Annotated in this window: 38 protein-coding genes and 2 pseudogenes; 26 read left to right on the top strand and 14 right to left on the bottom strand. The window is 65.1% G+C overall.

Annotated features, from left to right (window positions below):
• Positions 1-22: 22 nt before the first annotated feature.
• The 9 genes from FV242_RS17745 to FV242_RS17705 all read left to right on the top strand — a co-directional run bounded on the left by FV242_RS17745 (position 23) and on the right by FV242_RS17705 (position 10,055).
• A complete protein-coding gene (locus FV242_RS17745) occupies positions 23-1,033 on the top strand; it encodes a hypothetical protein (protein ID WP_147939840.1) in 1,011 nt (336 codons plus the stop codon).
• 577 nt (positions 1,034-1,610) lie between these two features.
• Positions 1,611-2,180 (top strand): TetR/AcrR family transcriptional regulator, encoded by a 570-nt coding sequence (locus tag FV242_RS17740; RefSeq protein ID WP_246692756.1) that lies wholly within the window; start codon positions 1,611-1,613, stop codon positions 2,178-2,180.
• Positions 2,181-2,203: 23 nt separating this feature from the next.
• On the top strand, positions 2,204-3,187 hold the full coding sequence (locus tag FV242_RS17735) for an MDR family oxidoreductase (protein ID WP_147897114.1): 984 nt from the start codon (positions 2,204-2,206) through the stop codon (positions 3,185-3,187).
• Between the two features lie 150 nt (positions 3,188-3,337).
• Complete coding sequence (locus FV242_RS17730; protein WP_147897115.1) at positions 3,338-4,558, top strand: ABC transporter substrate-binding protein; 1,221 nt, start codon at positions 3,338-3,340, stop codon at positions 4,556-4,558.
• Positions 4,559-4,570: 12 nt separating this feature from the next.
• The gene (locus FV242_RS17725) at positions 4,571-5,806 is read left to right on the top strand and encodes an MFS transporter (RefSeq protein WP_147939838.1); all 1,236 of its coding nucleotides are present in this window, start codon (positions 4,571-4,573) and stop codon (positions 5,804-5,806) included.
• A gap of 20 nt (positions 5,807-5,826) precedes the next feature.
• Positions 5,827-6,648 (top strand): enoyl-CoA hydratase-related protein, encoded by an 822-nt coding sequence (locus FV242_RS17720; protein ID WP_147897117.1) that lies wholly within the window; start codon positions 5,827-5,829, stop codon positions 6,646-6,648.
• Positions 6,645-8,093 carry a class I adenylate-forming enzyme family protein gene (locus tag FV242_RS17715; protein WP_147939837.1) on the top strand — a complete coding sequence of 483 codons (1,449 nt, stop codon included), beginning with the start codon at positions 6,645-6,647 and terminating at the stop codon, positions 8,091-8,093. The genes FV242_RS17720 and FV242_RS17715 overlap by 4 nt, the downstream gene beginning before the upstream one ends.
• Positions 8,094-8,206: 113 nt before the next feature.
• Positions 8,207-9,481 (top strand): sulfite dehydrogenase, encoded by a 1,275-nt coding sequence (soxC, locus tag FV242_RS17710; RefSeq protein ID WP_147939836.1) that lies wholly within the window; start codon positions 8,207-8,209, stop codon positions 9,479-9,481.
• Positions 9,468-10,055, top strand: a complete 588-nt coding sequence (locus FV242_RS17705; protein WP_246692755.1) for a c-type cytochrome — start codon at positions 9,468-9,470, stop codon at positions 10,053-10,055. The genes soxC and FV242_RS17705 overlap by 14 nt, the downstream gene beginning before the upstream one ends.
• A gap of 237 nt (positions 10,056-10,292) precedes the next feature.
• Here the strand turns inward: FV242_RS17705 and FV242_RS17700 are convergent, their stop codons facing one another.
• Positions 10,293-11,510 (bottom strand): M23 family metallopeptidase, encoded by a 1,218-nt coding sequence (locus FV242_RS17700; RefSeq protein WP_147939835.1) that lies wholly within the window; start codon positions 11,508-11,510, stop codon positions 10,293-10,295.
• An 866-nt stretch (positions 11,511-12,376) separates the two neighbouring features.
• Here FV242_RS17700 and solA point away from each other — a divergent pair.
• The gene (gene solA / locus FV242_RS17695; protein ID WP_210248939.1) at positions 12,377-13,537 is read left to right on the top strand and encodes an N-methyl-L-tryptophan oxidase; all 1,161 of its coding nucleotides are present in this window, start codon (positions 12,377-12,379) and stop codon (positions 13,535-13,537) included.
• Positions 13,538-13,598: 61 nt separating this feature from the next.
• Here solA and FV242_RS17690 read toward each other — a convergent pair whose 3' ends face one another.
• On the bottom strand, positions 13,599-14,129 hold the full coding sequence (locus FV242_RS17690) for a DUF5943 domain-containing protein (RefSeq protein ID WP_147939833.1): 531 nt from the start codon (positions 14,127-14,129) through the stop codon (positions 13,599-13,601).
• A 5-nt stretch (positions 14,130-14,134) separates the two neighbouring features.
• Positions 14,135-15,112 (bottom strand): dipeptidase, encoded by a 978-nt coding sequence (locus tag FV242_RS17685; RefSeq protein ID WP_147939832.1) that lies wholly within the window; start codon positions 15,110-15,112, stop codon positions 14,135-14,137.
• A gap of 217 nt (positions 15,113-15,329) precedes the next feature.
• On the opposite strand from FV242_RS17685, the gene FV242_RS17680 reads away from it, so the two are divergent.
• The 7 genes from FV242_RS17680 (at position 15,330) to FV242_RS17650 (ending at position 22,963) form a co-directional block, all read left to right on the top strand.
• Positions 15,330-16,496, top strand: a complete 1,167-nt coding sequence (locus FV242_RS17680) for a branched-chain amino acid ABC transporter substrate-binding protein (RefSeq protein WP_147939831.1) — start codon at positions 15,330-15,332, stop codon at positions 16,494-16,496.
• Positions 16,497-16,519: 23 nt separating this feature from the next.
• Positions 16,520-17,431 carry a branched-chain amino acid ABC transporter permease gene (locus FV242_RS17675; RefSeq protein ID WP_147939830.1) on the top strand — a complete coding sequence of 304 codons (912 nt, stop codon included), beginning with the start codon at positions 16,520-16,522 and terminating at the stop codon, positions 17,429-17,431.
• Positions 17,432-17,459: 28 nt separating this feature from the next.
• Positions 17,460-18,686 carry a branched-chain amino acid ABC transporter permease gene (locus FV242_RS17670; RefSeq protein WP_147939829.1) on the top strand — a complete coding sequence of 409 codons (1,227 nt, stop codon included), beginning with the start codon at positions 17,460-17,462 and terminating at the stop codon, positions 18,684-18,686.
• Positions 18,683-19,474 carry an ABC transporter ATP-binding protein gene (locus FV242_RS17665; RefSeq protein ID WP_147939828.1) on the top strand — a complete coding sequence of 264 codons (792 nt, stop codon included), beginning with the start codon at positions 18,683-18,685 and terminating at the stop codon, positions 19,472-19,474. Before FV242_RS17670 ends, FV242_RS17665 begins: the two co-directional genes overlap by 4 nt.
• Positions 19,471-20,190 (top strand): ABC transporter ATP-binding protein, encoded by a 720-nt coding sequence (locus FV242_RS17660; RefSeq protein ID WP_147939827.1) that lies wholly within the window; start codon positions 19,471-19,473, stop codon positions 20,188-20,190. Before FV242_RS17665 ends, FV242_RS17660 begins: the two co-directional genes overlap by 4 nt.
• Positions 20,191-20,280: 90 nt before the next feature.
• Positions 20,281-21,444 (top strand): GlxA family transcriptional regulator, encoded by a 1,164-nt coding sequence (locus FV242_RS17655; protein WP_147939826.1) that lies wholly within the window; start codon positions 20,281-20,283, stop codon positions 21,442-21,444.
• A gap of 841 nt (positions 21,445-22,285) precedes the next feature.
• A complete protein-coding gene (locus FV242_RS17650; RefSeq protein WP_147939825.1) occupies positions 22,286-22,963 on the top strand; it encodes a recombinase family protein in 678 nt (225 codons plus the stop codon).
• A 197-nt stretch (positions 22,964-23,160) separates the two neighbouring features.
• Here FV242_RS17650 and FV242_RS17645 read toward each other — a convergent pair whose 3' ends face one another.
• From FV242_RS17645 to FV242_RS17625, 5 genes and pseudogenes are all read right to left on the bottom strand, one after another.
• Positions 23,161-23,775, bottom strand: a complete 615-nt coding sequence (locus tag FV242_RS17645; RefSeq protein ID WP_147939824.1) for an HGGxSTG domain-containing protein — start codon at positions 23,773-23,775, stop codon at positions 23,161-23,163.
• 310 nt (positions 23,776-24,085) lie between these two features.
• Complete coding sequence (locus FV242_RS17640) at positions 24,086-26,095, bottom strand: AAA family ATPase (RefSeq protein WP_147939823.1); 2,010 nt, start codon at positions 26,093-26,095, stop codon at positions 24,086-24,088.
• Positions 26,096-26,355: 260 nt separating this feature from the next.
• Positions 26,356-26,868 (bottom strand): annotated as a pseudogene (locus FV242_RS36345) (bifunctional DNA primase/polymerase); the annotation flags it as partial.
• 400 nt (positions 26,869-27,268) lie between these two features.
• Entirely contained in the window at positions 27,269-27,469 is a 201-nt protein-coding gene (locus FV242_RS17630) for a hypothetical protein (protein ID WP_147939822.1), read from the bottom strand.
• Between the two features lie 143 nt (positions 27,470-27,612).
• A complete protein-coding gene (locus FV242_RS17625) occupies positions 27,613-28,767 on the bottom strand; it encodes a tyrosine-type recombinase/integrase (protein WP_246692753.1) in 1,155 nt (384 codons plus the stop codon).
• A gap of 602 nt (positions 28,768-29,369) precedes the next feature.
• Here FV242_RS17625 and FV242_RS17620 point away from each other — a divergent pair.
• Together FV242_RS17620 and msrA are read left to right on the top strand one after the other, a co-directional pair.
• Positions 29,370-29,575: pseudogene (locus tag FV242_RS17620) on the top strand (ATP-binding protein); the annotation flags it as partial.
• A gap of 206 nt (positions 29,576-29,781) precedes the next feature.
• Positions 29,782-30,300, top strand: coding sequence for a peptide-methionine (S)-S-oxide reductase MsrA (gene msrA, locus FV242_RS17615; RefSeq protein WP_147908913.1), 519 nt, complete (start codon positions 29,782-29,784; stop codon positions 30,298-30,300).
• A gap of 55 nt (positions 30,301-30,355) precedes the next feature.
• Here msrA and FV242_RS17610 read toward each other — a convergent pair whose 3' ends face one another.
• The 4 genes from FV242_RS17610 to FV242_RS17595 all read right to left on the bottom strand — a co-directional run bounded on the left by FV242_RS17610 (position 30,356) and on the right by FV242_RS17595 (position 32,536).
• A complete protein-coding gene (locus FV242_RS17610; protein ID WP_147939820.1) occupies positions 30,356-30,565 on the bottom strand; it encodes a hypothetical protein in 210 nt (69 codons plus the stop codon).
• Between the two features lie 458 nt (positions 30,566-31,023).
• Positions 31,024-31,485, bottom strand: a complete 462-nt coding sequence (locus tag FV242_RS17605) for a MucR family transcriptional regulator (protein ID WP_147939819.1) — start codon at positions 31,483-31,485, stop codon at positions 31,024-31,026.
• A gap of 222 nt (positions 31,486-31,707) precedes the next feature.
• Complete coding sequence (locus tag FV242_RS17600; protein ID WP_147908911.1) at positions 31,708-31,887, bottom strand: hypothetical protein; 180 nt, start codon at positions 31,885-31,887, stop codon at positions 31,708-31,710.
• Between the two features lie 16 nt (positions 31,888-31,903).
• Positions 31,904-32,536, bottom strand: coding sequence for an acyl-homoserine-lactone synthase (locus FV242_RS17595; RefSeq protein ID WP_147939818.1), 633 nt, complete (start codon positions 32,534-32,536; stop codon positions 31,904-31,906).
• Between the two features lie 172 nt (positions 32,537-32,708).
• Between FV242_RS17595 and FV242_RS17590 the strand changes: the two genes are divergently transcribed.
• Together FV242_RS17590 and FV242_RS17585 are read left to right on the top strand one after the other, a co-directional pair.
• Positions 32,709-33,440, top strand: a complete 732-nt coding sequence (locus FV242_RS17590) for an autoinducer binding domain-containing protein (RefSeq protein ID WP_147908909.1) — start codon at positions 32,709-32,711, stop codon at positions 33,438-33,440.
• 44 nt (positions 33,441-33,484) lie between these two features.
• Positions 33,485-33,715, top strand: coding sequence for a hypothetical protein (locus FV242_RS17585; RefSeq protein ID WP_147908908.1), 231 nt, complete (start codon positions 33,485-33,487; stop codon positions 33,713-33,715).
• 219 nt (positions 33,716-33,934) lie between these two features.
• On the opposite strand, the gene FV242_RS17580 is transcribed toward FV242_RS17585, so the two are convergent.
• Together FV242_RS17580 and FV242_RS17575 are read right to left on the bottom strand one after the other, a co-directional pair.
• Complete coding sequence (locus FV242_RS17580) at positions 33,935-35,500, bottom strand: GMC family oxidoreductase (protein ID WP_187278465.1); 1,566 nt, start codon at positions 35,498-35,500, stop codon at positions 33,935-33,937.
• An 8-nt stretch (positions 35,501-35,508) separates the two neighbouring features.
• On the bottom strand, positions 35,509-37,071 hold the full coding sequence (locus FV242_RS17575; RefSeq protein ID WP_147939816.1) for an ABC transporter substrate-binding protein: 1,563 nt from the start codon (positions 37,069-37,071) through the stop codon (positions 35,509-35,511).
• A gap of 249 nt (positions 37,072-37,320) precedes the next feature.
• Here FV242_RS17575 and FV242_RS17570 point away from each other — a divergent pair, with 249 nt between their 5' ends.
• From FV242_RS17570 to FV242_RS17550, 5 genes are all read left to right on the top strand, one after another.
• Entirely contained in the window at positions 37,321-38,904 is a 1,584-nt protein-coding gene (locus FV242_RS17570; protein WP_147939815.1) for an ABC transporter substrate-binding protein, read from the top strand.
• Positions 38,901-39,887 carry an ABC transporter permease gene (locus FV242_RS17565; RefSeq protein WP_147939814.1) on the top strand — a complete coding sequence of 329 codons (987 nt, stop codon included), beginning with the start codon at positions 38,901-38,903 and terminating at the stop codon, positions 39,885-39,887. The genes FV242_RS17570 and FV242_RS17565 overlap by 4 nt, the downstream gene beginning before the upstream one ends.
• Complete coding sequence (locus tag FV242_RS17560) at positions 39,887-40,723, top strand: ABC transporter permease (protein ID WP_147908919.1); 837 nt, start codon at positions 39,887-39,889, stop codon at positions 40,721-40,723. The genes FV242_RS17565 and FV242_RS17560 overlap by 1 nt, the downstream gene beginning before the upstream one ends.
• A complete protein-coding gene (locus FV242_RS17555; RefSeq protein WP_147939813.1) occupies positions 40,720-42,369 on the top strand; it encodes an ABC transporter ATP-binding protein in 1,650 nt (549 codons plus the stop codon). The genes FV242_RS17560 and FV242_RS17555 overlap by 4 nt, the downstream gene beginning before the upstream one ends.
• A 98-nt stretch (positions 42,370-42,467) precedes the next feature.
• Positions 42,468-42,734, top strand: a complete 267-nt coding sequence (locus FV242_RS17550) for a hypothetical protein (protein WP_147939812.1) — start codon at positions 42,468-42,470, stop codon at positions 42,732-42,734.
• Positions 42,735-42,772 lie beyond the last annotated feature (38 nt).

The following is a 42,772-nucleotide window of genomic DNA, read 5'->3' as shown; positions in this document are numbered from 1 at the left end:
CGGCGCCTGAAACCAGCCATCAATGGCGTGGGTAATTACTCTCACGGCTCAGCCGCTCAAGATCACTTCGGCTTATCCCAGGAGGAAATCAGCGAAACCCAACCCGCGCAAGGGGGTGGGTAATTACTATCTGAAGCCTTACAAGAAGCTTCTCGTCGATGTCACTGCATCGGGATCCGCGCTGATCCCTGCGCTCAAACTCGGCAACATGCTGTTCAAAGCATTGGAAGCATCCGGCCACCGTGTCGTACTCGCGTCCGCCGGGCAGTCACTCAGACGCACATTTCCCGAGGAGCGGGAGGAAGGCGGTGGGCCGCGAGAGCGCTGGCAATATTCTGATCTTTGGTCCCCCGCACGGCCGACGATCGTGTATGTCGGTGATGTTGCTGTCGGGCTCTCTATTGTCGAGATATCTGAGTTGGTCATGCAGCATCGCACCAACAAAAGTCGTTACATCCGAGAGAGCGAACATATTCCACCGCGAGGTCGCTTGCTTGACGATCGCTGGATGGCGGCTCGTGCCGTACCCTTCGGCCGGTTTCGTATTGTGGCCTATTCTCCCTATGTGCAAGTCGACTGGTGTGAGCAGTGGCAGGACACGAAGACCGTGCCGCTGCATACTCAGATTGGATCCGTTGTCCAGGCAATTGAGGCGATGGCGCCCGCACTTATCGAAAAGGTTAGGCAGGCGGACCGCGAGGCTGAATTCCGTCGTCAGAAGTGGTTAGAGGAGGTGGAGCGGCAGCATCGCGAGGAAGATCGCAAGCGGGTAGCTCAGTCTATGATCGACAGTCAGACCGAGCTTCGAGAAATGATCGCCCAATGGTCGCACCTCGTCAGCGTCGAGCAATTTTTGAGGCTCATCAGGGAGCGAGCAGAATGCCTTGCGGGTGAGGATAAGGAACGGGTTCTTTCGCGCCTCAATCTCGCACTGGATTTCATCGGCGCTAAGGACCCGCTCGAATTCTTCTGCATGTGGAAGACGCCGGAAGAGCGGTACGCGCCGCGCTACACGACTTTAGACGGCGGGTGATAGGCAAAGCTAAAGGCAAGCCGAGGACTGTCGCAACACTTTTGCGAAACCTATCGTTCAGTAGTGCGCCCGTTGACGCCGTAAAGTTGAACTCGATAGCACTCCGGAAACAGACGATTCGTCAGTCAAGATTTCTACTCTGGGGGCGCCTGAAATTGACATTGGGCTCACGCGGTCTGAACCGCCGCTCGTGACCCTTCTCGGGCTTTCGAAGCGTTTGCTTGCCGGCAGTCTGGGCACCCTCTACGGCCGAACCTGGCCGATAGCAGCACGTCCGCTTTGTGGCTTTGCACAGGTGGAAGCCGACACGCCGTTATCGACCTACCTTCGCTGCGAAAGCGTGTTCGGCCCTGGCCCTGGCCCGCCGCTGCGGCTCCGGAACAAGGCCTCAACCCTTCACGGCCCGTGCCCCGATTTCGCCGAACAGCTGGGCACGAGACAGATTCAGGACCTGTACTCATACGCCGTTGCATTTAATAATTAACCGGTCTATTTCTAAATCATGAAGCCCGAATCGGTCTCAGCAGTCACGGTACGTAAGAGGGGCCGGCCCCCGCGGCCGGAACCAGCCTACGGCATGTCGCGGGAGGCCTTGATCCGGGCCGGCGTCGCGCTTTTGTCGGAGAAGGGATACTCGGCTACCGGCCTCGATGAGGTCTTACGCATCGCCGGTGTGCCGAAGGGTTCGTTCTACCACTACTTCGCGAGCAAAGACGTCTTCGGTGCCGAACTCGTCGACGCGTACGCGACCTATTTCGCGCGCAAGCTCGACCGTTGGTTGCTCGACGAAAGCACGGCCCCACTCCAGCGCATCAGGAACTTCGTCGCCGACGCGCGTGTCGGTATGGCGCGCTACGAGTTCCGCCGCGGCTGCGTAGTCGGCAATCTCGGGCAAGAGATGAGTGCCCTGCCGGAGCTTTTCCGGGACCGCCTACATGGGGTTCTGCTGGACTGGCAGACGCGGACGGAGCGCTGTCTCCGAGATGCTCAGTCCGCCGGTGAGATCGCGGCGGACGCGGATTGCACGGCGCTGGCGGCTTTCTTCTGGATCGGCTGGGAGGGCGCGGTCCTCCGCGCAAAACTCGAGCGCAGCCCTGAGCCCCTCGACCTCTTCGCCAACCTGTTCTTAGCCAATCTGGCGCGCTGAGCGCCCCCCGCGGAGTGCACCGTATGTTCAAGGCGATTGTGATTGAAAAGGACGAGGCTGGCTACCGTGCCGACTCGCGCGAGATCGACGAAGCGCAACTGCCTGAAGGCGACGTCACCGTCGATGTCGACTACTCGACGCTCAACTATAAAGATGGACTCGCGATTACCGGCAAGGGCCCGGTCGTGCGCAAGTTTCCGATGGTGCCGGGCATCGACTTCGCCGGCACCGTCCGCGAGTCTCGGAATCCCGACTACAAGACGGGTGATCAGGTCATCCTCAACGGCTGGGGCGTCGGCGAGACCCACTGGGGTGGGCTGGCACAGGTCACGCGCGTCAAGGGTGAATGGCTGGTCCCGCTGCCCGAGGCGTTCACGCCGCGCCGAGCGATGTCCATCGGCACCGCCGGCTACACTGCGATGCTGTGCGTGATCGCGCTCGAACGCCACGGCGTAAGCCCGGACAAGGGCGAGATCATCGTCACCGGCGCGGCTGGCGGCGTCGGCAGCACTGCGGTCGCCCTGCTGTCGCGGCTCGGCTATACCGTCGTGGCGGTAAGCGGACGTTCGGAGGAGGCCGACTACCTCCGCGGCCTCGGCGCAGCCGAGGTGCTCGACCGGGCGGCGTTCTCGCAGGCGGGCAAGCCGCTCGCCCGGGAGCGCTGGGCGGGCGCCGTCGACGTGGTCGGCAGCCACACCCTCGCGAACCTCTGTGCTGCCATGAAGTACCGCGGCGTCGTCACGGCCTGCGGTCTAGCGCAGGGCATGGACCTGCCGGCGAGTGTGGCCCCGTTCATCCTGCGTGGTGTCAGCCTGATCGGCATCGACAGCGTGATGTGCCCGCGGCCTGAGCGGCTTGAAGCCTGGGGCCGGCTTGTCCGTGACCTGGATCCGGCCAAGCTCGACGCAATCACGGACGAGATTGGCCTGACGGATGTTGTTGCTACCGCAGAACGCCTGATGGCGGGCCAGGTACGCGGCCGTATGGTCGTTGACGTCAATCGCTAGTGGTCTCGACCCGACGCGGCGGTTCGGCTGCTGGAATACCTGTCGAGAGTTCGAGGAAGATCTGAATACGATGATTTGACGACCAGCGCGGCGCCGCCGCCGGACTGACTAAAAAAACCGCAGTCCGATCATGACAATGGAGGAACGACCATGAAGGGTGTATTTACCCTGGCGATGCTATTCGGCGGCACGGCTGCTGCGTACGCCGACCCGCTGCCGACCTTTCGCATCGGCGTGCTGAACGACCAGTCCGGCCTCTACGCCGACATCGCTGGCCCCGGCTCGGTCGAGGCCGCGCGCATGGCCGTCGAAGACTTCAAGCCGGAGGACAAAGGCTTCCGCGTCGAGGTTCTCTCGGCCGACCACCAGAACAAGGCCGACGTCGGCGCAGCCATCGCGCGGCGCTGGTTTGACGTCGACCGCGTAGACGCCATCGTCGACGTGCCGACCTCGTCGGTAGCGCTCGCCGTGTCGAACATCGCCAGCGAAAAGGACAAAGCCTTCCTGATCGCCAGCGCCGGTTCCTCGGATCTGACCGGCAAGAACTGCACCCGCACGAACGTCCACTGGACCTACGACACTTGGGCGCTGGGCAACAGCACCGCGCGCGCGGTGATCAAGCAAGGCGGAAAATCTTGGTATTTTCTCACTACCGACTATGCCTTCGGCCACGCCCTCGAGCGTGACGCGACTGAAGCCGTGACGAAGGCCGGCGGCAAGTCCCTCGGGCACGTCCTCGCCCCGTTCCAGAGCACCGACTACTCCTCCTACCTGCTCCAGGCTCAGGGCAGTGGGGCGCAGGTCGTAGCGCTCGCCAACTCCGGCGGAGACACTATTAACGCCATTAAACAAGCCTCAGAGTTTGGACTTACAGATGGCGGCCAAAAGCTTGTGGCACTCCTGGCCTTCATCTCGGATATTCACTCGGTTGGCTTGAAGGTCGCCCACGGCCTGACCCTGACCGAGGCGTTCTACTGGGATCTCAACGACGGCACGCGCGCCTGGGCGAAACGGTTCGCGGCCCGCAGTGGCGGTCGCTATCCGACCATGAACCAGGCGGGCACTTATGCCTCGATGCTCCACTGGATGAAGGCAGTTGCCGCCATCGACAAGGACAAGGCGCATCACGGCACCGACGTTGTCGCGCAGATGAAGTTAATGCCGACCGACGACGCGCTGTTCGGGCACGGTTCGATTCGTGCCGACGGTCGTACCATCCACGACCTCTACCTGTTCCAGGTCAAGAGCCCGGCGGAATCGAAGGGTTCGTACGATTACTACAAGCTCCTCGATACCATCCCCGGTGACCAAGCGTTCCGGCCCATCGCCGACGGGGGCTGTTCCCTCGTTGCCCACACGGCCGCCAAGTAAGGCGCTGAGGCCATGGCGCTTCCTGACGTCGTCGACACCGCGGCTACCACCGGCAAACGGACAGCGATTGTGCTGCTGCTCCTCAGCGAGGTGGCCGCGATGGCGACGTGGTTCGCGACCACGGCCTCTATCGGGGTAATTCGCACGCATTGGCCTCTGAGCCCCTTCCAAGAGGCCCTGCTCACCAACAGTGTGCAGGCAGGATTCGTCGCCGGCACCCTGGTCAGTGCTTTGTTCGGCCTCGCCGACCGGTTTGACCTGCGCCGGCTGTTCTGCGGGTGCGCTGTAGTGGCGGGCTTTGCCAACTTGGCGATGCTGGCCTTCGAGCCGACTTCGCCGGTGGTGCCACTGCTGCGCTTCGTGACCGGAGCCTGCATGGCCGGCGTCTACCCAGTCGGCATGAAGATCGCCGCGACCTGGGCGGTGGGCGATTTAGGGCTGCTGATCGGCCTGCTGGTGGCCGCACTCACTCTCGGCTCGGCGCTGCCGCACCTCGTCGCCGCGTTCGGCCAGCTCGACTGGCACCTGCCCGTGTTCGGCGCAGCGTTGGGTGCGCTCCTGTCGGCGGCCCTGATTCGCTTTGTACGCCTCGGCCCGCTTCGGTCCGAGGCGCCGCCCCTGCGCCTGGAAAACGCGCTGGAGGCATGGCGTAACCGCGGCGTGCGGCTCGCCAACCTCGGCTACCTCGGCCACATGTGGGAGCTCTACGCGATGTGGGCGTGGATCGGCGCCTTCATGGCGGCGAGCTTTCGGGAACGCTACGGCAACGCTCCGCCATTCCCCCCAGAACTCGCATCCTTCGCCGTAGTGGCAGCTGGAGCATTTGGCGCCATGCTTGGTGGCTGGGCAGCGGACCGGTTCGGACGCACCCTGGTCACCGGCGCCTCGATGCTCGCCAGCGGCTGCTGCGCCATCGCGGTCGGCTTCCTATTCGGCGGCCCTGCCTGGGCGGTGCTGTCGGTGGGCGTGCTCTGGGGCGTGGCGGTGATCGCAGACTCGGCGCAGTTCTCCGCTGCGGTGAGCGAGCTCAGCGACCGCCGACTGATCGGCACGATGCTGACCGTCCAGACCTGCGTGGGCTTCCTGCTGACGCTCGTCAGCATCCAGCTCATCGCCTTCGCAGGCACCTACCTCGGCTGGCGTTTCGCCTTCGCGCTGCTCGCGATCGGGCCGTTCCTCGGGCTGGTCTCGATGCTGCGGTTGCGACGCCTTCCTGAGGCCGCGCGACTGGCCGGAGGACGCAAGTGACAACGAGAGGGAATCCGTCAATGGCCTTCACGACAATCACTTACGAGACGCTCGCGCCGGTGGCCCGGATCACGCTGAATCGTCCGGAGCGAACCAACGCGATCAGTGCGACCATGCTCGACGAACTCGCGCTGGCGATGGACGCGGCAGAGGCCGACGCTGCGGTGCGCGTCGTGATCGTGCGCGGGGCCGGGACGGCTTTCTCTTCGGGCTTTGATCTCAAGGACCAGATGGCGTTGCGCCCCGAGGGCGTGAGCCAATGGCGCCCGATCCTGCGCAAGGACTTCGACGTGCCGATGCGCTTCTGGCACTGCCCGAAGCCGACGATCGCGGCGGTGCGCGGCCCGTGCCTCGCGGGTGCCTGCGAGCTGGCGTTGGCCTGCGACCTGACCGTGGCGGCCGAGGACGCCTTCTTTGGCGAGCCGGAGCTGAAGTTTGGGGCCGGCATCGTCGTGATGATCCTGCCGTGGATCGTCGGTCCGAAGGTGGCCAAAGAGATCATCCTGACGGGTGAAGACCGGATCCCAGCGCGTCGAGCCTACGAGATCGGCATGGTCAATCGGGTAGTCCCCACCGCGGATCTCGACGACAGCGCGATGCATCTCGCCCGGCACATCGCAGCGATCGACCCAAACCTCGTCAAGGAGACAAAGCGGGCGATCAACCGGTCGATCGAGGCGCGCGGTATGCTGGAGTCCCTGGAAACGGCCCTTGACATCGACCTGCTGATCGAGGGCGAAGGGTCGCCTGACAAGCGGGCCTTCATGGACATCGCCCGATCTCAAGGCCTCAAGGCCGCGCTGGCATGGCGCGACAGTCGATTCCCGGGAGTCAGGACATGACCGGGGCGCTCGCAAAGATTATGCGCGAGGGGCTCGCCCTCCCGGGCTGCCGGATAGACGAGCACTCTGGTCCTGGGATGTCGAGGTCGGAGATCGCCGCGCATGCGGACCTTGTGGAAGGATCTCTGCGCGAGGCGGGCGTACGCCCGCACGATCCCGTGCATGTGGCTATCGGCAACCGAGCCCTGGATCTTGGGACGCTGCTCGGCGTCTGGCAGGCGGGGGCCGTCGCGGTGCCCATTCATCGGAACGCCGCACCGCTCACTCGCGCAGCTGTCGAACGGGCGACGCGCGCCCGTTTGCTGATCGACGGGCTAATCTTGGATACGATCGCGGATGAGGACCCACCGGAGCGAGCACTTCTCGACGGGGCCGCGCTCGTGGTCTTCACCTCGGGCAGCACCGGCGCGCCGAAGGGTGTGGTGCTCGGGCACGACGCGCTGGCGCGCAAGCTCGCGGTCCTCGATCATCTGCTGGGCTTCCGCCCGGACGATGTGGTCGTGGTTCCGCTCCAGTTGACCTTCATCTTTGGGATTTGGGCGAGCCTCCTGGCGATCCGCTCAGGGGCGACCCTCGTCCTCGTCCAGAAGTTCACGCACGCGACGCTCGCGAGTCAGCTCGCCGCTGGGGCGACCGTGCTCGCTGCGGTGCCGACCATGCTGCGGGCCTTGCTCGCCGATGGCGCTCCGCCGGGTCCCCAGCTCCGGGCGGTTCTCACCGGCGGCGAGGCCCTCAGCCCGTCTCTTGCTCAGGCGGTCTGCGGCAGCTGGCCGGAGGTCGAGCTCGTCGACCTTTACGGCTCGACTGAGACCGGCTCCTGCGATTTTCACCATCGGTCGGGGGCCGCGAGCGAAGCGGGCTCCATCGGCACACCGACCGAGGGCGTGTCGTTCCGCATCGTCCGGGACGATGGCACGCCGGCATCTGAGGGCGAAGTGGGCGAGCTGCGGATTCGCACTGTGTGCGGCACGCACGGCTACCTCGACAACGCCGAGCTGACCGAGTCCTCATTCGAGGCGGACCACTTCAGAACGGGTGATCTCGCACGCCTGCGCCCGGACGGTCAGGTCGAGATCGTCGGACGCTCCAAGGAGATCATCTCGCGCGGCGGTAATAAGATCTCGCCACTGGAGATCGAGAACGCCCTCTGCGCGCATCCCGACGTCGCTGCAGCCCTGTGCGCTGGCGTTCCTAACGAGCGCCTCGGCGAGGCGATCCACGCGGTCGTCGTACTCAAGCCTGGGCTTGCGCTGACGGTGGATGAACTCTGGCGCTGGGCGTCGGCTAACCTCGAACGCTACAAGGTGCCGGACGTGATCGTCTTCAGTGACATGCTGCCATCTGGTGCGACCGGTAAGGCGAGCCGGGCAATGGTCAGTACGCTCACACTGGTGTCCGCCGATACTTCGACAACCAGCATGCCTCGACTGCCGCTGGTCGATTGAGCATCACATGCTCAAACGCATTCCAATCTAAACCGAAAACGGAGGAAACGATGCCGGTCCAGCATGCTCCCTCGCCCCTGCCCGAGGACGAGGCATGTCCCTGTCGCGAGGGCATGTTCGCGACCCGCGACGCCGACCGACGCCGCTTTCTCTTCGCCGCCGGTTCCGGCATCGCCGCAGCCCTCTCGGCGGGTCCGACTCTGGCCGACGACGCAGTCCCGGCCGGCGCCCGCCATTTCGATGTACCCGATGACCCGACCAAAGAGCAGGGCCGCCCCGTCGCTGCGGATGGCGGATATGGATCACGCTCTCAGTTCGAGAAGGCCGTACGGGTGCGCTACCCGACGCCCAACGAGCACACGTCCTGGTCCTTGACCCCACTCGCCGCGCTTGTCGGAAACATCACGCCCTCTGGGCTGCACTTCGAGCGGCACCATGGCGGCATCCCAACCATCGATCCCGACCACCACAGCCTCGTCGTCCACGGCTTGGTCGGCACCCCGAAGCGGTTCAGCATGGACGACCTTCGGCGGCTGCCGTCCGTGACGCGCAAGCACTTCATCGAGTGCTCTGGCAACGGTTTGACCGAGTGGAAGAAGCCGACGCTCAAGAACGTCCAGGGCACGCATGGACTGCTCAGCACGTCGGAGTGGACCGGCGTGCTCTTCTCGACGTTGGCCCGCGAGGTCGGCCTGCAGGAGGGAGGCGTATGGGTTCTCGCCGAAGGTGCGGACGCAGCCGTGATGACCCGCTCCATCCCAATGGAGAAACTACTCAAGGACGGGATCATCGCCTATGGCCAGAACGGTGAGGCTATCCGACCCGAGCAGGGCTACCCCATGCGCCTGCTACTGCCCGGCTACGAGGGTAACACCCACATTAAATGGCTGCGCCGACTGGAGGTCAGCGACAAACCTTTTATGACTCGCGAGGAGACCTCGAAGTACACGGATTTGATGGGGGACGGCCGCGCACGTCTTTTCTCGCTCGATATGGACGCGAAGTCGGTCATTACCTTCCCGTCCGGCGAAATGCGTCTGCCTGGTCCTGGCATTTACAATGTTACGGGCTTTGCCTGGTCGGGACGTGGGCGCGTACAGGCGGTTGATGTCTCTCTCGATGCGGGCAAGACTTGGTATCCAGCTTACCTCGGCTCCACGCCGGAGCCGATGTGCACGGTGCGTTTCACCTTCCCATGGACCTGGGACGGCACGCCCACCGTGCTACAGAGCCGGTGCTTGGACGAGACCGGCTACGTCCAGCCGACACGCCAGCAGCTGCTTGCCATCCGCGGCGATCACGGCCCATCCGCCTCGATTTACCACCTGAATGCGATCCAGAGTTGGTCCATCGCGAGCACCGGGGAGGTAAGCAATGTTCATGCGTGATCGCGAATATGGCGTCGATTCGAAAGCCGTAGCCCTATTGGTCTTAGCCCTCCTCGCAACACCTGCGGCGTCCCAGACAGCGGCTGATACCCGGCTCGGCGTCGGCAAGCCGATCACCGAAGCCGAACTCGGATCGTACTTCTCGATCCCACCGAGCGGGAAGGGAATGCCGTTGGGGCACGGTAGCCCCCAGGAAGGCGCTATAGTCTTTCAAGAGCACTGCGCAGCATGTCACGGCGACAAGCTTCAAGGCAACATGGCTCCGGGCATCGGTGCAGACCGATTGATCGGTGGCCGCGGTAGTCTTGCGACAGACAATCCTATCAAGACGACTGAAAGTTACTGGCCATATGCCACGACGCTGTTCGACTACGTCAAGCGGGCGATGCCGTTCAATGCGCCAGGCTCACTCACCGATGACCAAGTCTACGCAGTCGTCGCTTACATCCTATCGGAAGGACACATCATCTCGCATGATGAGACGTTGAACGCGACCAGCCTGCCAAAGGTGAAAATGCCCAACCGCGATGGGTTCATCCCTGATCCTCGGCCGGAAATGAGCCTATATCGATAAGACGCAATTATGCGGCTGCACCGCTTCCGAGCAACGACAAAGTGACTTGATATTATTCCCAGCGATGTCTGCTTATTGAATACTGAAACCTGCGCTTTCGTGTCCGGATTGGGCACGACCCCGCAGCTATGCGACCGCTCGTGACCCTTCGGCGTATAGAGCACTGTCCAAGTTATCTGAAACTGTCATCCGTGTTGCGCTACGAGCGACACAGTAAGCATCTTAATATCATGACTGCTACGGCTTGTTTTGCTTCGACAACGGCGTCCCCCAATCGACGATTGAGAGGTCGAGCGGTAGGGCTTTGTGCATTGCCGATGGTGGCGTTTTCCTAGCTAGGCGCAGCGGTGAGCCAGTCGCCTCAGCGTCATCAAAGCCAGCAGTCCCTCCATCGACCGTAGCTGGAATGGTAAGGATCTCGAACACGTAAGGCAAACCGTCCGCGAGAAGTCCGTTCGGACCATCCATAACGTGCAAGTGAAGATGTGGCGCTTGGCTTTTGCCGCTGTTGCCAACCTTGCCAAGGAGGTCACCGCGTTTGACATGATCGCCGACGGCTGGGCCGACACTTCCGGGCTTGAGATGGGCGTATAGAACGAACGCTCCGCTAGCGATGTTCATGATAATGAAGTTACCGTCCGCTTCGCCGATCGGCAGATTTGACGGCAGCGCGCCTGGTGTTTGATCAGGCAAGTCGTTGCGCGAACCAACCACCGTGCCGTCCGCCACGGCCAGCACCGGCTCTCCGTAGATGCGGTAGCTCTTTACGTCCTTCAGATCACCGCGCACGATCCGGTGCTCGTCATCAATCTTTTCCCAGTCGATTGCGTAACGCTGTGCCAAGCGAAACGCCCCGTTGAGTGGCAGGAGGGCTCGGACATGTCGAACTGAATCGCAGCAGCCATCCCCGACGACGTAGCCACTGCCGTGCAGCGGCGCCGCGAGGACAGGCAAAACTTGATCGATGACCGGGGTTCTCGCGATCTGCATCGACAGATCGGCCTTCAGAGGCTCGGCGAATCCTTCGACGTCGTGAACGAGCGTCTCAGGAATACGCTCGCCCGCCTGCAGGGTGAGATGAAGAAAGACGATCCCGAACTGATAAGCTCCCAGCGACGCCGTCGCGTTTCCCCGACGACCACCAAGCGACAATCGCTCACCGATGGCTTCCCGATCGAGCGCCAGGAGCGGCCGTTTTGAGCTACCGTCCACCACGACAAGACGCTTGAGGTCGAACCGCCCATCCAGCACATTCGAGAGGCGTAGTTCGTAGACGAGGTGATTGAGGCCATCCGACATGGGAACGACGCGTGGAGTTGTCAGTGCATCGGCAATGAGTGGTGTCATGACGGGCACCGTAGAGGCGGCCGGTTGTGCGGTTTCGGCGGCTTGCACCGATCCGCAAAACAGAGGGGCGATGATGGCTACAGCGTGGGCAGGAGGCAGGGAGCGCATGAAAATCCTCTAAGCTGCGGTAGCCGCTCAGCACGCCACAGCGGCCGTTTGAACGAAATAAGAGAAGCCAGAACGGTTTTACTGATACCTGCATTTTCGAGCAGATCACCTGGAAACTGGAAACCGCGCGAACACGACGTTTGTTTGCAATGGCACGACGACCATCGGTCCGGACCTCCAGCGTGGTGAATGTCGCCGGGCGAGATCACGCATCACTTTGGACTAGTCGCCGTTCACTCAACCTTGCGACGCGAGCGCTCGAGGATGCTAACGTCCAGATCTGGCCGTAAGCAGAATGGCCGCTTCAGAGAAGGTCGGCCGGAAAAGCGGACGGCCTCCTATCAACCCGACGCAGTCGTTCACGCGCGGCCGTGCTGCTCCAGTAAACGGACGTATGTTCCGCCGCTACTCTGGCAGTGAAGCGCACATCTCAATCATCTACGATGCAACCGACATCACTTAGTAGCTGACATTCGCGCTCATAGCTTTGACGGTGATACATTGCGCGCACATGATCACGGAGGGTATGCTCCTGCTGGCCTGCCGGCACGACCTGATCCCGGACATGGCCTGAGTATCGCTGGCCGGACCACCCAGGCGTGAGATGTCGCCCTAGGCTCTCATCACTTGAGGAACGGCGAGAAAGCGGCAGTTGGAGAGCCTGCCTCCTTCCCGCAATGGGCGGGCCCCCTATTCCTCTCGGACCTGCGGTTCGCCACTGAGGACCGCGGACAGAGTGCGGTCCCGCCCGTGCCGCATGCAGCTTACCGATGCGCCGCTTGCGTCCAAGCCGATCCCCAGTCTTCCGGGGGATGACCGGTGCCGAAGTACGATCCTCCGCCATCAGGTCGATTATGCAGGCACCCATGCGTTCGGACACGCCCTACGATGTCATCGTAGTCGGGATTGGCGGTATGGGCAGTGCGGCGGCCTGGCAGTTGGCCAAGCGCGGTCAGCGTGTGCTCGGGTTGGAGCGCTACGACATTCCCCATGCCATGGGCTCGTCTCACGGGATCAGCCGGATCATCCGTCTGCCCTACTACGAGGATCCGGCCTATGTGCCGCTCCTGCACCGGGCCTACGACTTATGGAGGGACATCGAGGCGGCGACAGGCGACGAAATTCTAGTGATCACCGGTTCAATCGACGGTGGTGCGGAGGATAGCGACGTCTTTCACGGCGCCCTGTCCTCGGCCCGGCTGCACGACCTACCCCACGAGGTCCTCACCGCCGCCGCCGTCAACGAGAGGTTCCCGGCCTACCGGCTCCCGGATGGCATGCGCGCCGTCTACCAGCCCCAGGGCGGGCTGGTGGCCAGCGAACGGGCGATCGTCGCCCACGTCCGGGCTGCGCAGGCCCACGGGGCGGAGATCCACGCCCGCGAGCAGGTCCTCGACTGGCGAGTGACCCCGGGGGGTGGGATCGTCGTGCGGACCGATCACGGAACCTACGAGGCCGAGCGGCTCGTCCTGACGGCGGGAGCCTGGGCGGCGGACCTCGCCGCACCCCTGGCCGGTCTTGCCGTCCCGGAGCGCCAAGTGCTGGCATGGCTCCAGCCGCAGGAGCCCGCTTGGTTCGAGCCGTCGCGCTTTCCGGTCTTCAACCTGCAGGTGCCGGAGGGGCGCTACTACGGGCTGCCCGTCTATGAGGTCCCGGGGTTCAAGTTCGGGCGCTACCATCACCTTGGGGAGACCGGCGCCCCCGACGCCGTGCGGCGGGAACCGGATGCCGCCGACGAGCGCCTCCTGCGGGACTTCGCTGAACGCTACTTCCCCGCTGGCAGCGGGCCGACCATGGCCCTGCGCGACTGCATGTTCACCAACACCCCCGACGAGCACTTCATCCTGGATTACCACCCGGACTATCCGCAGGTCGTGCTGGCATCGCCGTGCTCAGGGCACGGCTACAAGTTCTGCTCGGTGATCGGCGAGATCCTTGCCGATCTTGCCAGCGGCGACGGGCGGACCCGCCACGAGATCGGCTTCCTGGGCCTCCACCGGCCGGGCCTGCGCCTCGCCGGTCCGTAGCGCCGGAGGCGTCACGCAGACTGGCCAGCCGGAACGCGCTGGGACGGGAAAGAGCTGGGGCCTATACCCGCGGCATGACCTCGAACAGGCAATGGTCCTGCGTGCCCTCCGCGGCGCAGTAGACCTCCCGGGCCCGGAGATGCAGCGTCCGGCCCGAGGCCGCCGCCGCGTATTCGAGCGAGCCTTCGAGCCACGCGGCGAACATCGTGCAGACCTTGCGGCCGAGGCGTCGGCGCTCCTCGTCCACGAACGCGGAGTTGCGGAGGCGCACGGACGCGGTGCCTGCCACGAGATCGACGTCCAGCACCTCGAACTGCCCCCACCCGCGCTGGGTGATGCGCCGCATGTAGTGGTGGAAGGCCCCGAGGCCGTCCAACCCGTGATGAGCGGCTTCCTTCTCGCACCAATGATAGGCCGAGCGATGGCCGGCGGGCCGCAACACCTCCGCCAACCGTTCGGGACCCAACTCCGCCTCAAGTGCAAAGTGGTTGTTCAGGAAGAAGTGCTGCGGCACCAGGATCATCGGCAGCGCGTCGACAGACCAGCGCCCAGTGGCGTCATCGACCGCGATCTCGACCTGCGGCTTGCTCATTATCCTCACGCCCCCCAGACGTCGCGCAGGAGCGCGAACCAGTTGCCGCCGATCACCCGCTCGATCCGCGCGGACGGCCAGCCGCGCCGCTCCATCGCCGCCGTCAGGTTAGGCCACTCGCCGATGGTGCGCAGGCCCTCGGGGTTGATCACCTCGCCAAAGTCGGTGAGCCGGCGGCCATAGCCCTTGTCGTGAGTGATCCAGTCGAAGAACTGCCGGCTGTAGCCCTGGGTGAAGTCGGTGCCGATGCCGACCTTGTCCTCGCCGCACAGGTTCAGGACGTACTCGATCGCTTCGACGTAATCGTCGACCGTCGAATTCGGCCCGCGCTTGAGGAAGGGCGGGAACATGGTCACGCCTACGAACCCGTCCCGTTCGGCGATGAATCGAAGCTGCTCGTCGGACTTGTTGCGCGAGTGCGCCTTTAGCCCGGCCGGGAGGCAGTGCGAGTAGGCGACCCGCTGGCGGGAGGCGAGGATCACGTCCTCACTGGTCTTCGGACCCACATGCGACAGGTCGGCCAGTATGCCTAGCCGGTTCATCTCGGCCAGCACGTCATGGCCGAAGTCCGACAGACCCCCGTCCCGGCGCTCGTAGCAGCCGGTGCCGACGAGGTTCTGGGTGTTGTACGCCATCTGGATGATGCCGACGCCAAGTTCCCTGAACAGGCCGAGATAGCCGATCTGGTCCTCGATGCCGGTGATGTTCTGCCAGCCGAGGATGATCCCAGTCTTCCCGGCCTCCTTGGCGGCCTGAATGTCGGCGGTGGTGTAGATCTGCGTGATCAGGTCTGCATGCTCGCACAAATGCGCCTTCCAGCGCATCACGTTGCGCATCGTCTCCGTGAAGTTCTCCCAGACGCAGCAGGTGCAATTTGCGGCAGTCAGGCCGCCCTTGCGCATATCTTCGAAGACCGGCCGGCCAAAATCGGAAATGATCAGGCCGTCGATGACGATTGATCGGTCGTGCAGGTCGGACGGCATGCGCAGTCTCCGCAGGGGCTTCCCTAGTTCAGGGTGCCCTTGATCGTCCCTTCTGCCGGATGGCAGCTAGGACATTTCCGTCATCGGCTCGGTACGCACGCGCCGCGCCCCGCGGTTGAACAGATGGCGCATCCGTCCAGGGGCCAGCGCGCTTGCGTGCTAGTCTGCCTACAGCCCCGCTGCCTAGTCTGCCATTGGACTGAGACGGAGAGGCGGAATGAGTCGGATCACGCGGCGGTGCCTCGCGGGGGTAATGGCGGGGGCGCTTCTCATCCCAGGATTTGCCGAGGCCAAGGACACGGTGAAAATCGCGTTCGTCGGTCCCCTCACCGGGCCGAACTCGCCCCACGGTATCGGCGCCCGCAACTCCGCCGAGCTTGCCGTGAAGCTGTTCAACGCCGATCCAGCCCACACCTTCCAGTACGAGCTCGTCGTCCTGGACGACGAGTGCAAACCGAATGTCGGTGTACAGGTCGTGACCAAACTCGGGTCGGACCGCAGCATCTCGGCGGCGGTGCCGCATTACTGCTCGGCCACTGCCATTGCCACGGTTGACGTGTTCCACCGCTTCAAGCTGCCGATGGTGGTGTGGGCGGCGGTGCTGCCCGAGATCACCTATGCCAACAAATACCCGGAGATCCACCGGGTGAGCGGCATCCTCGTCGGCCAAAATCGGGTCGGTGCGCAGTTTATGAAGGAAGCGGGCTACAAGACCTTCGTCTCCTTCGCCGACTCGACCGATTACGGAAAGTCGATGAACAAATATTTCACTGATTTTACCAAGGAGAACGGCGGAACCATCCTCGGAAGCTTCGCGGTTGCGCCCGATCAGCAGGATCTCAGTGCCGAGCTGACGAAGATCAAGGAGCTGAATCCAGAGGTGATCTACTTCGGTGGCCTCACGCCGCTGGGGACGCGTCTGCGGACCCAGATGGACAAGCTCGGGATCAAGGCGCAGCTCGAAGGCAATTCCGGGATCATGGGCGATGCGTTCATTAACGCCGTCGGACCGGATCTCGCCGAAGGCACCGTGACCTTCTTCGATTCGCCGCCACTCTCCAAGATGCCCGGGGGCGCGGCCTTCACCGAAAACTACAAGGCAGCGGGCTACCGGGAGCCGCCAGAAGCATACGGCCCCTTCGCCTACATCGCCACCCACCTGCTGATGCAGAAGATCGAGGTGGTGGGTCCCGAGCGGGCCAAGATCACCGCGGCGCTTGGTGATGTGAAGGACGTGCCTTCGATCGTTGGGCCGATCACCTTCGACGACCACGGCCAGAACATTACGCCGCTCACTACAAAATACGTTGTGCAGGACGGCAAGTGGGTGGTCTGGGAGGACAGTGAGTACGCGAGCGGCAAGCGCAAGCTGTTGCACCGCTGAGACCGAGCGATCGGAGACACGCGATGAGCGCGATAGGCCAGTACGTCCTTAACGGGCTCATGCAGGGGACGATCTACGGCCTCGTGGCGATGGGCTTCACGATCTTCTTTGGGGTGATGAACGTCATCAAGTTCTCCCACGGGGACGTGATGACCTTCGGGGCCTTTGGCGCCTTGGTCGCGGCGACCGCCGCCGCCGCCGCGGGGCTTCCGGCTGGCGTGCAGATCCTGGCCGCCGTCTCGACGGCCGTGGGCCTCGCCGCGCTCCTCGGCGCCGGGATCTCCCGCCTCCTGATCCTGCCTCTGCGCTCCGCCCCGTCCCTCAACCTTCTGCTGATGACGATGATGGTCGGCACCGTGATCCGCGAGGCGATCCGGTTGTTCTTTCCCAACGGCACCAATTCGCAGCGCTTCCCCGCCCTGCTTCCGCCTGGGGGGGCGACCGTCGGCGGCGTGTTCGTCCGCTACGACGGGTTGATCCTGATCGTGGCCGGGCTCCTGCTCATCGCCCTCGTCCACCACATCATCAACCGCACCCGCTTCGGGCTCGCGATGCGGGCGGTGGCAGAGGATCAGGAGACCGCCCGGACGATGGGCGTCAACTTCTTCCGTGTCGTCCCCCTGACCTTCGCCCTCGGTTCGGCGACGGCGGGCTTCGCGGGGGTGATCTCCGGTCTGTACTACAGCGAGATCAACTACGGCATGGGCCTGTTGATCGCGGTGATCGGCTTCAGCGCGGCCATCGTCGGCGGCCTCGGCAACCTCTGGGGGGCGATCCTCGGGGGCTACCTCTTCGCCGGGCTCCAAACCGTCGTCGTCGCCGCACTGCCGGCCTTTAGCGAATACAAGAACGTCGTTGCCTTCGTCGCCGTCATCGCCTTGATCACGTGGCGCCCCACCGGGCTGCTGGCCGAGCGCGCCAGCGAGCGCGTCTGACCTCCCCTCCCGCCCGGATGACGTACCGATGCTAATGCGCCACCGCCCCACCCCAGACGAAGTCCCCCGGGACGCGCTGCCGATGGAGGCCGGAGGGCGAGCCCGGCGGGCTTCGGATTTCGCGGTGTTCGCGGTCGTCGCCGCCGCCTGCGCCGGAGCGATCGCCTTCCTTGTCTATGTGGAGGACCAGAGGGTGGTCCTTTCGGCGCTGGTGGCCTGCGGGATCGCATGGTTCGCCGCTGCCCGGTTCCGGGTGATCGCCGCCGTGGAGCGCGGCGCGGCCAGTCATCCCTGGCCAGCGCGGCTCGTGCTGGTGGCCGCCTGCCTCGGCGTCCTCGTCGTCCTGCGCGAGGACAATTTCGGCCTCTTAATGCTGGCGACGGTGCTGATCTACGCCACGGTCTGCCTCGGCCTGACGATCCAGCTCGGCTATGCCGGACTCTCTAATTTTTGCGCCGCGGCCTTCCTTGGCTGCGGCGGCTACACCGCAGCCGCCCTCGGCCGGGCAGAGGGAATCGCCATCCCGGACCTCGTGGTCATTCTCCTCGGGGGTGGTGTCGCCGTCGCGATCGGCTCGCTTCTCGTCCTACCGCTGCTGCGGACGCGGGGCCACTACGCCGCTCTGACGACCCTCGCCTTCGGGGTGATGTTCAACGTCTTCCTTGATGCCAACGAGCTGCTCGGTGGCCCCCAGGGCCTGAAGCTCGCGCCGATCACATTGTTCGGTTGGGACTTCTCGAACGACCTTACTCTGTTCGGCATGACGTTCTCATTCTACGCCAACTACGTCCTGCTCTGCCTCGCCCTCACGGCGACGGCCCTGGCGCTCGTAGGTCTCCTCGATCGATCATGGATCGGCATCCGCCTCGACGCGGTGCGGCTCGACGAGGTCGCCGCCCAGGTCTTCGGCCTGCGGATCGCCCGTTGGAAGATCCTCGCCTTCACCCTGGGCAACGTGCTCGCCGGGATGGCCGGGGCGATCTATGCCAAAATGACCGGATTCATCGCCCCCAACAATTTCACCCTCGGCGACTCGCTGATGATGGTGTCGATCGTCATCCTAGGCGGGATCGGCAACCGCTGGGGAGTGCTGCCGGCCGCGCTGATCGTCGTCCTGCTGCCGGAGAAGCTGCAATTCATCCAAGAATACCGGCTTTTGCTATTCGCAGTGCTGGTGATTCTCGTCCTTGTCCTCAGCCCTGGCGGCTTGTTGCCCCGCCGTACCCGGACCCTTGTCGGGGGGCGCCGGGCATGAGCCCTGTGGCGCCAGCCCCCGCGATCCTGGAGGCGAAGGGCCTGTCTGTCCGCTTCGGCGGCCTCTTCGCCCTCAATGCCCTCGACCTGACGGTCCGGCGCGGCGAGGTGTTGGGCCTGATCGGCCCTAACGGCTCGGGCAAGACCACCTTCTTCAACGTGACGAGCGGCATCTACCCGGCGGCGGCCGGCAGCATCGTCCTCGACGGCCGCGACATCACCCGCGAGCCCGCCCACGCGCTCGCCGGGCTCGGCCTTGCCCGCACCTTCCAGCGTTCGCGCCTGTGCCTGCCGCTATCTGTCTTCGACAACATCGCGCTCGGCGCGCAAGAGCGCCTGCCGCAGGGTCTGATCGACAACCTCCTGCGCCGCCGCACCCTGGCGCGGACTGTCGCGGCCCTTGCCGAGGAGGCCAGAGACCTAGCCCGTTTGTTCAACCCGGACCTCGTCCAGCGTCTCGACGAACCGGCCATCACCCTTGGCATGATCGACCGCCGCCGGGTCGAGATCTGCCGGGCCCTCATCGGACGGCCGAAGATCCTGCTCCTCGATGAGCCCTCCGCCGGCATGACCCACGACGAGACCAACCAGCTCATCGACGAGATCCTCGACGTGCAGCGCAGCCGAGGCGACCTGACCGTCATCATCGTCGAACACGAGATGGGATTGATCGAGCGCATCACCGATCGCTGCGTCGTTCTCAACTACGGACGCAAGATTTGCGAGGGCCGCTTCCGCGAAGTGGCCGCCGACTCGACCGTCCGCGAAGCCTATCTGGGGCATTCATGACCGCGCGCCTGACCATCGACGGCGTCTTCACCACCTACGACCGCGTCGATGTTCTCGACGACATTACCCTTGAGGTGGCCCCCGGGCGGATCACCTGTATCCTCGGCTCAAACGGCGCCGGCAAGACCACGCTGATACGCTCAATCCTGCGCCTCACACCGCCGCGCCGGGGCTCCATTTCCTTCGACGGGCGCAAGCTCGACGGGATGCAAACTCACGACGTCGTGAGTCTCGGGATCGGCTGCATTCCCGAAGGCCGGCGGATCTTTTCCAAAATGACCGTCGAGGAGAACCTTCGGCTTGGCGCCTACCGCGTTTCTTCCGAGCGGGAGATCCGGCGCCGGCTCGACGGCGTCCATGCCGTGTTCCCGCGTCTCGCGGAGCGGGCGCGTCAGCTCGCCGGGACGATGTCCGGTGGTGAGCAGGCCATGGTGTCGATCGGCCGGGGGCTGATGACCGATCCGAAGCTCCTCGTGATCGACGAGCCCTCGCTGGGGCTCTCGCCGCTTTTTGTGCAGGAGAACTTCAACGTGATTGCCCGGATCAATGCGACTGGCGTCACGGTCCTGCTCGTCGAGCAGAACGTAAACCAGACCCTGGCGATCGCCCATCACGGCTATGTCCTATCCGGCGGGCGCATCGTAGCGCAGGGCTCGTCTGCGACGCTTCGGGACGACCCCGAATTGCAGCGGGCCTATTTCGGCGCCGTGCACTGACGCCGGCGTCCCGCTGTTCGCTCGCCCGTGGTCCGCCTCTTGCAGCAGAGGACCGACCGGATCACAGTCCGGGCAAACGCACCGGATGGCATGACCACACCCCTGACACCGTCGGCCACACCCTTGCAGGCGCCGAGCCGTCGCAAGCTGTCGCTCGGTTTCGTGCTGTTGCCCCACTTCACCCTCGTGGCCTTCTCGACCCTGATCGACATCCTGCGCCTCTCCGCGGACGAGGGGGATCGCAGCCGACCCGAGCGCTGCTCATGGAGCCTGCTGGCCCCGGATCTGGAGCCCGTGACGTCGAGTTGTGGGATCCAGGTGATGCCCTGGGAGACGTTCTCGGATCCGACCCGGTTCGATTACATCGTCGTCGTCGGCGGGCTGCTCGACCGGGAGCCCTACAACCCCCGGACCCTCGCCTTCATGCGAGAGGCCCATTCTTCCGGGGTGCGCCTCATTGGCATCTGCACCGGCGGCATCGCCCTGGCCGATGCGGGGCTGATGCGCGGCCGCCGCTGCTGCGTGAGTTGGTACCACTTCACCGATCTCGTCGCGCGGCACGACGACGTGATTCCGGTCGCGGACCAGCTCTTCGTGGAGGATGGCCCGTTCATTACCTGCGCGGGAGGTCTCGCCAGCCTGGATCTCGGGGCTTGGCTCATCGACCGGCACCTTGGTCCAGGACATGCGCAGAAGAGCCTGCATATCATGGTCACCGACCGGGCTCGTCCCGCGGCCGGGGCCCAGCCCCAGCCGCCGAGTGCCGGGATCGTCGAGGACAATCGGGTCCGTCGGGCGATGCTACTGATAGAGCAGAACCTCAGCACCCCCCAGCGGGTCGAGAAAATCGCGCAAGCCGTGGGACTGTCGAAGCGACAGCTCGAACGAGTCTTCCGCAAGCTCGTTGGCAAGAGCGTCCAGGAATACTCACGAGACCTTCGCGTCCTTTATGGACGCTGGCTCCTCGCGAACTCGCCGCAGACCATCACGGAAGTCGCCACGGAATGCGGGTTCTCGGATGTATCCCACTTCAACCGCCTGTTCCGTCGCAGCTTCGGATGTTCACCATCGACCATGCGCCGGGGTAACAGCCAAGGTTCGTTGCAGACTTCGGAGGAGTGGGACAGCCTGCGGGTGATCGTCGGATCCCCCGACAGCCAAGGCGATTTCCATCCCTACCTGAACGGCGAACCCGCTGGGGTCCTCGGGATCGAACGGTTCCTTAGCTGCGAGCGGCGTCCATACGCTCAATAGCCCACGCGGCTTGGCTGGCGATTTACTGGACGGGGTCGTCGCCGGCGCACCCGACGTCGGCACACAATCAAGGTCCCGACATGCGGACGGCGCTGATCTGGCGATCTGCGATCCGGTCCTGTGCCCTCCTCGTGGGCCTGAGCGACTCCACTTCAGCGTGGGGCGTGCTGCGGATCAGCACGATCGCCTCCGACAATCCGCTGACCAGAGGGCAGGCCGAAGTACGGCGGTGAGAACGGTAGCTCATCTTGAGCTCAAGTCTGCTTTGAGGACGCCGCGGGAAGCGAGCGAATGGCCGGGATGGGCGCAAAGCTGAATGTCGGCTTCCCGGAGGCGACTTAATGGCAGCTCACCACTCGATCCGGATCGCGGTCGGCGACGACTCAGAAATCCGCTTGTAGTCGCTGAGAAGCGCCCCCCTCCCTTTACGCGCAACGAAAGTCCATTTCTCAGATCTGAATGTCGACCGCAGACGAGCCCTTTTCGGCCATGTAAAGTTCATCGATCTGAATGCGGACATTTTGTCCGGTTCGTTTTCTCAAGCTCAATTTTTTGGATGCGACAAGCCAGCGTCACGGATTTGACAGCAAGGCATACCCCAGGGGTGCTATCGGCCGCACCGGGCGAACTCGATCAGAATGCTCCGAAGAATTAACGGACGCGAGCAGTAACGCTTAATCGAGTCGGGCTTCTTCGCGATCGTGACGTTCACGAAGCCGAACACAGAAGACGTGGGAGCACCCTCGTCATTATCCTATTTGTTAGCCTGCTAATGCGGGTTGACAGTGTTCAATTCGTCAGCTTAGCTAATCGCAGGCTGACGGGTTAACAGAGGCTGGGCGTGGCGATCTACACCTACTCCCGTGTCTCAACAGGTCGCCAAGCCGAAGATGGCGAAAGCCTCGGCGCGCAACAACGGCGTGCCGAAGGTTACGCGCTGATGCAGGGCTTCACCATCGACGCTCATTTCGTCGAGCGGGGCGTATCCGGCTCGGTGCCGATCGGCAACCGCCCGGAAGGTGGCCGGTTGCTCGCGATACTGCGGCGCGGCGACATGGTCATCACACCGAAGCTCGACCGTATGTTTCGCTCGGCGCTCGACGCCCTCAACACGATGGGCGATCTGCGCGACCGCGGCGTCACTCTGCACATGATCGACCTCGGCGGCGATGTCACCAGCAACGGTATCGCCAAGCTCGTGTTCACAATCCTAGCGGCTGTTGCAGAGGCCGAGCGCGACCGCACCCGTGAGCGGATCGCTGACGTGAAGCACGACCAGCGCAAGCGCGGGCGCTACCTCGGCGGCACGGTCCCCTTCGGCTTCGCGCGACGGGACGACGGATCGCTCGCCGAGGTCAAGGGCGAGCAGGAGGCGGTGTGCGAAATGGCTAAGCTACAGGCTGGTGGCAAGTCACTGCGCGTCATCGCGGCCGCGATGGGCAAGCGAGGATTTCAAATGAGCCACAATCGCGTGCGGGACATTCTGTCCCGTACAGAAGCAGCAGATGTCAAACCCTAACCGGTGTGGTTGGCTTGGCTCGCTAACTGAGCCGTGCTCGCCATGCCGGCCGTCGAATTACGCTGAGGCACCGAGCAGGTTTACAGGGGCGTAGGGCGGGGAGACGATCTGGCGCGTGAGGGGAAGCCAAGCCACCGCCTCACAGACCTCAACGGGCTTCCTGACGCGCTTTTTCTCATGCGACTGAGTCGAAGGGCTTAATCGAACAGGCCACTGACCAGCGCCCCACCCTCGGCTTCCGCTGCGATCTCAGCGTCTAGGCGTGCGATATGGGCGTGAAGCTGCGCCCGGAGTGCGTTCAGCTCGAGCTGATCCGGCGTGGGCGCGTTGGGAGCCTCTTTCATGATCGCTTCCAACCATTGACGTGCTTCGCGCGCGTTGCGCCCGTGCGACCGATCACGCGTGCTGCCCGGCTTGTGTGTCCGCCGCCACGCCTCCAGCCGGGCCAACTCGTCCGCGGTCATGGCCGCGATCGCGGCACGACGCTGCCGGCGTTTGCGGACCTTGTACGCGTCGCTGCGCGGCTTGCCCGTGGGCAGGCCATTCGGAAAGCCCGGCGTGTGCCAGCCGGCCGGCCCGTCACCCCGCGGCGTGGCGCCACCGTGCAACTTGCACCGCGTGCGACCCTTCGCCGGGATCTGCCGACACGGCTCGCCGGTCGATTTGGCCTTCGCGCCACAGATCGGATGCAGGTGACGCTGGCTGTTGAACCGTCGCAGCGCCGCGTTGGCGATCGTTCGGAACTCAGCCGAATATGACCAAGCCGTCGGCTTCCTCCGCTTGCCGTTCGTGGGTGGCGATCGTCGTTTCATGGTACGACCTCATGAACTATGGGCGTCGCAAGGGCGCTTCGCCCCGACCGGACATCCTGTCCGTCGTCTCCTCGATCCGATCATCAGGACCTGAAGGGGTGGGGACGTCGTCAGCGTCCCACCCTCCCCTTTAGGGCCGACAACTCTGACAACCTCTACAACGTTGAAATCATTGATCTTTTTCAGGGGTTGTCGGAGCTGTCAGAATTGACAACCCTGACAACCCCCCTTTCAGAGGCGGAAAACTCAATAAAATCAGTGTTGTAGGTGTAGTCGATCCGGTGTTTCCGACGACGCTGACAAGGATGGTTCACGACGGTCTAGCCATCGTGTCCAACACCGGTTCGACTACCGCGAACAACGGATCATTGGGCTTCGGTCCCGCCTTCTCGACCCGCACCCGGACGTTTTGTCCGTTATGCATCGCGCTCTGACCGGAGTCGCCGAGACGGGTGCGCAGAAAGGTCTGCACGGTGTTGCGTCCACTGCCACGGATTAACCGCCGTTCCTGTAGCCGCGCGGTGATGTCTGGCAGGATGCTCGCCAACGGACGCCGCCCGACGCCGCCGAGCACGTCGAGCATGGCTGACGCCGCGCCATCACTCGCTGCGATCTGCCGCTGCTCACGCGTTGCCTCTCGCAGGGGCATCGACCCGACCCGCACCGGCCGCAGCACTGGGGCTTGATCGCCCTCCGCCTGCAAGACAGCGTATGGGGACATCTCGAACGCGTCCCGCGGATCGTCGAGAAGGCCGCGGCCATTCCCGACCGGTACGCTCTCGCGCTTGAAGACGATTGGCCCACTGGGTTTGCGGCCGTGGCTGAGCTTGGCGTAGGTCATCGCGAAATGGTCTTGCGCTGGCACGCCGTAGAGCTTCGCTTCCTCGGCGGTCAGGTTGTTCAGCGTGACCATGGCGCGGGCCTTGGCGGCGATGGCGGACGATCCGCGCGCCGAGTTCATACTGCCGGCATCAGCGCCTCCGCTCTTGGAGGTGTGATGGATGACGTTGATGCACACGCCCGTCGCCGCGGCGATACGCACCAAGATTTGCATCAAGGTGTTGGTGTCGGCGGCGCCGTTCTCGTCCATGCCCTCGGCCAGACCGGCGAAGGGGCCGAGCGCCACGTAGACCGCGCCAATCTCGACGATGCGTCGCATGAGCAGTGCAGCACCCTCAGCCTCGACGAGGGCTTTCGTTTCTGGACACCGCCGCGCGATCCGCAGGAACGCGTCGCCGACGCCGGACCACAGAGCGATGCCGTAGCGCATCTCAGTCAGGCCGTAAGCGCGCTGACCCGCCACGAGCCGCCGTCTCATCTCCTCCAGCGGGTCCTCGGCATCATAGACGATCACCGGGCCCGGCCGGTGCAGGCGCTCGGGGGAGACGGCGTCCTCGCCGCGCAGGATGCGCTCCTCACCGCTGGCGATCACCAGCGCATCGAATAGCGCCAAGGTCGATTTGGAGGCGCCGGGCTCAGCGACCGTGAGCAGCACATCCCTGCAGGGGCAACGCGGATAGATGACGTGCTCGCGCGTCGGGATGGTCCGGGCGTCGATGATCCCGGTGATCAGCTCGAAGCCGAGAAGCCCGGTAGGCGCAGTCAGCGTCGTGTCGATCGACGGGGGCGTGGGAGACTCTACTAGTGGCAAGTAAGCCCGCGCCCGCTCTGCTTCGACGGCGAGAGTTTGATCCAACTCCCTGTCATCGTTCGCCGCGCCGGTGATCTCCCAGGCGAACCGCCATTGATCAAAACTCTTCGGATCAAGAGCACGCTTGGCGCTGATGCGCGACGCGTTGTCCGCGATCTGAGCCCGTGTCCACTCCTCGGGAGCCACCTCCGGGAGTGGGTCGCCAGCATCGTCGTACGGGACGAGCGAATAGGTGCTCCGGGCGTGCTCGATCCGTAGAGCCGTCCAATCCAGACCGACGGCCGCAGCCAGACAGGCGATTTGGGTCTCGCGCGTGGCATTGGGTGGGACGGCCGGCCCATCGAGATATCGACACAGCCAGGCGGTCGCCTCAGTCTCGGTCGGCCGGCGTACGTCCGGATCCTCCTCCCCGACCACCCCGTACAACTCGTCGCGCACGGGGCCGTATTCAGGTGGGCCTCCGAAGCTGATCTCTCCATCCGCCTCGATGTCACCGAACTCGCAGATGAGCGACACTGGCGTATGATGCCGTTCGGTACCAAAGTCGTGGATCCCATCCGGGTATATGCATAGATCCTCCTGGAGGATGTCCTCTCGCCAGAGCTCACCGCTGGTGATCCGCCATGGCTGCTCTGTGGGGCCAGGTCCCCAGTTGAACAGCGCAGGCACCCACGCCTCCCGGCGCGCGTCACAGCGCCATGGGGGTCGAGACGCTTGTCCGCCTGACGAGCTTTGCTCGAATGCCCGCTTTGCGAGGCCTGTCCGCCAGCACTCAGAATGAGTGACCGAATGCGGCTAAGTAGGTCGTCGACCGCCTCGCCGGAGAGCGATGGGATGCCTGCGAGCGTGCGACCGGCGAGGCCCGGTGCCTCCACGCAGTATAGAGTCCCGCTCGGATGGCGCCCAGCGAGGACGAGGTGCTGTCCGACTCCGAGCAACTCGACGGCGTGGGGCTTCGGGTCTGCTGGCAGCGTGAAAGCGATGTGCTTCTTGTAAGTTGGGGCGTCGGTGCGGAACAGGATCGCCAAGCGCGGCGAGCCTTCACGCGTACGCACCAGCGCGCCAGGCCCGATCCGCTCCCGCGCGAGCTCGGCGATCTGCGCGGCCAGCTCCGGATCATCGACGTCGATGTCCAGGGCGGGCAGAACCTCTGTGCGGATGCACAAGCCTGCACCAGGCCAAGTCCGCCACAGGGCGATATCCTCGGGTGTGGTAACGTGTTCCGTCCAACGCTTGAACCCGAACCATGAGCCGTCGCCAAGGCATCCAGGGATCTTTCCACGGTTCTGTCGCAGATGCTCCGATACGTCGGCAGTCGGCGGGATCACCGGAAGGATTGCTTCGGCGAGGCCAGCACACACAAAATCATCGACGACGCCGTCGAACGGCGATCGTGACTCTGATGAGATCGCGGTTGGGGCGATGGAGATCACGGACGTCATCATCGCAGCGCGGCACGGGCCGCCTCAGATCGCTTCGCTCGCGCCGCAGCGCCGCGGGTCCCCGGCCTCCAGGGTTCAGCGTTCTCAACGAGTGTGAGGACACCCGTGGTCTCGACAACGACCCGACCGGCGAGGCGCCGGAGCGTCAGTCGGCCATCAGAAGCGAGGCGGTAGATCGTGCTGCGCGACAGCCCGGTTACCTCGGCCGCCACATCCATCCGCAGATGGGGGCGCTTCTGCCACGGGATGGTGTCTGGACGCTCGCGGCGGTTTGCGGTCGGACGTGCCATGCTACAGCCTGCCTCTGTCTGATCTGTCTGACGACAAAGAGACACGGCCTCGCAGAGGCGTCACGACGGGGCTAAAAACAATTATCTATCTTATTGTGACGGCAGCATAATCAGTCGAAAGTCCATGTGCTATATTTTCGACGCTCTTGCCGCTTGCGTGCCTCGCTGCGATCTCGGCGAAGCCGCCGCTTTACAGTCTCTTCCTTGATCTCATTCCCTACGGCCTCTTTGGCCAGCTGCTTCGCAAAATTGGCTTTGCGGAAGCCGGTCTCCATCTGGATGAGGCGCAAGATCATCGGCTTCAGCGCCACAGGCGGGCGCCCGCGTCTCTCGGGCTCTCGAACCGGGGGATCGCCAGAGCGACTCGTTTCCGGATCGTAGGATCGGCTCCCAGCGGGACGGCCGCGGAGCTTGCCAGCCTTCGTCCACTTCTTCTTGGCGCGCTGCCGCTCCGTCACGCTGCGGCTCCGTCAACAGGCTTCAGCGTAGCAACTGCGCTCGGCGCCAGCGGTGTGACGGCGCGACGGGCGATCTCTTCCGTCTCCTCGACGATGTAGGCGGAGTAGTGATCCTCGATCATCTGCACGCTGGTGTCGTGCAACGCCGCGACGAGCCTCACCGGTACGCCGACACTCAGTGCTCGTACGATCGAGCTATGGCGTAGGCACAGCATGACTGTCCCGGGAGGCGCCTCTGCGCGGGTCCGGGCTCTGTTCCATAGGCGCAGCGCTGTCGAGGCCGTGGCCCAAGGCCCCCTATCGATCCGTTCCCAGGTTACGGGCCCGACCTGTCGATGCCGCCAGTGCAACAAGAGCGGCTCGTGCCCTCGACGGCCGGCGAGGGCGACCTGGAGCCGCTCGATCACGTCAGCGCCGACTGGCACGGCGATCGGCGTCGGGCGCTTGCCGGCGCGCCCTTTGTTCGAGGGCGGCACCATGATTCGACCACGCGCGACCTGCACGTCGCCCACGGTGATCCTGGCAACCTGAGAGTGGCGAGCCCCCGTGGCTGCCATGACCAGTACGAGCCGCCCGAAATCACCAGTCTCGTCGATAGCAAAGGCCGCATCAACAAGGCGGCGGATCTCGGCATCGGGTAGGACCTGCTTGCGCGCGGTCGACCCTGCTGAGTTTGCCTTCGTCCCGGCACGGATCTCGGCGGCGAGCGTAGCTGGAAGCATGCGACGGTGGTGTTCCGCAGCTGCGTTGAGCGCGGCGCGCAGGTCGTTCAGCAGCCGGTTGACGGTCGTGGGTTGCAACTCGCTCGATAGGCGCCGTCGCCAAGCCTGGACGGTGCCAGCGTTGAGCTTCGCCAAGTGCATGTCGGCGAAAGCTTGATCAGATAGGACGTGCTTGCCGAGGCGCTTCTCGGCGTCCCTCCCCGCTGTGGGGGCACGCTTTGAGCGAGCAGCGACATAGGCCTCGACGGCCGTGCGCACGCTCGGGACCTCGGCATCGTCCCCCTCCCCTTCGCCGTCGAGACGACGTACCTGAGCGCGCGCCCAATCGATGGCTGCTGTCACGGCAGATGGGTACGAGAGGGCATCCGGATCCGAGCCAAGATCGTCAGCTTGGGCGAGGCGTTGCTCGACGCGGTTCCCATCGATCACCAGCTTGACGATCCAGGTGCCCGGTCCTCGCGCGGGCTTGCGGTAGCCCAGGCTGACGCCGCCTCGGCCTCCCGAAACACCCTGCCAGCGTGGATTCTTGGCCGACGGAAGCCGGACCCGCTTAGCGACGCTATCGAAGATGCTAGGCTTTGCCATCAATCGGTCTCACAGAGCGTCTCACACAGACGGTCAGGCCAACTATGGTAGTAGGAGACGAAAAAGACGAGTGCACAGAGCGTGCTGTGGGTTACGCCTTTGTCCAGGTTGTCTCGTGACGGCCCTTTCACGGCGAAAACACGGGTTCGATTCCCGTAGGGCGCGCCAGGGTTTTCAGGCGCTTAACTTAGACTGTTGTGGCTGGCGTCCAGTTTGTGCCCAGTCGAGCGGGATGGACAACCCTGGACGATGGTGGCTTCGGTCGGCCATCAGCATGTCGCCAATTCCGACCGATGGAGCGTCGCGCTTGCCTGAACCGTGGGCGTTGGCTCGGGATGGGTTCAAGCTATGCTCAGCGGCACGGTTCCGATCTTGCGGTTTAACCGGCCTCGTCCCCCCTTCATCCCTGCTGCCTCGCAGCCGTGCGCCTATGAAGGTGCACACTGTCGGGCGGCCAGCTCCTGTTCCACCCGATCGGCAAGCTCTCCGAGACCACCTCGATCGTGGTCACCACCAACCTCGCCTTCGGGGAATGGCCCAGCATCTTCGCCGGCGACGCCAAAATGACTCGGCGCTGCTCGACCGGCTCACCCACCATTGCGGGATCGTCGAGACCGGCAAGGAGAACTGGCGCTTCAAGAACCGCGCCTGAGGCCGGCACACGCATCGCGTCCGCTGGCCCCCGATCTGACCGGCTGTGCCCCCTCGACTCGCTTCGCCGGGCTGATCAGGGGCGTCCCGCCACACCCATCCTAGGGGTCAATGATCAACGCTGTTTGACAGCAGGTAGACCGGGCCATGGGGTAAGCGCAGTCGGAGCCCCTATCTAGGAGTGTGCAGGAGCTTACGGAGGACAACATGGGTAGCGAGAGAGCGGTGCTGGCAGGCGGATGCTTCTGGGGTATGCAAGACCTGATCCGGCGTCAGGAAGGCGTGCTGTCGACCCGGGTCGGCTACACCGGCGGCGACGTGCCGAACGCCACTTACCGCAACCACGGCACCCACGCTGAGGCCATCGAAATCGTCTACGACCCGACACGGACGAGCTTCCGGCGCGTGCTGGAGTTCTTTTTCCAGATCCACGACCCCACCACCCCGAACCGCCAAGGCAACGATCGCGGCCTGAGCTACCGTTCGGCGATCTACTACACCGACGACGACCAGCGTCGGGTGGCGGAGGACACCATCGCCGACGTCGACGCGTCCGGCCTGTGGCCCGGGAAGGTCGTGACCGAGGTGGCGCCCGCCGAAGACTTCTGGGAGGCCGAGCCCGAACACCAGGATTACCTGGAGCGGCGGCCCGATGGGTACACCTGCCACTTCGTAAGACCAAACTGGGCCCTTCCCGTACGGTCCGCGGCCGCGCAGAATTCCTGATCCACCGAAAGGCGTTGGCGCACCTGAGCGTCAACGCCGCAACGAGGGGCCGCGATTATCGTAAAGTCGCAGATTCCCCGTCTTCCAGGCGCCGTTCCTCGCCATCGGGACCGCCCCGTGCGACGTGGTCGTTCAGGCGGCCCAGGTGCTCGAAGACGTGTTCGAACGCCGCCGTGACAGCTTTCTCGAATGACCCGTCGCCCTTGCCGTGGGCGTCCTTGAGGGCGCCAAGCAGGGCGCGGTGCTTCTCAGTATCGGCAGACATGCGTTTCTCCCGGCCGGCGACCGTACCGACTTGGTGAGCCAAGCTCCTTCATCGGTCCCGGTTCCTGTCGGGTGACGCCCGCTCCGATCGCAGGGTGCCGTTCACCACCGGTCACGCGAGGAGCGGGGCCTAGTAAAGAGCCTGCCGCTCTTTGGGATAGAGGACCGAACCGGATGGTTCGTGCCGAATGCGTTCAATTGCGGCATCAAGCACCTGATCGTTGCAATCTCATCGCTGGCGGCATGACTGCTTCCCGCCAACTGGGGAAAAACCCACGCCATGCTTTTGCCGCCCGTCTCACCGTTGACGTGACCTGACCCCTCAAAAGTCGTCCTCCCTGAGGTATGGCTTTGAGCCATGCTGGCGTTGACCCCGTTTGCCAACCAAGGCCTGTGCAAGGTCTCGGGCTGGTGAGGGTCCCCGGGTCTTGGTCCGGCCGAAAGGTGAGCCTCCGGGTCTCACTCGGCGGCCTGTTGCGGGCGCCGAACACTCTGTGCCCCCGGTACCCCAAGACCGATCGCCTTCGCGATCGCCGAGCGTTGCTCGGCGTAGCTGGGGGCCACAGTCGGGTAGTCGTTGGGCAGGCGGTAGCGGGCACGGTACGTCTCAGGCGTAAGGCCGTGGGCGGTGAGATGTCGCTTTAGGGTTCTGTACAAACGTCCGTCGATAAAGCTCATGATGTGGTCATGCTGGACCGACCTGCGGATCTGTGCAGGACTCGGGACTTCAGTGGTTGCGATGGCTGAACGGCGTTCGTCGGATGGCTGCTCCAGGTTGCAAAGTGCCCAGTGAATGGACTCGAACAAACCTGGCAGATCGGTCGCCGCGATGTGATTGTTGGTGACATAGGCGGCCGTGATCTCAGCTGCCAGCTCAAGGCATGAGTGTGGCAGTGATTCTTGAGAAGACATTTTGGGCATTGGATTTTTCCTTACATGGCCTTCTGCTGTCGGCGAAAGAATGAGACTGATTCCTCTTGCTGGATCTTGGCATGGCCAGTAAGTATTCGAAGGAATCAGGGGCCTGCCGCTGGATTTTCGGCCAGTTCCAGCGACAGGAAGATGCTATTGGGCGGCAACATAAGATGTGCGGCGGCGCGGTTTTTAGGTTCCGCTACCTGGAGATGTTGTGCGGGATGATCGTCATTTCAGCTTGGAAAGGCGAAATCCAAGTTCGATCAGTACAACGTCAACAAGTTCGCGTAGCTGCGGATCGACCAGTTCGTTGACGGTCTGTCGCAGATCCAGGGCCTGCTCGGCGGCGCGCCTTATGAGCTCACCCCCGTTGTCGACATGGCTGCCATCGGCCAGCGCGTTGCTCATGACAAGGCGGCCTTCTTCAGCTTGCCAGCCGGGCGGCGACCCGGCTCTCCGGCGCCAAGACCGAGTCCGTGCTCCCGCGCATCTTCTGGAGTTGTCGGAGGCTGCGGCCGTCGAAGCCGGCATTGACCGCGACGATCTCGACGTCATCGATCGTCTGCGGAAGCCCAAGGGGCAGGGCATGGATGTGCAGCTGAAGCAGCCGTAGAAGCCAACTCGTTGGCATCTCGGAGACGAAGCCTTTCAGGCCACGAGGCAGCCCCCACTCGACGATGCCCGTGAGAATGGCCAGAGCGGTTGGATTGAGCCGACGGCCCGAGGTGCGGGCGGGGCCGGCGACGCCGATCCGACTCCACTCGACGATATGCGGCGAGGCGGGTGGCACGCCTTCGCAAAGCTGCGGCAAATGCGTGGACAGAACGTAGGGGCGTAAAGTTGGGAGGAGCCTGGAGTATCCCACAACCTCATCGTCGTCGACTGCGAGAAGATGGACGGCATGTTCATCGTCGAACTCGTCGATCTCACGCTTGTCATCGCGAGCGATTGCCGCCCAGCCCATCTCCTCCACGAAAATTCTATGCCGCAGGCGCCACGCTTGCTCCATTAGCTCTCGGTTATGATCGATATTCGCGGCAGTGATGACTTTAATCATGAAACACCTCCGTGCTTGGTGTGCCCGCCCGACGCGGCGCGCGACACCACGCGAACGCGTGGTGTCCGCCTGTTTGTTGCGCGGTGCGGGCTATTTCCGGAGATGAGGTCTCGGTGCTATCGTCGGTTGAAGCGCGGCTCGAAGCTTTCGAGAGCAGACGATAGGGGCTGTCGTGAGCCGAAAATCACTCGATCACACGCTCAAGTTGCTTAAAGAGCTTGACCGAGCCGGCAGCGTTCCCGAGGTGGTTTCAACGGTACACCGCCAACTCGCGGGTTTTGGGATCGACGCGATCATCGCCGGGCTTCTCCCTACATCGTCCGCCTTAACCAGCTTCAATCGGCAGTTCCTGGTGATGGAAAGCGTTCCCGACGAGTGGCGGCAACGGTACCTGCATCGGCGCTACGCCGCACACGATCCGATCGTCGTGCAAACCCTGCACAGGCAGACGGGATTTGGCTGGCGCGACCCCGCACTTCCGTCGCCGACGTCGGAGACCGCTGTTCAAATCATGAACGAGGCGGCCGAGTTCGGCCTTCGCGACGGCTACACGGTCCCCCTGACGACCGTCGAGGGTGAGATCGGCGGGATGAGCTTTGCCGGCCGCCGGCTCGAGATAGCCCCCGAGCATCGCGGAATGCTGACGCTTGTCGCCAGCTACGCCTTCGGTCACGGCCTACTTGTGCGCGGCCAGCCAATCGAACAATCCGCTGGCCTTTCACCGCGCGAGCGTGAGACCCTTCAGTGGACCGCTGAGGGCAAAACCGACTGGGAAATCGGCGAGATCATGGGCATCTCGGAACACGGGGTCGACTCACACCTGCGCGGGGTGCGCACGAAACTTCGAACACGCAATCGGGCTCAGTCTGTGGCCGAGGGTTTCCGGCTCGGTTTGATCGTCTAGGTAGGAGGCATCCCGCATCGGCCGACAGAGGATTCGGATAGCCCTTGGCGCACGACGAGCGAGACGATCATCTCCTGCGATTGATTGCGGCAGCCCTCAGCGTGCCTGCGCAAGTGTTTGCGACTGAAAGTGCTGTCGAACTGGACAAAGCCGGTGATCTGCACGGCACCTACCTGCTCGCCAGGTTGATCCGGGCTTTCCGCGCACTGCCGAACGACGATGAACGGCTTGAGGCGCTCCGCATAATCGAAGCGCGCATAACGCGGACCTCTTGATGCAGGCCGCACATCGCAGGCCGCTGAAGATGGGTCCGGTCACCACCGTCTGAGCGGCCATGAACGACGGGATCTGGCCGAAAAGAAACCGGTTGCGTTCGGTGTTCCGTCGAGAGGAAGCAGCCCTCGTTCCGCGATTCGCACAAGCCTCGCAGGCTCGTCCGAGTGGGCGATGCACGGCAGTGAATCATAAAATTCGGCACATGAAAGAGCTTCAGCTTATTGCTTGGCCATGCTCCGAGCGAGATGTTCGCCGATTATCACGCAGGTGAAGTGCAAGTTGGCCCGGCAATCACTGGGCATGATCGACGCATCGCAGACGCGCAGTCCGCCAATCTCGCGAACCTTGAGATCCGGGTCGACGACGCCGGATGCGTCCTGCCATCCGCTCATGCGGCAGGTGCCGGCCGCGTGCTGGATATCGCCGGCTTCGGCGAGCATCAGGGCATCGAGTTCGGTATCCGGGAGGCGCGCGGCCTCGCCGATCGCGAGCGGGCTTTCTCCGAACCGGATCGCCGTGGCGAGATCGGCCAGGGCCGGCTGCGCCATCAGGTGCGCGAGGCGTCGCACCGCATCGCGCATGCGCAGGCGATCGCGCGGATCGTCCAGCATGTTCTCCTCGATGACCGGATTGATCTCGGGATCGGCCGACGTGAGGTGCAGCGAACCGCGCGAGAACGCATCGTACAGCCCGACGCCGACGGCCCCTTGCGGGGTCGGCTCCGGACCCGTCAGGCCCCGGTGATTGTAGGCGACGAGGATCATGTCGCGCTCGCCGCCGCCCGCGAGACCGCTGGAATACGTCACGCAGCAGTTGGTGTGTCGCGCGTCCGGACCGAACGCCCGGTGGTCGGGCCGCAGATCCATCGTCGCCCGCAGGATCGGGTGATCCATGAAATGGCCGCCGACCGCCTCGCGGGCCTGAAGAACGGGGATGCCGAGGGCGTGGAGCTGCGCGGCCGGGCCGATCCCGGAGCGCATCAGGATGGCCGGGCTATGGATGGCGCCGGCGCACAGGACGATCTCGTGGCCGTGAACTTCGGTCCAGGGCCCCGTCCCGAAGCGGACGCGGATCCCGACCGCGCGGCGTCCCTCGAACAGGACGCGATCGACGAGGGCGCCGCCGCGGATCTCGAGATTGGGCCGCCCGCGTGCCGGCTCGAGGTAGGCGTCGTTGGTGGTGACACGGTGCCCATCGCGACTGTTGATCGGATTGCACGAGACGCCTTCGCCCTCCGGAGCGTTGAGGTTCGCCTTCCAGGGATGGCCGACAGCGAGGGCTGCGTCCCGCAGCCCGAGATCCACCGCGCCCCAGGCCTCCGGCGGCGCACGGTAGACCGGGAGCGGACCGCCACGACGGATGCCGGCCTCCGTGCCGAATTCGGCGTCGTCCTCGATCCGGTCGAAGAGCGGCAGCACGTCACGGGCCGACCAGCCGGTGCAGCCCTGTTCCGCCCAGGCATCGAAGGCCGCCGGGACACCGCGGATCGCGATCTGTGCGTTGACCGTCGAGCTGCCGCCGAGCGCACGCCCACGCCAATAAAAGCGGGGCTCCTGCACGCGCGTCCGCCGGCTCATCAGCCCGGGCCATTGCCAATCCGCCTGGTGGTCCGGATCGTACATGAACGGGACGATGTTGGCCGAGCGCAAGGCCGGCGGGGCCTCGCCGGTGCGCCAGTCGCGCCCCGCCTCCAGCAGGAGCACACGTCGCTTCGGATCTTCCGAGAGGCGTGCGGCGAGCGCGGCCCCCGCGGATCCGGCGCCGACGACGACCACATCGTACAGGGCTGCGCTCATTTCTTCTCAACGTTCCAGAACAGCGGGATGGCGGACGGGATCAGGCCGGTTAGCGTGGTCCGGTAGGCTGCGGGCTGCGCGAATTGGCCGAAGGGCACGACCAGGCCTTCGCCGTAGATGACGGATTGAATTTCGCCCGCGATGTCACGCCGCTTGTCCGGATCGGGCTCGCGGGAGAACCGGTCGAACAGCCCGACCATGCGCGGGTCGCACATGAACCCGGAACTCGCTGCATCCTTGCAATTGAAGTTGATCGCCGAGTTCGTGAGCGGGGAGCTGAGGTCGAGGCCGAGGGCGTGAATGCCGAAGACGTTCCACCCGGCCTTCTTGGTGCGACGCGCGAGCAGGGCCGCCCAATCCATGACCTGGAGATCCACGGTGAAGCCGGCCTGTTTCAGCCGGTCGGCCAGGATCGTCGAGGAGACGCGCGCCGCCTCGAGATCGTTGGCCGCCATCACGATCACGGGCTCGCCCTTGTAGGCGGTCGCCTTCAGGGCGGCTCGGGCCGCCGCCACCGACGGATCGCGCAGGAGTTCGGTCCCGGCATGCGTCTCGTAGGGGGAGCCGCAGATGAAGAAGGCGTCGCAGGTCTGCGAGAAGCGTGGATCCAGGCCGAACCCGTCCAGGACCTCGCGCTGATCCACGAGGCTCAGCAGCACGCGCCGGATCGCCGGGTCGTCGAAGGGCGCGGCCGCCGTGTTGATGCGGTAATGCCCCGTGAACCTGTGCGGGCCGGTGAAGTTCAACACCGCCAGGCCCTTGTTGCGCTCGATCTGTTCGATCAGATCGAAGGGCGCGTACTGCATGAGATCGATCTCGCCCACGCCGAGGGCGCCGACGGCCGTCGCCCCGTCCGGAATGACGCGAATGTCGAGGGCGCCGACCTTCACGACCTTGCCGCCGGCCAGGAAGTCCGCCGGCTCGGGACGCGGCCGATAATCGGCGTTCTTGCGCAACAGCATGTGGTCGCCGGTGATGTGCGCGGCGCGGTCGTAGACGAAGGGACCCGATCCCATGACCTCCGAGAGCTGCGTCGTGGCCGGCGTCGCGGCGAGCCGGGCGGGCATGATGAAGGGCGTCGGGCTCGACGTGGTGCCGAGCGTGTCGAGCACGAGGCCGTAGGGCTCCCGCAGCGTCAGCACGAAGGTTTTGTCGTCCACGGGCTCGAGCGCGGCCGCCACGTCCATCAGCCGGCCGCCGAGTGCGCTGCGGGCTGCCCAGCGCTTGAGCGAGGCGACGCAGTCGGCGGCCCGGACGGGCGTGCCGTCATGGAAGCGCAGGCCGTCGCGCAAGGTGAAGCGCCAGGTCAGGCGGTCATCCGACACCGACCACGTGTCGACCATTTGCGGCTGGAACAGGCCCCGCGCGTCCGGCGCGAACAGCGTGTCGTAGACCATGAAGCCGAAGGTTCGGGTGATGTAGGCCGTGGTGAAATAAGGATCGAGGGTGACGATCTCCGCCTCGAGCACGGCCCGCACCGTCGTCTCCGCACCGGCCGGTGCCGGCGCGAGGAGCGCACCCGCGGCTGCAATCAGCCCGGGAAGCCAGAATCGTCTCATGCGTATTCACCCTGTGTCCGGGCCGGCTAAGCAAGCCGGATACCAGCAAAAGATGGCGTGCCGATCCAGGGGCGTTCGGCGCGATCCGCGAGGGCACCGTGCGGGCCTCCTCACCCACGAATTGGAAGGTTGCCGGGTTAGCGCCACCAGAAGTGGCCTGTTCGATGCATTCGGCTGGAACGGCCCCAGCTCGCCGTGGGGATTGCCGGATCGCCCCGGAGGGCTCCGAGCCGCTTGAAAAGGTCCCGGATGAATCGACGCGATTTCGCCAAGCTCGTGCTCGCCGCAGGTGCGGCGGGGCCGATCCCCTTCGGCATCACGCGCGCCGCAGGCCAGACCCGCGGCGGCGTCCTCACCACCGTGATCCAGCCCGAGCCGCCGATCCTGGTCTCGGCGCTCAACCAGCAGGCCCCGACGCTCACGGTCTGCGGCAAGATCTACGAGAGCCTGCTCACCTACGATTTCGATCTGACGCCGAAGCCCGGCATGGCCCAGAGCTGGGAGCGCAGCCCGGATGGCCTGACCTACACGTTCAAGCTGTTTCCCGGGATCACCTTTCACGACGGGTCGCCGATGACCTCGGAGGATGTGGTGTTCTCCGTCACGAAGGCGCTGATGGAGGCTCATGCGAGGGCGCGCGGCACGTTCTCGCGCCTTGCTTCCGCCGAAGCGCCGGACCCGCTCACCGTGGTGTTCAAGCTGAAGGAGCCGTTCGCGCCGTTCCTGCACGCTTTCGACGCCACCACCGCGCCGATCATCTCCAAAGCGCTCTACGAGAACACCGATCTGCGGCAGAACCCGAACAACGCCCGGGCGATCGGCACCGGCCCGTTCAAGCTCAAGGAATGGGTCAAGGGATCCCACATCCACCTCGTGCGCCACGAAGGCTATTACCGCAACGGTGAACCCTATCTCGACGAGATCTACTACCGCGTCATTCCGGACGCGGCCTCCCGGGCCGTCGCCCTGGAGAGCGGCACGATCCAGCTGACCCAGTGGAACGACGTCGAGGCCTTCGACGTGCCGCGCCTCAAGGCGCTGCCGAACCTCGACATGACCACGAAGGGCTATGAGTTCTACGCCCCCCATCTCTGGCTGGAGATGAACACGCGCATCGCGCCGATGAACGACCGGCGATTCCGGCAGGCGGTGCTCTACGCCATCGACCGGGAGGCCCTGCGCAAGCGCGTCTTCTTCGGCCTCGGCAAGGTCGCCACCGGCCCGGTCTCCTCGAAGACGCGGTTCTACGAGCCGGACGTGAAGACCTACGAGTATGCCCCGGCCAAGGCGGCGGCGCTCCTGGACGAGATGGGGCTGAAGCCCGGCGCGGGCGGCAAGCGGGTAAGCCTGAAATACCTGGTGCCGCCCTACGGCGAGCTGTGGCAGCGGGTGGCCGAGTACGTGCGCCAGTCCCTCGGCAAGGTCGGGATCGACATCGTGCTGGAAGGCATCGACGTCGGCGGCTGGGCGGCGCGATGCGGCAACTGGGAGTTCGAGATCTCCGCGCCCTGGACCTACCAATACGGGGATCCCGCTCTCGGCGTCTCGCGCTCCTACATCTCCACGAACATCCGCAAGGGCATCCTGTTCTCGAACACCTCCGGATACAGCAATCCGGAAGTCGACAGGTTGTTCGAGGAGGCTGCCGTGGCGCGTGACGACGCGACCCGGCAGGCGCTCTACAGCCGGGTCCAGAAGATCCTGGTCGAGGACGCCGCGGTGGCCTGGCTCACCGAACTCGATTTCCCGACCTTCACCGACAAGCGCATCAAGGATCTCGTCGTCACGGGCAGCGGCGTGAACGACACCTTCGCCCGGGCCTATCGCGCATGAGGACGATGGCCGCCCTGGCCGCCTGGATCGCGCGGACGCTGGCGGTGATCCTGGTCATCGCCAGCGTGAACTTCGCCCTCGTCCACGCGGCGCCCGGCGATCCGGCCCAGGTCATCGCGGGCCAGTCCGGCGCCTCGGACGAGACGCTTCTCCGGCAGCTCCGGGCGGAATACGGCCTCGACAAGCCCTACCCGGTGCAACTCGCGACCTATCTCGGCCGGGTCCTGCGGCTCGACCTCGGCTATTCCTACCGGCAGCAGCGGCCGGTGCTCGGCCTCGTGCTGGAGCGCCTGCCCGCGACCCTGCTGCTCACCGGCACGGCCTTCGCCCTGGCGCTCGGGTCCGGGATCCTGCTCGGTACCCTGTCGGGCGTCCGGGCGGGCCGGTGGTCCGACACGCTGATCGGCCTCGTGGCGCTGGTGCTCTACGCCATGCCGGTCTTCTGGCTCGGCCTGATGCTGGTGCTGGTCTTCTCGGTCCAGCTCGAATGGCTGCCGGCCTTCGGCTACCGCAGCGTCGGCGCGACCCTCTCGCCGCTGGGGCAGGTCGGCGACGTGCTGGCCCATCTGATCCTGCCCGTCCTGTCGCTCGCCGCCGTCTATCTGGCGGTCTACGCCCGCCTGATGCGGACCTCGATCGTCGAGGTCGCCGCCCAGGACTTCGTGAAGACCGCCCGGGCCAAGGGGCTTACCCGCGGACGCGTGATCCGCGACCACATGATCCGCAACGCGATCCTGCCGGTGGTCACCGTCGCCGGCATGCAGGCCGGGGCGCTCGTGGGCGGCTCGGTGGTGGTCGAGACCGTCTTCGCCTGGCCGGGGCTCGGCCGGCTGGTGTTCGAGGCCCTCAGCCAGCGCGACTACCCGGTCCTGCTTGGGATCTTCCTCGTCATGTCCGTGCTCGTGATCGTCATCAACATGCTGACCGACCTGCTCTCGCGGCTCATCGATCCGCGGATCGACGCCTCCGCGAAGGCCGCGTGATGGGGTTCGTCCGGGCGTTCCTGCGCAATCCCGGCGGGGTGATCGGCCTCGTGCTGCTCGTGGCGGTGGTCGTGGTGGCGATCTTCGCGCCGCTCCTCGTCCCGGTCGATCCCTGGGAGATGGTCGGCGCGCCCTTCGAGCCGCCGCTCAGCCCCGATCTGCCCCTGGGCTCCGACACGATGGGCCGGGACATCGCCGCCGGCCTCGCCCATGGCGCCCGGGTCTCGCTGGCGATCGGCCTCGCCTCGACGCTCGCAGCGCTGCTGATCGGCGTGGCGATCGGGGCGACGGCCGGATGGTTCGGCGGCGTCGTCGACGCCGTGCTGATGCGGATCGCCGAGCTGTTCCAGACGATTCCCGGCTTCATCCTGGCGGTACTGCTGGTCGCGACCCTCGGGCCGTCGCTCGCCCACGAGATCCTGGCGATCGCGGCGATCAGCTGGCCGCCGCTGGCACGCCTGACCCGCGGCGAGTTCCTGCGGCTGAAGAACCGGGACTTCGTGCGGGCCGCCGCCTGCCAGGGCGAGCGCCCCGCGGCCCTGGTCCTGCGCCACATCCTGCCGAATGCCCTGGCGCCGATCATCGTCACCGGCTCGCTCACGGTGGCCACCGCGATCCTGATCGAGAGCGCGCTGAGCTTCCTCGGTCTGGGCGATCCGAACCTGATGTCCTGGGGCTACATGGTCGGCGCCGCCCGCACGGTCATCCGGCAGGCCTGGTGGACGAGCGTCTTCCCCGGCGCCGCGATCCTCGTGACGGTGCTCGCCATCAACCTCGTCGGCGAGGCGCTCAACGACGCGCTCAACCCGCGGCTTGCCCGGCGGAGCGGCGCATGAGCCAGCCGGTCCTCACGATCTCGGAACTCTCCGTAAGCCTGCCGCGGGGCGCCGACCGGGCCCAGGCGGTGAGCGACGTCTCGATCACGGTGGGCGCAAACGAGATCGTCTGCCTCGTGGGCGAGTCGGGGTCGGGCAAGTCGATGATCGCCCACGCGATCCTGGGCCTGCTGCCGTCGGGGGTGACGGTGGCCGGCGGCGCGGTCGCGCTGCGCGGGCGCGACATCGCCACCGCCTCCGAGGCGGAGATGCGCACCGTCCGCGGACGCGAGGCCGCGATAATCTTCCAGGAGCCGCTCAGCGCACTGAACCCGCTGAAACGGATCGGCGAGCAGATCGCCGAGGCCATACGGGCCCATGCGCCGGAAACGCCGCGCTCCGCGGTCGGAGCACGGGTCGGCGCGCTGATCCAGGATGTCGGCCTGCCCGACCCGGCGCGGATCCGGGCCAGCTTCCCGTTCGCGCTGTCGGGCGGCCAGCGCCAGCGGGTGATGATCGCCATCGCCATGGCCAACAATCCGGCGCTGCTGGTGGCCGACGAGCCGACCACCGCCCTCGACGTGACCACGCAGGCGCAGATCCTGGCGCTAATCCGCCGCCTCCAGAGCGAGCGGCAGATGGGCGTCCTGCTGATCACGCACGATTTCGGCGTGGTCGCCGAGATGGCCGACCGCGTCGTGGTGATGCGCGACGGCCGGGTCGTCGAGCAGGGCAGCGCCGAGGCGGTCCTGACCGCGCCGCGCGACCCCTACACCCGGGCATTGATCGCCGCGGTGCCGCATGGCGGCGGCCGCACGCCCCGCAGGACGACGGCGGCGTCGCCGCCGCTGCTCGAGATCGAAGCACTCTCCAAGACCTTCATCACCCGGCAGGGCTGGTTCCGTCCAGCCCGGCGCGTGGTCGCCGCGGACGGGATCTCCCTCACGCTGTCGGCCGGCGAGACGGTGGCGGTGGTGGGCGAGTCGGGGTCGGGCAAGTCGACCCTGGGGCAGATGATCCTGCGTCTGGCCGAGCCGGATTCGGGCCGTGTCCGCTTCGAGGGCCAGGATCTCCTGGCCCTGCGGGGCGAAGCCCTCCGGGTCGCACGCCGCCGCCTCCAGATCGTGTTCCAGGACCCGTTCGCGGCGCTGAACCCGCGCCAGAGGGTCGGCGAGGCGATCGCCCGCGGCCCGATGGCCTACGGCGTGCCGAAGGCCGAGGCGGTAGACGAGGCACGGGCGCTGCTCGACCGGGTCGGCCTGAAGGCAGGCGCGGCCGACCGCTTCCCGCACGAGTTCTCCGGCGGCCAGCGCCAGCGCATCTGCATCGCCCGGGCGCTGGCGCTCAAGCCGCGCGTCCTCGTAGCGGACGAGGCGGTTTCGGCGCTCGACGTTTCCGTACAGGCCCGCGTGCTCGACCTGCTGGCGGAGCTCCGCGCCGAGTACAACCTCGCGATGCTGTTCATCACCCACGACCTGCGCATCGCGGCCCGGATCGCCGACCGGGTCGCGGTGATGCAGCAGGGCCGGATCGTCGAGGCGGGACCGGCCGCTGCGATCTTCGCCGCGCCCGAGCACCCCTACACGCGCGGCCTCGTGGCCGCGATGCCCGGCCGCCGCCTGTTCGGCGGCCTCGACGCGTCGGCGCCCGAGGCGCGGACCGCCTGAGCGCGTCCGCCGGTTCGGCGACGAAGGCCCGCGGCACCGGCACGGATGATGCACCAGGCGTGTGTTTTTCGAGGCGCCTGCAACTCTCGGGGAGATCGATGGCTTCGGCGAGCGGACGAATTCTGACGGGCGCGGAGGTGAAGGCGCTGTCGCAGCGCTCGGACCTGCGCGGTGCGATGCGCCTCGGCGCGCATGTCTTGATGTTGGCCGGCTCCGGCTGGCTGGTCTGGCGCTCCGGGCCGTGGACGCTGCTGCCCGCCATGCTGCTGCTCGGCAGGGACTGTCAGGAATTTCGTGTGGGGGCGGCCATAGTGGATCCGAAGGAGGTTCCCGATGGCACGACGCAAAGCACCCCACGTCCCTGACGCGATCCTGGACCAGCTCCTGGCCGGGGCCGATCCGA

Source organism: Methylobacterium sp. WL64, assembly GCF_008039945.1.
GTDB lineage: Bacteria > Pseudomonadota > Alphaproteobacteria > Rhizobiales > Beijerinckiaceae > Methylobacterium.
This window is presented reverse-complemented; position numbering and strand designations above follow the sequence as displayed.

What these genes read in the sequence shown, in the direction of transcription:
- FV242_RS17745 (WP_147939840.1), top strand. Translation starts at nt 23, where the DNA reads ATGGCGTGGGTAATTACTCTCACGGCTCAGCCGCTCAAGATCACTTCG.
- FV242_RS17740 (WP_246692756.1), top strand. Translation starts at nt 1,611, where the DNA reads ATGTCGCGGGAGGCCTTGATCCGGGCCGGCGTCGCGCTTTTGTCGGAG.
- FV242_RS17735 (WP_147897114.1), top strand. Translation starts at nt 2,204, where the DNA reads ATGTTCAAGGCGATTGTGATTGAAAAGGACGAGGCTGGCTACCGTGCC.
- FV242_RS17730 (WP_147897115.1), top strand. Translation starts at nt 3,338, where the DNA reads ATGAAGGGTGTATTTACCCTGGCGATGCTATTCGGCGGCACGGCTGCT.
- FV242_RS17725 (WP_147939838.1), top strand. Translation starts at nt 4,571, where the DNA reads ATGGCGCTTCCTGACGTCGTCGACACCGCGGCTACCACCGGCAAACGG.
- FV242_RS17720 (WP_147897117.1), top strand. Translation starts at nt 5,827, where the DNA reads ATGGCCTTCACGACAATCACTTACGAGACGCTCGCGCCGGTGGCCCGG.
- FV242_RS17715 (WP_147939837.1), top strand. Translation starts at nt 6,645, where the DNA reads ATGACCGGGGCGCTCGCAAAGATTATGCGCGAGGGGCTCGCCCTCCCG.
- soxC (WP_147939836.1), top strand. Translation starts at nt 8,207, where the DNA reads ATGTTCGCGACCCGCGACGCCGACCGACGCCGCTTTCTCTTCGCCGCC.
- FV242_RS17705 (WP_246692755.1), top strand. Translation starts at nt 9,468, where the DNA reads ATGTTCATGCGTGATCGCGAATATGGCGTCGATTCGAAAGCCGTAGCC.
- FV242_RS17700 (WP_147939835.1), bottom strand. Translation starts at nt 11,510, where the DNA reads ATGCGCTCCCTGCCTCCTGCCCACGCTGTAGCCATCATCGCCCCTCTG.
- solA (WP_210248939.1), top strand. Translation starts at nt 12,377, where the DNA reads ATGCGTTCGGACACGCCCTACGATGTCATCGTAGTCGGGATTGGCGGT.
- FV242_RS17690 (WP_147939833.1), bottom strand. Translation starts at nt 14,129, where the DNA reads ATGAGCAAGCCGCAGGTCGAGATCGCGGTCGATGACGCCACTGGGCGC.
- FV242_RS17685 (WP_147939832.1), bottom strand. Translation starts at nt 15,112, where the DNA reads ATGCCGTCCGACCTGCACGACCGATCAATCGTCATCGACGGCCTGATC.
- FV242_RS17680 (WP_147939831.1), top strand. Translation starts at nt 15,330, where the DNA reads ATGAGTCGGATCACGCGGCGGTGCCTCGCGGGGGTAATGGCGGGGGCG.
- FV242_RS17675 (WP_147939830.1), top strand. Translation starts at nt 16,520, where the DNA reads ATGAGCGCGATAGGCCAGTACGTCCTTAACGGGCTCATGCAGGGGACG.
- FV242_RS17670 (WP_147939829.1), top strand. Translation starts at nt 17,460, where the DNA reads ATGCTAATGCGCCACCGCCCCACCCCAGACGAAGTCCCCCGGGACGCG.
- FV242_RS17665 (WP_147939828.1), top strand. Translation starts at nt 18,683, where the DNA reads ATGAGCCCTGTGGCGCCAGCCCCCGCGATCCTGGAGGCGAAGGGCCTG.
- FV242_RS17660 (WP_147939827.1), top strand. Translation starts at nt 19,471, where the DNA reads ATGACCGCGCGCCTGACCATCGACGGCGTCTTCACCACCTACGACCGC.
- FV242_RS17655 (WP_147939826.1), top strand. Translation starts at nt 20,281, where the DNA reads ATGACCACACCCCTGACACCGTCGGCCACACCCTTGCAGGCGCCGAGC.
- FV242_RS17645 (WP_147939824.1), bottom strand. Translation starts at nt 23,775, where the DNA reads ATGAAACGACGATCGCCACCCACGAACGGCAAGCGGAGGAAGCCGACG.
- msrA (WP_147908913.1), top strand. Translation starts at nt 29,782, where the DNA reads ATGGGTAGCGAGAGAGCGGTGCTGGCAGGCGGATGCTTCTGGGGTATG.
- FV242_RS17610 (WP_147939820.1), bottom strand. Translation starts at nt 30,565, where the DNA reads ATGTCTGCCGATACTGAGAAGCACCGCGCCCTGCTTGGCGCCCTCAAG.
- FV242_RS17605 (WP_147939819.1), bottom strand. Translation starts at nt 31,485, where the DNA reads ATGCCCAAAATGTCTTCTCAAGAATCACTGCCACACTCATGCCTTGAG.
- FV242_RS17600 (WP_147908911.1), bottom strand. Translation starts at nt 31,887, where the DNA reads ATGAGCAACGCGCTGGCCGATGGCAGCCATGTCGACAACGGGGGTGAG.
- FV242_RS17595 (WP_147939818.1), bottom strand. Translation starts at nt 32,536, where the DNA reads ATGATTAAAGTCATCACTGCCGCGAATATCGATCATAACCGAGAGCTA.
- FV242_RS17575 (WP_147939816.1), bottom strand. Translation starts at nt 37,071, where the DNA reads ATGAGACGATTCTGGCTTCCCGGGCTGATTGCAGCCGCGGGTGCGCTC.
- FV242_RS17570 (WP_147939815.1), top strand. Translation starts at nt 37,321, where the DNA reads ATGAATCGACGCGATTTCGCCAAGCTCGTGCTCGCCGCAGGTGCGGCG.
- FV242_RS17565 (WP_147939814.1), top strand. Translation starts at nt 38,901, where the DNA reads ATGAGGACGATGGCCGCCCTGGCCGCCTGGATCGCGCGGACGCTGGCG.
- FV242_RS17560 (WP_147908919.1), top strand. Translation starts at nt 39,887, where the DNA reads ATGGGGTTCGTCCGGGCGTTCCTGCGCAATCCCGGCGGGGTGATCGGC.
- FV242_RS17555 (WP_147939813.1), top strand. Translation starts at nt 40,720, where the DNA reads ATGAGCCAGCCGGTCCTCACGATCTCGGAACTCTCCGTAAGCCTGCCG.
- FV242_RS17550 (WP_147939812.1), top strand. Translation starts at nt 42,468, where the DNA reads ATGGCTTCGGCGAGCGGACGAATTCTGACGGGCGCGGAGGTGAAGGCG.